Origin of the sequence: Neobacillus bataviensis LMG 21833 (assembly GCF_000307875.1) — a bacterium.
Lineage (GTDB): Bacteria > Bacillota > Bacilli > Bacillales > Cytobacillaceae > Neobacillus > Neobacillus bataviensis.
The window spans coordinates 1-57671 of record NZ_AJLS01000057.1; the positions used below are offsets into that span (position 1 = coordinate 1).

Sequence of the window (57671 nt, forward strand, 5' to 3'; positions counted from 1 at the left end):
AACCATCATATGGAAATGTGATTAGCCGAGCACAAGGTTAATTTTTCAAAAGGGGAGCTGGTCGGATTAAAGCGGCTGGTTCGTTTTGCTGCGAAGATCCCTGGTGTTTGCAATGCCAAAATAGGTACGATGTTAAAAGCGATAAATGATGAATACCACGATAATGGAATTTCCCGTTCTACGTTTAAACGGATGATTGGCAAGGCAAAAGCAGTAGGTATTTTCACTGTCTATGAAACGGAGCGGGGTAACGGTTCGCAGTCGAGTAATCTCTATATATTTAATCGTTTTCCCGTAAATGAACCACCCGAACAGAAAACAATGAACCACCCAATAGAAACTATTAATCTTTTAAAAACTGAAAAAGATCAAAAGATAAAAAAACGTAAAGAAGAACCGTCTGAATTAAATCACACCTTTGTGAGCAACCGTGTTCCACAGGAATTTGTTCAATTTGTTAGATGTTTCTTCGATGATGCCAAGTTAATCGAGGACTATTGGCATATGGTTCATATCCTGGCTTTTGACTATAAACTGCTTGAAGAAACAGATGTCGTTGTGGGAATCGCCATTGAATCCTTTAGACAACTGATTAGAAAACTAAAATTCACAAAGGCTGTTCGGAATCCGATTGCTTACTTCTTTGGAATCCTAAAAAAGAAGTTTTGCCGGTATTACGATGAGCGGTTAGAGGAAAAACGTGTAGAAGGAATCGTTGAAGATGAACCAATTCTCTATACTATTGCTGGTGAAACTTTCGAGTGGGATTGGTTGCATGGGGGAAGTGTGAAGATGGTTGGGTGAAGCAGGGGACAGTTCTTTTACTTCATCGAACACCTTTGGTGAATTAGAAGAAATGCAATTGTGTATCGAGATGATATCTTTTGCCGGATTTTAATTATAGAAACTCTCTAATTATCGATGCTGCTTCTTCCAAAGGAAACTATCATTTTGTAATTGGATAAACCAAACTCCCATAAAAAACGTGAACACTAATCTATCAGAAATAATTCCCTAGAAATATTTCGTGAAATTCGGGGGTCGCCACCTACGTGCTATCACTTAGGTGAACTAGGATTCAGACCCAATTTTCCGAGAGCGAAAAAAAGAGCATATTGGATTGAAATTATCGCCATTTCAAATTGTTTTTTGAATCATGGCAGTAGATATTTCCAAAACAAATGAACAATTGCCGTAAATTTGTTAAGGACTGACAGGCATTAGGTGCTTTAGCTTACAAAGGAAATAAATATTAATGTTTAATTTTATCTCCAGTGTTAAAATAAGGATATTATTATCAAATAATTTCAAAAGTAATGATGCCTTTACTTGCATAATAGGAGAGAATGAAAATGAAAGAAATTCAACAAAGAGTCTTAGCATTTCGCGATGAAAGAGATTGGAAACAATATCATAATGAAAAAGATTTGGCTATTTCTATTTCCCTCGAGGCAAATGAATTGCTGGAAAATTTTCAATGGAGAACAAGCGAAGAAGCAATCGTCGAATCCAAGCAAAATATAAAAGAAGAAATGGCGGATATTCTAATATACCTTGTCCAACTTGCTGATAAGCTGGAAATTAATCTTGAAGAAGAAGTCTTTGACAAGCTGGTTAAAAACGCTATTAAATACCCGGTGAACAGAAGTGGGGAAAAAGTTAAATGATTATTTATAATGAGACCTCTTCAAGCTTTTTAAACCATATTTATGAAAATAAAATTGGGTACGTTCTTAAGAAAAACGTTCTTGCAAAAATGAACAAGGTTGTTTCGGGAAGTGAATTAAGATCGTGGGAAAACTCACTTCCTCAAATGGCTAAGGTACTAAGGGATGCAGATTTAAAAGAGGATACACATGTCTTATTAGAATATAAGCTGCCTTCATCTGAAAAAAGAATCGACTTTCTCGTGGCAGGACAAGACGAACAAGGAACAAAAAATGCAATCATTATTGAGTTGAAACAATGGCAGAAAGCAAAAGTGGCTGAAGGAGATGGAATTGTTCGGACATTTCTAGGTGGAAGGGATCGAGAAACGGTTCATCCTGCCTATCAAGCATCTTCCTATAAGAGATATTTGCAGAATTTCAATGAGTCCTTATACAGTGACTCCACATCGATTCAGCTTCACTCGTGTGCCTATTTACATAATTATATTATGGCAAGTATGGGGGAGCCACTGCTGGATAAGCGTTACAGCAGTTATCTACAGGAATCTCCTGTGTACTTTCAATTCAGTGATCGGGACTTGGCAAAGAATATCCGAAAGTTGGTTTCAAAAGGGAATGGCATGGAAATTGCTGAAACCATAGAAAATGGAAAAATCAGACCTTCTAAAAAATTAGTTGAAACAGTAGGATCACTCATTGAAGGCAATGAAGAGTTCGTACTACTCGATGAGCAAAAGGTTGCCTATGAAAAAGTAGTGAGCAAATATAACCAATTTAAAGCACAAACAGATCAAAAACATGTAATTATTATTAAAGGTGGCCCAGGTACAGGGAAATCTGTCATTGGATTAAACTTAATGAGTTATATGCTAAAGTCGAAGGCATATGTGGAATATATAACACCTAACCAGGCATTTAGGGAAGTACTCCGTAAAAAGCTAATTGGGTCTTCAGGTCATGTGGAAGTGAGAGATTTATTTAAAGGGTCTGCCTCCTACGTGCATGCACCTGAAAATTATTTTGATGTCCTTATTTGCGATGAAGCACATCGACTAAAAGAGCAAGGACATATGAAAAAGAAGATTGAAGGAGAAAATCAAGTTACACAAATCATTCGATCGTCACGAATAAGCGTGTTCTTCATTGATGATTTTCAGAAAATCTCAAAAAAAGACATTGGAAGTGTAAAAGAGGTAGAAAAAGAAGCAGCCAGATTCGGAGCAGATATACATACGGTTGAACTTGAATCACAATACCGCTGTTCAGGATCAGGTAATTACATCTCATGGCTTGATAGTATTCTAAATTATGACCAAGAAGCATTTAAACTTGAAGGTGATTTTGATTTCAAACTGGTTTCCAGCCCTCAACAATTGAAAGAGGAAATAGTTGATAAACATGGGGGAAGATTGTTAGCAGGTTACGCATGGGATTGGACGAAAAATGTCGTGAATGGAAAGCTTGCTGATGATGTTGTCATTGAGGAGCATAATTTTGCGTTGCCGTGGAATGATCCAAATAGAATTGACTGGGCCATTCATCCAGAATGTGCCAACCAAATCGGTTGTATTCACACAGTTCAAGGCCTGGAAATGGATTATGTTGGTGTAATTATTGGAAAGGATTTAGGCTTTGATGAAGATACTCAAAAGCTCATTGTTAGACGAGATGAGTTTAAAGACAAAGGAGCAAAACCAGCTAAACCGAAGAAAGGCGCGGTTGACCCGCTCGTTGACCTTGTTCGGAATACATATAGAACGTTAATGACTAGAGGAATGAAGGGTTGTTACGTTTATTGTTGTGATAAGGGGTTGGAGAAATATATCCAAGAAAGAAGTAAGTGAAGTATTGAAAAGTTGAAATGGAAATATGATCGAAAATCATTTTAAGATAAAAATGGATACTCAAAAATACATGTTGGATCAAAACGGATTATAACCTTAAGGGTCAGACCCCCGACGTGATGTGAGCGTGAAGCCCTAGGCAATTATGGCGGAGACCGTCAAAGTAAAAATTTCGGACGAATGGATTGTCCTGCGGCCGTTCGTGCAATAAAATTTTCGTATGTCAAAATGGTGAGTTACTGATGTATTAACACGTTTTCATGGGCACTTGGTCCCGAGATTCGAAGGGCAAAACTTTGCCTACTTCTATACTGAGGATGCAGAAACCCAGAATGAAGAAGAGACAAAATTAGACGAGACAAAAAGAAATATCATAGAAACTATAAAGGTATTGGCTTAAAACCCAATACCTTTTTGATTGCTAATTATATTGGCTATTTTCAATTCAAAAAGATATCCAAAACCGTAAATATTTTAGCTATCTTTCTTCCTTTTCTACTTAAAAACTGACCTCCTTATTAATTCAAAGCCACTCCTTGTTTTGTTCCGCAAAAAGACTTTCGTAAGTTACAACGCTAATATTGACCAAATATCGAATAAACGGTGAACAAACTGTCACAAGTAAAATAATAAATAATCATGGCGTTCTAAGCCTCAAAAATAAAAGTTTGTTAAGAGAATTTTGGATTGATTGTTGGTAAAACCGCTTATTCAAAAACAAAAATGATATTTTACTATAGTTATAAAATTTGTCAAGGTTCTGCAGAATACAGGACAAAGGAACAACATGAAGTGTAAATTCAACGAATGAGTATAGGAAAATTCCAATTTACAATTGTAGTTCGATATCAATATAATATTGTCGAAAGGGGTGATGATGATTGTCAAATCATGACTTTAGAACCATTATTGAAGGAATTGACTATAATCAGTTTGGAAAAAAGGTACTTGCTACCCAATTACGATTTTCAACATTGGAAGCACTTTTTGAAGTGGATCAAGAGGTACAGCGAAAATTAGATACGCAGCGAAGATCGGAAATAAGAGAGTTTATTTTAAAATCATTAAAGGGAAAGGATTTTTATTTTTCACCATTTATCTTTTCTGCAAGGGGGGCATTTAACAACACTGAACATGGCTGGGCGTTAGAACCAGGCACTAAGCTATACATATTGGATGGACAACACAGAAGCTCCGCGATGTCTTCAGCATTAAGCCACTTAAAATCCCAAAAGGAAACAGCGGAAGAAATGGGAAACGATAAAGAAGCAAAGATCATCCAAGGGTACATCGAGAAGCTGAGAGATTATCCAGTGGCGATGCAGGTGTATTTGGATTTAACACAGGAAGAAGAGAGGCAGCTTTTCACGGATATCAATACAGAGCGAAAGGAAGCGCATATTGGGTTAATTATGCAATACGACCATCGTGACGAATATACAGAACTAACAAGAAAGGTAGCCAAACGATTGCAGTCAGAATTTGAGATTGAACAAGAACTATCCCGTCTAACAAACTATAATTCATCTGTTACCTCATTGACGATTATGAAAAAATGCTTATTGGCTATGTTTGAAGGGAACTTAACCGTAAAAAAGGGAGAGGCGAATTTCGGAAACTATAAACCAAATGAAATTATCGCCATTTCACAATTATTTTTTGAAACATGGCAGCAGATATTTCCTAAACAAATGGCCAATCGCCGTAAATTTGTGACCGGACTGACAGGCATACAAGTGGCCTTAGCTTACACCGTTTTTCATCTCACCAAGAATTACTCTATTTCTCATCAAGAAGCCATCATGCAGCTTAGTAAATTAAAAAAACATTGCACATGGGAACATGATCATCCACTATTTACACATCTATACGACCCTGGAACCAGGAGAATTAAGCATCATTCTTCCACAACAGCTATTCAAAAAACAGCATGGAAATTTAAGGCGATGATAGATAAAGAAAGGATTGGATCCACTTGATCGTGAACAATGTATTTTCCAAGCGGCAAGCGATGGTTACCTACACCATTCAAGAGCTGACAACACTTATCCAAAACGGGCAAGTGAAATTACGAGAGGTAAACAAATTGCATGTCAGAGCAATTAAAAAATATATTCTTGAAAACGTTTTAACTGAACAGATTTATTTTCCGCCATTAGTTGCAGCAGCCGAAAGATTAGGTGAGGACAAGCCTTTAGAACTGATGATTATTGATGGGAACCAACGATTAAAAGCATTTTGCCAGATTGAAGAAATGGGAAGCCGAGAGGTAAAGAGTGACAATGAGGAACACATGAAAATAGGCTACAAACTTCTTCAGTTCCTTCAAAAAACGGAAGTAGCCGTGCAAATCTTTGAAGGTTTGGCAAAGGAAGAGGCAGATCAGTTATTTATTGACCTGAATACGAAGGGAAAAAAGGTAGCATTATCAAAGAGGATTGCTTTCGACTCCAGAAAAGAATTGAACAAAATCACCAATACCATTTTAAAAAACAATAAACAGCTTAAGATTGCCGGTGTAGAGATTGAGAAAAGGGCGATTGTTCGGCCAACGAATAAGAAATTGCTGTCATTGTCACAGTTGCGCCAGATAGTGGCTATTTTTCTGACTGGAAGAATGATTCATCGTGTGGTAGATGATTACTATGAAGCAAATCTCGCAGCCAATGACTATATTAAACTCATTACGGTTTGGTTCAATGAATTATTTCAGCAGTATCCGCCAGACCGAATGGGAGACTTTGAAGAATCCATGTTAGCCAATTTCCCGCTACTTTTGAGCGTTGCCTATTATGTTAATAAAGGCATGGAAAAACAATCATTTGAAGAGCGGCAGCAAGAAATGTTTCACCGAATGGAACGGTTAAGACAAGTAGATTGGAAGCGAGATAATCCTGTATGGAAAAATTATAAGGGTGTTATTAGATCAGGTTATTATTTTTTATCGAATGACAAAAAGAATATTGAAAAACTAGTTGCTTTGCTGGAGCAGCAAGGGAGGTGAGGGAAATGTGAAAAAAGGTAAAAAACTCATAGGCGGCTAAGTCTTGCCGGACATCGCCCATGAGTTTCAGCAGTTGGGTATACCAACTTGAAGTTTAGTATACCCTTTTTCGTAAAAAAATCATAGATGTAAGATTAAAAGAATATATGAAAGAAGGTATATTGGATGGACTTAATGTATGATTATTTAATTAATGAAAAAACTGTGTTGTTTTACGGAGTATTATATGAAAACGGCGAATTATTTACGCATGTGATCGATCAGGACGACGAGTTTTTGGTAGCGATGTCACCAGTCCAGCTGATAGACAAGTCCCTCATAAGTTATGGCTCTAGCATTAAGGGGGCTCTCCATAGCTCGGCTCAGCTGCTTGGTAAAAATCATAGGATGTATCCAATTAAAATAGATGCATGTTTAGACATTTGGCTATTTCCAACAAAGTCTTATAAGAATGAAACCTGCATTTGGTTTGCACTCAACCATGTGAAGAGAATACTACCGCTTGGTATTAAATTTACAAAAGTATGCTTAAGTTATGGACATACGATTGAAATTGTCATGAGAGAATCAGCATTTCGTGAAAAACGCTTGACCGCAGAAGAATTAAAAGAAAAAATAACAACTAACACAAAAAACTCTATGAATTTCATGGTCGAACCAAAGAAAGGATTTGTGATTAAAGAGGAAAAAGGCAAGTATAAGTGTAGGGTTAGAAATAAAGATAAGGTAATGAAAGATTAGCAAAGTAGAAATGAACTATACCTTTATGGAAAATTGATAAATAATGAAAAATATTTAAGGTCAGATCCCCGACGTGTGCTAACGCTTTAGCACACCGGGGGTCTGACCCTAATCTTTAAGTATATTTTTGGCAAAGACACTCCTTAAAAATCAAGATGGGTTGAATACAATTTTTATGGATGACCCTATACACCATTTAGATAACCTAAATATACCTTCTTTTATTGATTTATTACGAACTATTACAAACCAACTTCATAAACAGGTCATACTTTCAACTCATAATGAGAATTTCTATAAATTAATTAAAAGGAAATTGGATCCAAAATTTACAAGATTGAAGTTTATTGAATTTGAACCCTTCGGTAAAATTCGAAATCAATAATACTATAATTACCAGTTCTTTGAAATGATATATTCTACTTGAAAAAAAATGCATACATCCCCCATTAAATTAAACTGTGATGATAAAGAGTAAAATGGTGTAGGGATTCAATGAATAACCGTAGAGATAGACTTTTGGAACGGTGATATAAAGCCATTTGTTCGGGAGGGAATGGGGACTGGTGTCCTCCACAGTCTTCAAAACTGCTTGAGACCTGCGTGCCAGGTCTGCTGGGTTCGATTCCCAGGCGGTCCCGCCAACACAATTATTTCAACGTTTATAATAAAATTTTCCCTCCACAGTCTAAACCGTGTTTTTTGGCTAGACTGGTGAAGACTGATTGTCGAGACTGTGGAGGAGAATTACTCTTAGTCACCTATAAAAATTCATAGGGGGCTATTTTTATGCAAAAGAAAACAGTACGCAAGTATAAGCGTGGAGAAAGCACTGGCAGAAATTCAAAGAAGATATTGGATGCTTTAACGCTAGATGAGATGTTCCATAAGTTTATGACATTTAAGAAAACAGAAGCACTAGCACCAAGAACAATCCAAGAGTACTATATACACTTTGAATATCTAAAAGAGTTTCTTGGTGATGATAGGACGAATGAAAATGTAACATTAGAGGATTTCCGTGGGTATATTGGTTATATGCTCCACGATAAACAACTATCACCAATGACCGTTAATATTAGAATAAGGACAATGAGGGCGTTCATTCGATTCTGTTATACTGAAGGATATATTGAGACACCTATCTATGAGAATTTTAAACCAGTCAAAGCACCTGAGGATACACTGGAATCATTTACACAAGCAGAAATAAAGAAGCTACTTGGAGTTATAGATGAAGAATTGTATACTGGATTTCGTGACAAAGTCATAGTATTTGTACTACTTGATACTATGGTTAGAATTTCTGAATTGGTATCCATGTAGCGGAGTAATGTCGATTTAAAAAATGGGGTTATTAGACTTGAAGCTATGGGTACGAAAACGAGGAAAGCAAGAGAAGTACCAATTTCAACTAAAACCGCTAAGTTACTGAAAGAGTATATTCAAGAGACCGAAGATTTTCGTGATGAATATTTATTCCTTACTTATGATGGACATCAAATGAATTATGCAACAGTTAGACTTAACTTAACGGATTATGGTAAAAAGGCTGGGATCACTAACAAACGTGTTTCCCCCCATACATTCAGGCATACTGGTGCATTATTCTATATTATGAACGGTGGAGATCCATTTAGTTTGCAAAAGATTTTAGGGCATAGCGATATGAGTATGACACGAAAATACATTCAAATGACTGATACGGATGTTAGAAGACAACATAATTCATATTCACCAATAAATAGCATATTCGGGAAATGATAAATAACCGTTCCATAAATTGGAGCGGTTATTATGTTTTAAAAAAAAGGAAAAAAAGAGTGACTCAACCAGCAGCTCTTCAGATAAATTTATAAACATTGGTTATACATCATTCAACTTACCTTTAAAAAAATTCACGAAATTGTATCATTTCATTGATAACTTGGTCGACTGTCTTGAAGATAACAAAACATTGATTAGTTTTATCTTGCAACGGATTTAAATGTAGATATAAATGTTGCCATACTCCACTTCACGTAGAACTTCCTGGGTGTAGGCATTACAAAATTGCAATATGTACAATAAAAGCACCTCCCAAAATAATTACATTCAAATCATAACTTATTTGTAAAATGTTGTATTACTATAATTATGAAAAAAGAGTGAAATTTTGCCTCTCGACTCAGGTAAGAATGTTGAAAAGAGTAATATATTATTGGATAATTATAGTAAAAATAAATAGATTAAGGTGAGAATAATGGGGGAAAAAAGTAGACAACATTACGTTCCAAAGTTTTATCTAAGGAATTTTTCAGATAGTAAAAAGTCCATAGACACCTACAATATTGCCAACTCAAAATATATTCCAAACGCATCTATAAAGGATATGTGCCAAAAGCACAATTTTTATGGTTCTGATAAAAAAGTTGAAGATTTCTTAAATGTAGAAATTGAAGCTAAAGCTTCACCCATCATTAAAAATATTCTTGATACGAATAAATTCCCAAATGATTTAGAGGAATACATGCAACTTCTTATGTTTTTACTTGTTAGTGAAGCAAGAAATTTGAAAATGGCGGAATCAACTAACAATATGTTCGATTTTATAGCAAAAACAATGTTAAAGGAGCATCCTGATTTTAAAGAAATGGATTTAGACTCATTTAAAATGGAAGTGAAGGAACCTGCTAATCACAGTATAAAATTTGCTCTAGAAAGTACACCTTATGTTCTTGATTTAGAGCGGATCCTACTTGTAGAACAAACAGGAGCAAGGAGATTTATTACATCTGATAATCCTTTGGTTCGATATGATTCTTTTTACCTTAGTAAAAGGTACCTTGGTGGTTTTGGTTATATGACAAGAGGATTGCAATTGTTTTTCCCAATTTCACCGAATAAATGTATATTGCTTTATGACAGTAAAGCGTATGACATTCCGGAAGTAAAAAATGGCATCTTGACTTTAAGAAAAGCGAGAGATGTGGATCAATTAAATGAGCTCTTTTATTTAAACGCTTATAATAATGTGTTTTTTAATCAAAAAACCAAAAAAGATTATATTGAAGGAATACATCAGAAGAACAAACGAATGCCGAGGATTAGTGAATTGGAAAGAGAAGTCGCATCCTTTAAATCAGTTGATTCGAATGGTGCGTTAGTTCATCTTAGTCAAAATAGGGTTACTAAGAAAATGAACTTTTCTTGGATTAAAAGCTCACAATTTGCCAATAGCCTACAAATTCCAGCTCATATGGGTGGTCTTAATAGAATGGAATCACCATTTATTAGACAATTTATAGAGGAACAAAGGACTAAGTTCGCCAAGGAAAGACAGCCATCAGCAGGTAAATACTTTAGAGAAGAAAGATAGGGGTTTGTTAAAACATTCATAGCTTAATTGCCAAAAACAATAAAAGTTTTACTTATGAGGTGGATTATTTTGGGTGACATCCTTAGGACAGATGAATTAGAAAATGCAATTGATTTCTTAGAGAAAGCAACTTATCACTTCAATAACAAAGAGGATAGTTACTGGTTTAAATGGCTTATGTTTTCGCTACATGGAGCTCTTTATGGCTTTGGTGTTTGTGCGGTTAAAGGTACTAGCACTGAAAGAGTATTAGAAATGAAATTAGGAGAAAAGAAATTTGAGCAAAAGAAACAAGAAACTGTAGAGTATTATAGAAATATAGGGTTCGAAGTAAAAGATGATAAATTATTAGATAGTACTGTTTGGTATAATCAAAGTCAACTCCTAAATATATGGCTTATATTGAAATACTGTCAGGATGAATCTTACATGACGCAACGATTGGATAGTAAAGTCCTGAAAATTACAGAACTACAACAAGAAGCTATAGATAAAATGATATTATATAGAAATGATTTTGCTCATTTTAAACCAAAAGGATTATCTGTGATAACAGAGGGTGCAGATTGGATTGTTAATGAAGTGATTGTTGTAATTAAATTTCTTGCTTTGGAATCAAATAATGTTAATTACTTTAAAGAAGCGAATAAGGTAAAAGTAATACAACTTTTCGAACAATTTTTGAGATAGCAGGAATATCCTTCCTTTTACTTGAATTATATTAGTGATATTCGGGGAAAGGAGGGGTGAGTGTTGAATAAGGAAGAACTAAGGTTAAGTATTCTTAGACAACTGGGGGATGGAAAGCAACCTAAACATGAAGATTATAATGTAGATGAAGAGTTATGGAGAAGTACAGCATCGTTTTTAAAAGATGAAGGGTATATAAAAAACATAACAATATCTAAAAATACTAAGTACATGTTTGCAGAGTTAACTCAAGATGGAGAAGAATATTTAAAAGAAAAATCTATTTAAAAAGATTGTATGAAGGCATCTCTTCGAGGGGGTGCCTTTTGGATGCAGTGAGATGGATAAATACCCTTTCAAAACTTAATTTCGTCTTAGAGGCTCTTATCTGCATAATGTATCTTTCAAGTTTCGAAATAAAATCTCACATTTCGGGAAAAAACTTTTGTGACCGAAGTTCGATGCGTGGTGCCCTGAAAGAAGAAGTATTTCTCAAATATTCTAGGGGGGGATGAACAGAAATGATTAAGGTTCCGTGACTTATTATGTTTTTGTTATTGATGTCGACCTTCTTTTAGGTCCCTCACTATAAATGATTCTATATTTCCGTTTCCTCTTAAGTACAAAAAAAGAGCATGATTGCCCTAATTTAAATTAAATATTCCGTAACATCTAGATCGGCTATCCGACCCCTTTTAAAATAAAATTTTCTGCCTTTTTCAATTATGTCAATATGCCAATGAAAGCGATTGTTAGCATGTGATGTACGCAAGAACTCTATATTTTTTTCAAATTCATGCATTAAGGGTTCCTGTTGTTCTTCAACATATCCATAATCCAATAGTATATTTGGATCTTTTTCATACCAGTCCAATTCTGATTGGTTAGTCGAATAATAACCATTGAATTTATAGAACATATTTCTCTATCTCACTAACTTATTATTTAATTCCATATTATAACATTATGCTATACTTAAATAAGAATTATTAAGGAACTTTTAGGAGTGTTGATGTTGGACCATATAATTGCCAAAATTATCGAGTTTCGAAACGAAAGAGATTGGAAGCAATACCATAATCCAAAAGATCTGGCGATTTCTATTTCACTTGAAGCAAGTGAACTATTAGAAAATTTCCAATGGAGAGGTAGTGAAGAAGCAGTTAGTGAAAAGATTGGAAATATTAAGGATGAATTAGCAGATGTGCTAATCTATTCTTTGCTACTAGCAAATGAGCTAGACCTTGATATCCAGCAGATAGTTGAAAGTAAAATTGAAAAAAACAAAGTAAAGTACCCTGTAGAAAAGGCTTACGGTAACAAAACCAAATATACTGAATTATAGGAGTGAGAATAAATGAGTAGAGTAATACTTCAACCAACTGGAAATAAAGATGCTAGAGAACACTATGTTGATACTCTTTTAGCACCTGTACGTATCTCAAGAATAAAACCCTTTGTAACACAAGCGGAATTTGACCATTTGTCAGAAATTTATCCTAACGGGGAAGTACCAACATGGGGAGTTACAACAGGAGTAAAAATGTAAATGCTAATAAATGGGACAGAATACAGCCAGCAGATATAACGTTTTTCTCAGCCAACAGAACCCTGTACTCTTATGGATTTGTAACATATAAGATTCACAATAAATCTTTAGCTGAGGAACTTTGGGGTTATAATTCAAAAGGAGAAACATGGGAATATATCTATTTTCTTGATGAAATCAGAGAACACACTATTCCAATTGCTCTGTTCAATGACATCGTAGGTTATTCAGAGAATTACATGATACAGTGTTTTACGGTACTTGATGAGGATAAGAGTAATGCTCTTTTAACCTACTTTGATTTAGAAAGTGAGACTGCTATTCAGCCTGTTAGTCAGGATAAATATAAGGAAAATATTGACAGTTTCAAAGTAGAGGATCTAGATATTGAGGGCAAATCAAAAAATAGAGCTGAACAAAGCTTTCTACGAAAGACACTCTTCGGAAATAAAACAATTGAAGCATGTGGCATATGCGGGAAAGAATATCCGATTTCGTTCTTAGTAGCATCTCACATTAAGAAAAGATCGTTTTGTACAAATGAGGAAAAACTCGATTATAACAACATAGTAATGCCTATGTGTAAGTTTGGTTGTGATGATTTGTTTGAAAAGGGATATATCTCTGTTGCAAATAGGAAAGTGTTAGTTAATAAAAAGGTAGCAACTGAACCTCTGAATAGCTATCTTAATAGTATTAAAGGTAAAGACTGTGAATCTTGGAATAACAGTACCGAAATATTCTTTGAATGGCATCGTAACCATCACTCTATTTAAGCTGATTTTAGTAATTTGTTGTTTATTTAATTTAATAAGACAAAATAACTGGGTAATATTTTCCTTAAATCCATTGAAAGGATAGAGAATGTTGAAATCTGTAAACTTATTATCATTAGTAAACGCAGCTAACGATTTATCATCTGTCGTTTATAAAATGTATAAAGAAAATTTTAGAATCAAGTTAAAAGAAAATGAAATAAAGGATATAGAGTCTCTTGTAAATCAACTTAATACTCACTCTCGTAATCCCTATATTTATGATGGATATTATAGCGGTTACACTATAGGTCAGATAAGTAAGGAATTTGACCTCTTAAGGTTCGGTTTATCCAACATAATTAATATTGAACTTAAAACAGAAAACACAGGAGACAGAATGAAGGAGCAACTTCTTAAAAATAAATACTACCTGAGTTTTATTGGGAAAGAGGTAATAAGTTTTACTTTTGTTGCAGAGGAAGAAAAGCTATATTATATAGACGATAATGAAAATCTCATAGAAACAGACTTTCCTTTTTTAATTTCTAATTTGCTCGAACAGGAATTGGAGTCTATTGATGATATTGACAAAATGTTTGACCCATCAAACTATTTGGTCTCGCCATTTAATTCAACAGAGGCTTTTTTGGAAGGTAGATATTTTTTAACTGATCATCAAGTAAATATAAAGAAAGAGATTTTAAGTTTAAGCAACTTTAATGCACCTTGTTACATTTCAATTGAAGGTTCTGCGGGGACTGGTAAAACACTTCTAACTTATGATATTGCAAAGGAATATATTAATGATTCAAAGAAGGTGCTAATTTTTCATTGTGGGAGACTTAATAGTGGTCATCATAAACTACGTGATAATTATTCATGGGAAGTTTCAAACATAAAATACCACGAATCATTTACTTTAAGTATGTATGACCTAATAATAATTGATGAAGTTCAGAGGGTATTTATTAATCAGATTGAGAAGTTTTTAAACAATGTGAAAAGTACTAATGCTAAATGTATTTTCTCTTATGACTCTCAGCAATGTCTTGCCAGGTGGGAGATAGATTGGAATATACCTCAATTTATTAAAGATCAAGTCTCACCTCATCATTTTAAGCTGTCCGAAAAAATTAGAACAAACAAAGAAATAGCAGCGTTCATAAAAAATTTATTTGACCTATCTAAAAGAAATCCTAACCAAGACTATACTAATGTTAATGTTCAATATTTCTCGGATTATATAGATGCTAGGAAGTATATGGACGTGCTGAGATATAATGGATGGAAAATGATTAATTACACACCTTCTCAATATACTAGATATCCATATGAAGATTACAAAAGCAGTTCAGAAGATACCGCACATCTTGTCGTTGGACAAGAGTTTGATAATGTAATTGCAGTCATAGATCAATATTTTTATTATGCGGAAAATGGAAAATTATCTACTCGTGGTTACCCGTTAAAACCATATTATCATCCAACTAAAATGCTTTATCAGATAGTAACTAGGACTAGAAAAAAACTTACTGTCATTATCATTAAAAATGAAGCTGTACTTAATGAATGTCTCAAAATATTGAAGTGAAACTAACTAATTTTGTTAGTGAGGAACAATGTAAATTTCTGATGGAAAGCAATCTGATGAACAAATTTTCATTTCGGAATTTTTTGTCACCTGACTTGGAGGCGTGGTATTCACTCATTCAGTCAAAATTATACAAGAGAAGGGGGGAGATTCCGGGAAATATCACTTAAAAAAATTTGAACAGCTAGTGCTAAGCACTGCTTCACTTTAGCTTGAGAACTTCCTACACAGAGTTACTCAACTGTTTAACAGATTTTTTACAGTAATAGCACTGAAAGATTCATCGTTGGCCCCTAAAGTTAAGAAACCCCTCATAATGAAAAATATTAAACTTAGCAGAACTGAAGCAACGGCGTCAATAAAGTTTCATTCACGTTTTGTTACTTTTTTTAAAAAAATAATAGAAATAGTTTACAATTTTTATATTATTTAGTATTATAGAAATACACCATTCGAGGTCGTGTAAGATGCCTGCCTTCAAAAGTGCCTAAGTGCACTCCTAAAAGCAGGAGACGCACGTATCCACCCGTGCCGAATGGTGTATTTTTATTTTTTGGGGATGAAAATATGACTAATTTAATTATTAATACTACTAGAGCTAGAAAAGATTATAAACAATTAATTGGACAAACTAATCACTTCCTAATTACAATACTGGTTGGTTTGGATGGTATAAATACTGGAAGAGTTAGTTTAAATCCGAGTTTTAGTACTAGCTGGAACCCCCAAAACATGCAAACATCTGCTTTAAGGAGTCGCCATTTTGCAATCAAAGCTACTCTTGCGTGGTGTGTGGATGCTTTAGATGGTTACTTTGTAATGGCATGTGAAGAACCAGACATAGTACAAGATTCCACCTTGATTCATACAAGTTTGAATGAAAAAAGTATTTTTAGAAAATTTAAGGCTTTTAATAATAAATACAGCGCAAACCTCCATACTGTGTCTGTAGAAGCTGCGTTAATAGAAGTTGCCATTACGTGGCGCAATCGTTTGATTCATTTTAATTCTGATAATTCAATCTCAGCAACTAAGAGAAGCTTCTTAATCCGCCAGAAATCATATATTCAAACGAATTATCAAGGTCTTGATATAGAGGTTTTACTTGATAATTATGATGGTTACAAAAATCCTCCCCGGTTTAAGGAAGTAACTGCCCTTATTCGTGCTATACATAAATACGTTGAAGTACTCGATGCAGCTATAATCGGCAATATTAATTATAATAATTATGCCCATGCGATTATTAAACATTATTTAAATGAAGACAATGGCCAATTAAAGGATAAGCGAATTAATGGGATCTGGTCTAGGGATATTGATACAACAAAAAGAAAAATCATTAACATTCTAAAAGGTTATGGTTTTGAAGAAGTTGTGCAGAACACAAGGCTATCAATTAATAATACTAACAATTTAGTCACTTTGGATGTAAAAAGCGCAAGGAGCGTTTTCAATTAATATTGTTTCATCGACCTTAATTTAATGAATGCTTCAATGGACACCTAGTAATAGGTGTCATTTTTATTAAATGTCTAAATCTTTTACATTGGTTTCACAAAATTGTCGAAAGGTGTATCTCTTCTGTTGACGAATTGGTTGATGCAAGGAGGGATTTTATCGTGAAAATTTTAACAGTACCAAGTGCAAAAGAAGAAATAAGACGGCTACAATACTTTGTTAATCTTGTTGAAACCTATGAGGCAGACAGTTTGGAAAAATGGATCGTGAAAGAATACGCGTACACCAGTAGCATTAAAGAAGTAGTTATTCGTGGAAACAAAAGAGGATTGAAATCAAACGGTGTTGAGCTAGAACATGAGTTTGTGAAAAATGTTATTGCTGCTAAACCAAAGGATGAACTCCATCGGCTAGTAAGAGCTAATTATAGGCTTAGAATCAAATCTAATAAAAGATAGATAGTATGACCAATGGTGTATTTGGCAATTAAGAAATGCTATAAATGGCAGTATCTTTTTTGCATGAAAAAAGAGCCTAAAACCACAAGAATTGCATAAAAACTTGTATATTAGGCTCTTTAATTTTATTCCTTATTGCGTTAAAGCACCCGCTAGTTGAAGTACATTTGTTCACAAACTTAAATGCTTTTGATATTGAATCTTATCGAAAAAGAATCTAAGAAAGTTTTGAGTTGCTCTTTATCAAGGTTATTGCTATTGCTGTTCCACAACCAATCCCTAAACCCATCAAACCATACTGGCAGTAACTTTTTTTTAGCTCACCTTTTCTAATATCTTCTCTTTCGGCTTTATCTTCTGCTGTATCATACATATGAATTACTGTTTCTGTTCTTTTTTTCGTTCCATATCTAATGGTTTTTGATAAGTCTTTTCCTAAATCAGTTATGGATTTTACCGATTCCTTAAATGCTTCTGTGGATTTGTCAGTAATATCTTTTGCTGTATCTAATGCCTTTTTCCTAAATCCCTCTTTTTTCTCCTTTTTATCATCTAATGAAAACACATTTTCACTATTGCCCACATTTTCATCCCCTTTCTATTATTCGCAAGTATATTTATACTACGTTCGCTTTTGATAGAAGGTTTCAAATTTTTGTTGCTTGCTCGCTAACTATTGTCGAAACTCCTTCTTTCACTAACCTGCTCCGTTAGTTTAATAATTTGAACAATAAAAGCGTAAATCCAATTTTGAACAGCCCCCTATTATTTATTGCATAACTTCACAAGTTAAGGACACAAGCAAATTCATAATAAAATTCTCTCAACTTAGCTAACTTTTTCCAAACCTTTAAGGTATTATAATATTGAGGTGTTTAACATGAAATTTAAATTTGAACCTGCTGGATTAAAGCAAGAAATAAAAGATTTACTTAAGTTTTGTGAAGAGCATGAAATAGATTGTTATTTTGATGGTGAAGAATTTAGCGAGATTGATGATAATGATGGTGATGATGAATTTCTATTTAATTACGAATTGGATACTCAAGTCTATTTACCACGTGTTGATTATGATATAGAACCTTCTCCGCTTTCTCATATTTTAGAAATAATGGATGAGGCAAAGGGCAGTAGATTAATTGACGACTCAAAATTGATAAGTGGAAATAAAGCATTAATTCGAATATCTACCGATAAGCCGTCTGTACTATATGATTTAAATGATATAAGTACAGAAATAATTATTTCTGATAAAAAATTTGAGATTGACATGATTAATGGTATTACAAGTTTTCACATTAAATTAACAATAGAGAATATGTACAATAAATATGTCCCTCCATATGATGATAATGATTTGTTCATTCAAATTATTTCGAACCAACAAATAGAAGAGAAGGACCTAAATATCATTTTTGATTCTTATAGTTTTGAACTTAAGTCGACTTTAAATTTAGAAATTGATGAAAGTCCTTGGGTTTATGAGTTATTGGATGATGATGATAATGAAGATTTAGATAAAAGCATAAAGCTAAGACCCCTACTTTATGGTAAAGGGGTCCCAGAGTTATTAGCTCTTTACAATTCATCAAATACGAACTCTTTACCTGAACAGAGAATTTTAGTTTATTGTAGGGTTATTGAATATGTTTCCCAAACAGTAATAAGAAAAGATCTAATTGAAAAGACAGTAACAAAGCTGTCTAGTTCGAGAGTCTTGACACCTGATGCAAACTACGTTTTAGAGTTAGGGAGGATATTTGAAGATCATAGAAGTCTGAAGAAAGATTATCTTGCATTTAAAATAACAATTGGAACCTGTTGTGACCTTTATGAATTAGTAAACTATGCACCTAAATTCCTAAAGAAAACAAACAAAATAAGATTAGAAAGCAATAATGATGAACAGCAAAAAGCATTGGACGAAATCGCAAGTTCAATCTCCTCTACTAGAAATATGTTTGCTCATGCAAAAACAAATTATGAACTGAAAGGCGACGAATGTCCTCCTGATCAGTTATTCGAGTTTTCCCTACTAATAGATAAAGTAGCCCAACAAGTTATTAGATGGTTTGCTAGACAACATGAAGATACAAGGATTATATAAAAATAATACGATACTATAAGTTAAATATATTTAAGATGAATTATTACCGAAGAATAAAGCCTGTATAGTAGATTACAAAGTAATCACAGCAATAGGCTTTTTAATTTGGCTTCAAAAAATTAATACACCCAATAATTGAAGAAGTCTTATTATACTATTCTGCTCATTAGTGCAGTAAGCGCCGCTCCTTATATATGAATAAATATTAGCGCGTATACAGGTTTGCCCTTAAGTAATAAAAGTTAATAAACAAACTACCAAAACATACATGAGTTAATCGCCTGTAAAAGACCAATGGCTTCTATTACTAACTTCTAGAAAGGGCCTTTCTAATCAAGTAGGATTTTAAAGTGGTAAATCATCATTAACATGAATTAAGCGGTTATTGGTTTTCTGGGTGCTTCAATTGCTTAGTATATCTTGAACTAATTGACTTATATTTTATTGCCAAAATCATTCCATTTTATAGTGATTATTAAGGCACCCATTTATTGGGTGTCTATTTTTTGTTCCCTTGTACAAGCTGAGTGTAAGGACGCTTCAAAAATTTTTAGAGATTTTTTGTGCAATATTTTGCTTTATTTCGATATAGGGGTATAAGCATAAACAAAAGATTGGACCCTCAAAATTTTTTTTATTACTTTTTTTGTGCAGTAACAGAAATCATTCCGATAAATGAATGTAAGGGTAATTTGAATGAAATCTAAACAAAGGAGGGTGTAAACGGGATTTTGAGTTTCATCATAAAGGTACCTATTTATTTTGAAATATGCAGGGTAACCCAATTTGATCGACTGTTATTTTCCAATTTTAGAAAGCGATATAAAGCTTTGGAGGAGGAGAGTTCGGATGAAGAAAGTGAAGATTATCATTATTACTACAGGAGGAAACCAAGATGGCAATTCAAAGGGAATATGGCAAAGTTAGGGCAACTGTTGATTCTATTCTACCAGGTGCAGAATTGATTCAATTGAAGGGATTTGCCAACGGTAATGAAAGTTATGATGTAGCAAAAGAAACCATTACCAGGGGTTATACAAAAGACAAGTTTCAAGGATTATCAGATAAGACTGCTGACCTAAAAGTCATGGGTCAATATTGGATTGGGGCAGTTGTTCCAAAAGGTTACATTGTCATTGATTCAGATAATGCAGCTGAAGGTGAGAGAATTTACAAGCTGTTAAAAAGTGAGGGAATTTCATTTCACTCTATTAGGACTCCAAAAGGTTATCAATTTTTATTCAAATACACTGGCGAGCCGTTTAATCAATCTGTGAAATGGTTTACTACACTTGGAGTCACAATCGACACTAGGAATGCACAAAAAGGTTATATTGTGTTTCCAACAGATAATACAGAAGGACGAGTAATTGAGCATATATCTGGCACAGATTTGGACGAGCTGCCCCATTATCTGATTCCGCGGAGAGTAGCTGATTCAATTCGGGATAAGGAAACGGGATTCATCGATACTTTCTTATTAGATGATGGTTCAAGGGATGTCATGATGACGAAATGGCGAGGGCGTTTTTGGGCTTGGAATATGGACGAGGAACAATATCGCGAGTCAATGATGCTTATTTGGAAATACTTTATCGACGATAAAGATTCATTTCCAGATCGTCAAATGGACAAACACATCGCAAAAAGTATGGAATTTGAATACACTCCAGCGATTAAAAAATCCAATATGCTGCAATCCATTAATTGAGGAGATTGGTGGGCTATTACCGAGAAGGGGTCACAAAAATTCCTCCATTATCTAATGGCGGATTACATCATGGAAAACTTTCGTATCATTCGGTACGGTGATGAGAACGGAGTCCTTTATTATTACGACAATAACGATGGTTTCTATAAGATGGATACCCATTGGAAACTATTAAACTGGCAGATTCGTACATTGGATAAAACTTTAACCATCCAGCAGGTGAAAGAAGTTGCTACATTAATTTATGAATCCGCTCCTGTAATTAAAGAGTAATCCAACTCATATACCATTGAAAAATGGCTTATGGAATATAGAATATCGTGAACTTGTACCATTTTCTAATGATGTTTTTCTTGATTATAAGATCAATATCAATTGGAACGAAGAAGCCTACTCAGACTTTATAGATGAAACTTTGAATAAGATATCAAACTTTCATGTTCCAACCCGTGTCAATCTTGAGGAATGTTTAGGAAGCATTATTTCACCAGATCTATTATCATGTTTTGTATGGTTCTTATTTGGTCGTACTGCACACAATGGGAAATCATTCTTTTTATATCTGATTTCACAATTACTTTCAGATAACTTCATTAGTACCTTATCACCTCACGATGTGGCGAAGAGCCAATTCAAGATTTCTGAAATGTACGGTAAAAAAGTAAATCTTGTAGATGAGGTAGGAGATAGGACCATTCCCGATTTTGACAAGATTAAGCTGTTAATCACAGGTGGATTGGCAACAATTGAGTTCAAGGGTAAAGGCGGTTTTACAGTTAAATTGGAAGTCCCGCAGGTTTTCGATAATTCCTCGCCATTTCGGTTGGTTGAATCGGTTTACCATTTCTTTGGGCAAACACTAAATCCAGATCTAGGTACCCCTGTCCTAATCAAAGCTTATTTTCTAATTGTTGCTTATAAATTTTTTAAATTCCTTTGTTAGAGAAGAGGTTATAGTGATTGACCTACTTTTTCCCGATTTGGGTTCCTTAAATGTTAATCCTTCCTTTCTTACTTCCTGTAAAGATTGTCGAACATAGATTATATTATTTTCAAAATCAATATCCTGCCATCGTAACCCTAAGACTTCTCCACGACGCATTCCAGTATTAATCGCAGTTAAATAAATTGGGAAATAGATAGAATCTTTACTTACATCCAAGAAGGTTTTTACCTGTTCATTATCCCATGTTTGCATCTCAACTTTTCTTGTTTTGGGTAAGATCTATTACATTCAACCATATGATTTCGGTAAAAAATCAATAAAGTTAGAAATTTAGAATAAAATCACTAAACAATGGGGAGTGAGTAATAGATGTAATTGGTAAAATAGCGGAATTCATGCATTTTTGCAACTTTGTATGAAGTTCGCTATTTTTTCAATTGTTCCATGAAGATCATTTTTTACTTCATGTTCCCATACACGCATGATATTCCATCCCTTTTGCTGGTAAAAAGCAGTAACTTCATTATCCCTTTCAATGTTCCTCTTGAGCTTCTTTTCCCAATATTCTAAATTAGAACTTGGTTTTTTACCATGTAATGGACACGTATGCCAAAAACATGAATCAAGGAAGATTACAATTTTATATTTTTGTATTGCTATGTCTGGATTCCCCTTAAGCTTTCGAACGTTCTTCCTAAACCTTATACCTTTTTTCCACAATTCCTTCCCTACAATATTTTCCAATGAAGTTCCTTTAGAACGAATTGCCTTCATATTCCTCGAACGTTGCTCTTTTGAAAATATATCTGTCATATTAAAAACCTCGGTTAAAGAAAATAATAAAAAAAATTTCACTAAGTACCCTGATATCACCTCATGAGCCGATTTTCCGGAACTGGTCATCATATATTATTAATCCAACGAAGGGAAAATGGTTTAATTTGGGAGGTGGAATATTTGTCAATCATTTTACCTGATGATAAAGAGCTGTTGCAAGGGGTATTACACAAGATTATTCTTTATCGGGTTACTAGAAACATAAATAATGAACTTGTATCCCGAAAGATAAAACATTACCAATTGAGCGAAGCAACCGGCAGAAGTGGAAACTGGTTCAATCGGACATTCAACAATTTAGAAGATATGAGAGTTTCCACACTTATAAAATTGATTGCAGGAGTAACCAAGATAGTCAACGTACAGAACAAGGATAACCCAATTTCAATTACTTCAATAATTGACGATGAAATAATGGAAATTGCTTCTGTTTTGTTGGACCTAAATGATGTTGAGATTGAGGATTTGCTCAGCCCCGATTCTGGAATGACAGACTTCTTTATTAACTTAAAGTTTTATGTTGATTCATTGGAAACTACTGACGGTATATCGCCAGAAGAATCGGATGTTTACGGCCGTATAATCTCATTAACAAAGAGGAGCGATAAAAATGGCTGAAAGAAAAATATGGTTCATTACACGTCCAGAACGTGACCCTAAGTTCCATAGAGATGCACTTCTTGCCCTAAATGATGCAACTGTTGGATTTAAGATCAAGTGGGCGGGAAATAGGGAAGCACACTTAAATTATGAACGAGCTTTAAATGCTCGGGGGATAAAGCGTGAAAATGTTAGTAATGACGGTTCTGGAGGCAGAACTTGGGCGGCTATGTTAAAAACATTCTCTTATGTTTTTACAGACGAGGAAGGAAAACTTAGGCTTACTAAGGTAGGCAGAAAGGTAATGGACGGTGAAAAGATAAGAGAAAATGTTACTAAGCAGATTCTGACGCTACAAATACCAAATGCATATTTTCTTGAACCTGGTTTCCGCCCTCAATACGAATCCGGATTCCGAATTAGACCGGCAAGATTTGTAATTAAATTGGTGAACCAATCACAACTTGATTACTATCTAACCAAAGAGGAAATAACCTATTTTGCTTTAACTGCAAAGACGGACAATGAACTTATGTCCGTAACTGACAAAATTTTGCGATTTCGAAATGCAAATGCAGTGGAAAAATCAGAAATAAAACAAAAAATTGCAGCAGAATTTGACCACCGTGAACGATCTGATAAGGGAGCAAGGGCTTTTGAGATAGCGCATGGTGACGTAGCTCATACGTTCATGCTTATCTGTGATTATACTGGATTGGTTGAATATATTCGCGGGGAAGCTCTTAGAGTTAATCCAGCAGACTCAAAGAGAGTATCAAATGAGTTAGCTGCTTACGACACCAGATATCCGTTTAACACACGGTATCATATTTCTCTACAGCGTATGGCGGAGAACAATGGTCTTGATATTGACAGCTATAAAGCAAGTAATTACGGGGAGATTATGCCGGCAACTAATAAGGCAAAAACTGAAAATAAAATAAAAGAATTGCTTTCAGATTATCCATATCTGGAAGAATTATCTCATGAAGATATTAAAAACATTCTGCTGAAAGAGTTCTCTATAAAAGAATCTGAGAAACATGCAGATGAAATTAAGAAATACAGCATTAGAGGTTTAAACATCGATTTCGTTGAAGGTTATTTAAACGAAACTAATGAACATCGATTTGAGCAAAAAACGGGTGATGTTCTTAAAGCAATAGGTTTTAATGTTGAAATGAACCCGAAACCAACATCAGATGAAAAAACAGAAATTGAAATACTCGTCAAGCTGGGTGATAAACTCTCCTTTATTATTGATGCAAAAATGTATCGACCGAAGTTTCCCCTAGCTGCAAATCTAGTTTCCCATATGGCCTCTGAGTATATTCCGAACTACGAAGGATATGACAACAGGGAGGTTGCATACTTTGGGTACGTTACCGTGGCAGCATGGAGTGGAGAAAAAAATCTTGAGAAGATTAGTAAGTTAGCGAAAAGAGCAATACCGGAACGAGAGATCAAAGGTATTATGTTAAGCGCGAATGTAATGCTTGGTTACTTGGACTACTGTATTGATAATGGGATCCCCAAACATGACCGGGTAGAACCATTCCTTCAAGCAATTGAAAATAAAGCTTTTTCAACGGTTGGTGAATTATTACGCAATATCCATTCAGTTAAATTTGCTGATTGTGAGTATGATGATTCCGCCGTTTCAGAATTGTACATTGTTGACGGAAATTTTGTAGGGGGGTTGGCTAAACAATGTCGTGATCCGCATATCCAAGCGATTCTTCCTTTAAGTGGAAAGTTACTTACCGATGAAGAAGATAGCCAAAATCAGATTTATTCTAGCAATGAGGAATATGAACTAAAGAAAGCAATTGGAACAGGAATTGCCGAAGGGTTTGATATATCTAAAGTTCGTTACCAAAAGATCATCATTTTATCCGATGCAGATGTTTTTGGTGCCCATTTTCGATCAATAATTCTAACGTTCTTTTACCGCTATATGAGACCAATTTTGGAAGCTGGTTATGTATATATTGCTCTGCAGCCGCTTTATAAAGTTCAACATGATAAGCATTGCAACTATGCTTATAATGAAAAAGAACTTAATGAAATTTTAAATGAGCCATCGACTCAACCCTCACCGATAATACAACGTTTTAAAGGCTTTGAAGATATGAAGCCTCTTCAAATATGGGAAACAACAATGGATCAGGCTTCTAGGGCAATTATTCAGGTTAGTTTGGAAGATGCACTGGAAGCGGTTGAAATTTACGAATCCATATTGGACTTAAATAATAAAATAGACCAAAATTTTGATTTTAATTTTAAATGAATTCAAGGAGCTTTGCTCCTTGAGCTTCTTCATCCTTCGTAATAACTGTTTGAACAGCAGGAGGAACTTTTCAAATAACAAAGCTTGGTGTATTTATAGATTTTTGGAAGTACGCTATTAATAAAATCTATTGTGGTTTATATTTATGTCAAAGAATGATCAATACAATCATGTATTAAAAGATTAATATATTAGGAGGAATATTCATGCCCAATGCTGGAGATTTTTTTATCACAACTTTACAAAAGTCACATTTGGAATGGGGAACCCATCGATACACCGGCACTCGTGACATTATTTACGGAGAAGGTTACCTGCAAATACCCAGAAAGGACGCAAAAGCAATTGGTATTTACAATAGTAACCACTCAAGTGGTTTAAACACTTTCAATTGTAATTCAGCGGATGGGTTTTTATCAAATGTTCCTTTGAAGGCATCTGGTTCAATGGCGGCTGGGGATGTTTATGCCAAACAATTTCAAGGTAGTGGCAACTTACAATTACTGGGGGGGTGGTTCCACCACGTAGGTGCCAAAAAAGGAGATAGAGTCAAGGTCACTTGGACCAGTCCAACTGACATTGAAATAGAGAAACTTTAATTTTCCTAGACATTTTATATAAAAAACGGTCTGCGATCTGTAATCGTAATTGACACGACACCGCCTTGCAATGGGCGGTTTTTTATTTTAAAAAGATGGAAGTATAGACGTCTACAAGGACTTCTTTATATCAGGTAGGACTTGCTAATTTAAATAGAAAAGAAACTAGTGTATAATATTATCTATCTGAGTAGAAAGAAATTGGAGAGAAGAATCATGATTTTTGATAAGGGTGAACTTTTTTGTGGACCGGGTGGTTTGACACTTGGTGCAAAACTAGCAGAAGTAAAAGATTCAGAAGGAAATATTTATAAAGTTAATCATAAATGGGCTGTTGACTATGACGAAGATACTTGTGAAACATTTCGACACAATATTTGTCCCGAGAACCGAAAATCAGTTATTTGTGCTGATGTTAAAAGACTAAAACTTAATTTGATGCCAGATATAGATTGTTTCGCATTTGGCTTCCCTTGCAATGATTTTTCGATTGTAGGAAAGTCAAAGGGTTTGGAGGGAGAATTTGGTCCCCTTTATACTTATGGAATAAAAGTATTGAGATATAAAAAGCCTAAGTGGTTTATAGCTGAAAATGTTGGCGGGCTTGAAAGTGCTAATGATGGCTTGGCATTAATTCAAATTTTAAAAGAAATGGAGGATGCTGGGTACAATATTACTCCACATAAATACAATTTTGAAGAGTATGGTGTACCTCAGGCTCGCCATAGAATTATTATTGTTGGGATTCGTAAAGATATTAACTTGAAGTTTCAAGTACCCAAGGCTCCTTTTAAAAATAAGGACGAATGGACATCTGCAAGAAGTGTGTTAGAAGTGCCAATACCTAAGGATGCACCTAATAATGAGCCAACCAAGCATACCAAACAGGTCATCGAAAGACTTTCTATTATTAAACCTGGTGATAATGCATGGGCACCTTATATTCCAGAAAAGTATCGGTTAAATGTAAAAGGTGCGAAAATGTCCAATATTTATAAAAGATTAGATCCGGATGCGCCTGCGTACACCGTAACTGGTTCTGGTGGCGGGGGTACTCATATGTATCATTATGCTGAACCGCGTGCCTTAACTAGTCGTGAGCGAGCTAGACTCCAAACTTTTCCAGATGACTTTGTATTTATTGGTGGAAGTGAAAGTGTACGAGCTCAAGTTGGAATGGCAGTTCCAGTTGACGGAGCAAAAATTATTATTGAAGCAATTTTAAATACGTTTGCCGGTAATGAGTATCCAACTGAACCAGCAAGATGGGATGAGGAAGAAATTAGGCAAATGATAGAAACTGGCCAACAAAAAAAGAAGAAAACCCGCAAAGGAAAAACCAAATCAAGCCAAAAACAAGTAGAAGTGGCACTGGAAGGTCAGGGAGCTTTTGATATATAGTCGCTTAAGAAGGAAATTACTTTTGCATAAAGGCTGAAGTGTTTACCTATAATGCATGGCCCACTTATAGAACATATTAAAGGGATAACCAACTATGGTTATCCTTTAATATTATTTTTTATAAAATATATACTTTGTATCCACTATTCTTTTAGATAACCGCTTTTTCTCGTCTCGATAAGTTAAGCTGGTAAATTTTTCGTCCAATATTATTTGGGGGTAATTTCATTAATTGGTTAAATATAGGGAGTTGTTAATTTCAAGAAGTTCTAATCTGGCATCTAAACAGATGGTTTTTTTCTTTCTCAGTTTTTTTGTCTTGATTCCACAGAGAGAAATAAAAAAACTGACCCCTAAAAATTGTCAGTCAATGAGCTTTTGGTTCAGCCTATATTTTTATAAATGTAATTTTCGGAGTTGCTTCTTTTGCCGTAAAAATTTAAATGCAAGGAGTTTCTGTCAAAAATATATAACTAAAGCATCTCACCATCTCCTTTTAGGTCCATCTTGTTTTAGATAATATGCCTGATAACCTGCAGAAGTTATTCCGGCTTTTTGTAACTTTAGCAAAACTGGCTAAACTGCTCTTCCCATTCTGATGGTTCAGAAGCATAAGGGATTCTTTCAAAAGGCTTTATGGACAAAAGTTTCTATTGTTCTTCTCCCTTAACTTGTTTAATGAATAAGGAAATTCTATCAACAGTACCTTCAAAATCTTCTTTTAGATCATGTTCCCAAAACCGCAATAGATACCAGCCGTTTTTGTTATAATAATCATTTACCTCTTTGTCCCTGTATTGGTTTCTTTCCAACTTTTTTATCCAATATTCTTGATTGGACTTTGGTTTATTCCCATGTAAAGGGCAAACATGCCAAAAACATGAATCAATAAAAATAACTATTTTATATTTTTGAATGGATATATCAGGCTTTCCGAATAATATGCTGTTTTTACGAAAACGGATTCCTCTATTCCATAATACATTGGACACCCTATTTTCCAGCTTGGATATTGATTTGATGGCTCTCATGGTTTTGACCTTTTTTCTTTACTCATATCAGTCATTATTTCACCTTTATTGTATTATTTTTATTTTTATATATTAAATCATAATTCAAAATAACTTTGTTAATTTTTATCCGATTTCATATACTAATAAGAAAAATCGAGTGTTCGATTCCAATAAATTAAATTTTAATTTTAACTTCCTGTCAAAAATTTAATTTAAATTATTGTATTTACTGCTGAAAGATTGCCGATAAAGGTAGCTTTTTATTTGGTTATTTTTGTGTTTTTTTTTTTTGGTTGGCCAGCAATTATATGTAGCAGCACCTTTGTACTATAAGAGTTAAGTGGAAATATTTAATATACAAATAATTAAAATAGGCAAAAAAACTACTAATCATTAATTCAATAATTCGCATTTTAAATTATTTATTAAATCTAATATTTTTTAAGAGTTTTAATGAACATTTATCTATATATTAAAAAATATAATTTACAAAAGAAATAATTTATACTAATATGAAAATTACAAAATATAAATATTTACTACATTTTAAAAATGTAGTGTTTACTTTTGGATATATTTAATATTCTAAATGAGGTGGAAGAATGACCAACATCAACCCAGAGAAACATGATAGATTTATAAAAATTGCTGAGCAGCGGACAAACAAAATTCTAAAAACCCTAAAATTATTAGGGAATTGTGCTAATAAAGGCAATTATTCTTATACTGAGGAAGAGGTAAGGAAAATATTTACCGCTATTGAAAGGGAACTGAGGAACACAAGGAATAAATTTCAGGAACAACAACAGGATGAAATTGAATTTAAATTTTAGAGAGGAGGATTATAATGATAGGGGAATCAGCAGTTGTAGTTCCAACAAACTGGAAATCCAATATTGATCAAGTTGTGGCTGGATATGAAACTGAGCCTGCAGAAGGATTAGTTCATGGATTTCAAAAGGATTCTATACAAAATTCCTGGGGAGCAAGAATAAATAAAAAAGGAAATGGTTGGGGTACACGTTTTCAATTAATTGAGAATGAAAAAGGTGTTTTTCTCTGTGTGGAGGATTGGGGAACAACAGGAATGACGGGTCCTAATATCCCTATGGATGAAATAAATAATATGTCAGGGGATTTAGACTCAGAATATAGACTGGCTCGTTTTTCGGCCATGAATTATTCTGGTGGTAACGAAGGTGCTGGTCTATTCGGAAGAGGTAAATTACTCTACTCAGCTGCATCAAATGATTATAATTTTATTTTTGAAACGCTTACAAAAAAAGAAGGTTATAGAGCCAATTATAAAATGTTAGAGGGTAATTCTTTAAAAGTTGCGAATATTGCCTATGAAAATGAAGTAGCAAGACAATATATAAAAGACAACACTGAGCTTACACCAATTAATAAAGTGGGAAGCAGAATAATAATATTGAACCCAAGAGTTGAAATAGTCAACGCAATTAAAAATGGTTATTTTTTAAACTACATAGAAGAGACGTGGTGGAGAATTATTCTCAAATATCATGTAACTATTTGTGTAGAATATAATGGAGAAGTTAAAACAGCCAAAGTTCCATCAGTTTATAATGATGCTATTGAAGAAAAAAATGGTTGGAAGGCATGGAAAAGAAATGCTTACACTTTACCAGCATATCATAGTGTCAAAAAAATCGAGCTCTTTGTTTCAGAGGAAGAAATTAATGAGGAACTGTGTGGAGTGGCTTTTTATCGTAGAGATATGAAAATAGGTGAAATACCATTAGATATACCTGCCAAAATTAAAAACAAGTATTTTGGGTTTATTGAGGTTGATAATAATTGGGAAGCGGAATTAGCACTTAATGAAGACCTGGAACATTATGGGGTTAAAAATAAGAATAAAAGGTGTTTTCAAAAACTAAAATTCGAAGTAAATAACGAGCACAAGATATTTATGGAAGACTTAGGTTTAATAAAAAAGAAAACCAGTGAAGACCAGCGGCTAAGACAAGAACTAACGGAGATTTCGCAAGGATTAGATACATTTTTTAATACAATAAATGTAGAAAGCATTGGCAGCAGAGGTCAGAAAAAAGAGAAGATTGAAGTAAGCTGGGCAGGTATCGATTTTCCTAACTCAAACAGGGATAGGCTATTAACTGGAGATAAAATAAGAAACATTAAATTTAAGATAAAGAATAATACAGGTTCAACAAAAAAAATAGAATACAAGTTAAGTGTAACTTGTAAAAATCAGGAAGTAAAAAATATTGCTACTAGTATTAAGGAAATCCAGGGTTCTTCAGAGGAAAACTTTGGTCCATTTGAATTAATAATAGACTCACCCTTAGTCAGATATGAAAAGAACATTATTGCTTTGGAAGTATCTATTGCAGGAAAAACAATCATTAAGCAAATACCCTTTTATTATGATACAACACCTGTTTCTGAACCAAGACATAACTTTTTGCTTAAGAATACTAGTATGAAATTTCCGCGAGAAGAGTCAAAAAGGGTAAACACGAATGAAAGTTTAACAGAAATAAAATACACTATTGAGAATAATACTGCTGAAAAAGCGTTTATTGCTTTTCACTTAAGTACTCATAATGTGGCACAAAGTAATGAATTAATTGAATCAATTATTTTAAAAAAGGATATTGTTTTAAATCCTTATGATAAAATGGAAATTGATTGTCCCGATATTATGTTTCACCAAGATGTTTATGAATCAAAAATTGATCAAGGCAAAATTGAAATTAGGGCAAGAATTAGTGCTGCACAAGACTTTTTAGATTATGAAATGGCTGAAGAACTTTCAAAGGGCTCTAAGATATCCGTTTTCTTTAATCAAGATCCTAATGGTAGTGGAAGTACGTTTAGTGATTTCAGGACATTTACTGAGGAAAGCGGAAAAAAGTCTGATTTAAATAACGTAGATGGTAATTGGGTATTTGATCTTTATGTAAAGCACCCGGCATACGAAAGAATAGTAGATGACGAAGAACATAGGAAAGAATATCTAGCAGAAGAGATGTTAAAACAAATGGTTCGAGCGCACATCGAGGAAGGCAACTATTCGATCTTAAGCATTAATGGAAGCCAAAATGAGCAAATTTTTGAAGAGTTATCTCCTGCAGAACTAATGGAAAAAATTTACTTTACAATAGATTATTTACAATATAAAAGATTAAAATCCTAAAAGGTGTGAAGAAAGTGGCCAAACTTATTAAAAACGTTGACGGGAAAAAAGCTTATTTAGGCCTGCTCTCTCCGCAAGAAATTGAAGAAGCCAATAAAATGCAGGAATATCTAGAAACTTTTATTCCTGCCTTAGAAGAGAAGTTAAATACCAAGTACAAAAAAAGAGTAGTAGCCTATGCCTATGAATTTGGTACTGAACTGAGAAAACTTGTTGAACAGTTTGATATTAAAGGTATTCAGGAGAAAATGTTTTGGGATCAGATTAGGGACTTTGCCTCCAATGATGAGGGCCGACCTCAAGATAGAGGTAATAGGAAACTTTATGATTATTACTTTAAATTATCCTATTATGACCTAATTGATATCAATAATGTTAATTGGAGCGAGTGGTCATATTTATTTGATGTCAAAGAAGTAATGAAGGAAGAAAGAATAATTAATTGGCTAGCAGCAAAAGCAAAGAACATTAAGATATCTCGAAATCCTTTTAGATTATTTATGACAGGAATTAGATTATTTATAAAAGATAAAGATACTTCAGTTTTTGAAGATCAGCAGTTATTTGAGAAATACGACATGGTATATGATATTACTTCTGCCTACATTGATTTATATAAACAGTCATTTACTGACCAAGATAAAAAACCAACTGAAGCCAGGTTAAAGCAGAAAAAGAAATATCAGGAAAAGTATTTTAAAGAAGTATTTTTACTCAAAAGAAAAAGTAAAGATTATGACTTATTATTTATTTGTGAACAGGCTTTTAAAAAAATATATCTGATTGATTAGTAGAGCGTAAAAGTTTTGATAAGGATATAGAGTCAAAGGAAATTAAAAAGTAGATGGGTTCCCTTACACAATAATAAAAACAAAGTCGATAATAAAATCAGCTTTGTTTTTATTTTGACATTTTGTACTGAGGAAAATAATAAAAATGAGATTTATCTCCAATTACTAAAAGTTTAATACCGCTACTACACTTATAGGATATAAGCTGTTCAAAGCCCCCGAGTGAACAAAAAAAGAGAAAGACAACTGTAAAGAATAATACAGGTCAAGCAAAAAACAAGCTGAAGTGTTACTAGAGGGTCAGGCGGTTTTTGGGATATAGTGATTGCTTTTGTACTTAGTGTACGTTTTGTATTGCTAAGGTATAAATTATTAATGGGATAACAACTCTTATCCCTTTTAAATTAATTATTTTATTGTAGTAATTTAATAAATAAAAAAAATTAACGAGTTGTACTTAGTGTTCCTGCAACCCCTGTTTTGTTGATTCGAGCGGTTTATGTGGTTTAAACAATCTGAGGGTTTAGCTCCTCATATTATTGAAGAGTATCAAATATATTTTAATGGTAACTTGACTATCTTGAGGGTGATTTATCAGATCATTACCAAAGTAAAGAAGAGATGCAAGATCAATGTCAAGGGTGCCATATACGGTGACACGGGCTGCACCATTTATGATTTTGATAATGGGAAGGAACAGCTTAAACTTAATAGCACTTTTTACTCTTTCATGCAGCGATTTCAGCGAGTGTTAAATTATTTAACGAATTATCATCTCGCGCTATTTTTAGAAAAATTTAATGAAAAAGGTGACACGACTAATCTGCTTTTAAAAGTTGAAAATGTTTCTAAAAGGCCCTCCCTTGATCAGTTTTATCAAGTGCTATCTTCGTTTTATAATGGAATATGTTTTTATTGTGGGAAGGGAATCAAGAAAGATGCAGCCCATGTTGATCACTTTATACCATGGAGCTTTGTTCAAGCGGATCAATTATGGAATCTGGTGATTGCCTGCAGTGCGTGTAATTTATCGAAAAGTGATAAATTAGCAAATGAACAATTTTTAGAAACAGTAGTTGATCGAAATAAAGCATTTATTTCAATACCTGAACTTAGAAAAAGAGAAGACATGCAGGTCTATTCAAGTAAAAAATTGAAGGGTCTCTATCATTATTCAGTAGAAAATGGGTTTACTGATTTTTGGGTGCCGAAGATAATGATTTTGTAATTTCAAGTTAAAAATGGAGTGGCAGCTCAAATGGGATAATTTCATTTGAGAATGATACACTTAGTTAGAATTTTGAAGTTTTCCAGTAAGATTAAGAAATTCTATACAACTGGACAAAAGAAATATCGAATACCGTCTTCATTACCATATTGAGCGTAAAGCTAAATCTCCCCGAAGTCATTAATTCGGGGGTTTTTAAAATTTGATTTATTAATTTTTTCAAATTGGTGTTACAAGTATGTTAAGAGATAAATAAAAATGTTTTTTTAAAATTAGTAAAACAAAAATTAAAATTTAGGAAACTTTTTATCTAAAAAATATGAATTACTAATAAATGAAAACTAAAAGCGCCTCTAATTATTTTAAGAAGCGCCTTCAAAAAAATCTAATAATTATTCTGCTTTATTGAGAAGATATTGTGTTAGTACATTATTATACAACTGTTTCCAAGTACCCGTGTCTTTACCTACAGCGTTTGGATTATTACCTAAAGTTCTGCTACGTTCTACTGTGTCCGCTACAAGGTTTTTCCCAATTTCTTCAAAGTACTCCATTGGATTTGCCTTCCAATAATATACACCGTCTTTTTCTGCCAGAAGTGCACGGAATGCCCCTACAATAGGATATAAAAAACCTTTTGGAGTCCGGTGATCCATATTTTTTTTGTAAAATTTAGATTTAAACTTAATTTCAGTTTTTGGTACTTCTACCCCTTTAATTCGACCGTACATTCCACCATTGTTTGCTTCACGATATTTTCTAGCCATGCTAGTTTCGATAAGATCGTACAATTTAAAGATATCAGTCATAACGTTTCTCATTTTATAATAAGGATTATTTTCCATTTCATTTTCATATTTATCAAATGCTGAGGTATAGTCCTTTACACATGTTTGTTTGGAACTATATGCACTCACTGCCACTTTCTCCCGATTGTCATGCTTCTCTAAATTAAACATATAAAGCAAAGTTAGGATATCAGCAACATCTATATCTTTATCTTCGTTTTCCTTATATGCAATATCATCTTTAAACGGCTCGCTATCAATAGATTCCTTAATCATATTGAATTTTTGTTTAAGTTCAGCTATTGCTTTATCTTGGACTTGTACAGATGTATTCCTGGCTGCGGCTACATCTTCAAATATGTCTTCAATACCTGTTAGAATTTCAACTCTAGCATATTGCTTAGAATCTGGTGCAAGTTTATTACGATAGTCTAGGATTGTTCTATATGTGTGGCCGCCATCTACATTGCCATGAACAGTCTCATCTTCTAATACAATAGTTAACTCAGAGTTGGAATTATCAAATTTTACATCTTTTGCAGATATCAATATTCCTCTGTTTAAAATGAAGAATGGAGAAATATCAGATAACAAACCTTCTTTAATACGTCCAGCAACCTTTGTTCGCATATTTTGTTCACGAGGATTTGTTTTGGTAGGAATATTATCCGGCAATTCTCGTACATCGACTATTGCGAAAATCATTTCTGGGGTCTTCTTATTAGATTCTGGTGAGAATACACCGTATGGATTTGGAATTTTCCGTAAGCTTTCAACCTTAAATTTAATTTTTTTCATTATTTATTCTCCTCTCAAAATTTTTCATTAGCTAACTGCTGAGGGGCAGTAGCCTTGATCATTATTAACCTACAAACTTATTTTAATCGAGTCTCAAATAAAAATAAACATACTATAGTGTGTTTTGTTATAATTTTTATGAGGTGTTAAAATTGGATAAAGAATATGAAAAGAGAATTAAAAAAATTATCGGTGAAGCAATTAGAATAGAAAGAGAAAGAAATGGATTTACACAGGCAGAATTGGCAGAAGAGTCTTCATTACATCTTAACTTTATTGGACAAGTCGAAAGAGGAGAAAAAGCGGCAACAATTATTTCTTTATATAAAATTTGCTTAGCATTGGGTTTAAGTATGGGTGATTTTCTTCAGCAAATAAAACTGTAAGCTTTAATTTTATTTAAGTCTTAGAAAAAGGAAACACCAAAGATAATTAAGAGCATTTCTATGAAAAAATTTACATTCCTAATTTCGAAAATATGGAAAGACAAATCAATTTTGTACCAATAGGTCTTGAGTAATCCATATTAATTATTGTTAATTGTTGGATGTTCTAATGATAATATAGTACTATTATACTGGTATTATTTATGTAAATATTATTTATTAATTTTAAATAGAAGTTTGGATGATTCTTTCATAGATTAGAGAGAAGAATTTATTAAAAATGCAATTTACCTTATGAAAAGTGAAAATAGCTATTAAAATACTCGAGGTGTAAATAATGACTTCAGTTGCTATAAAAACAAGCCAATGGAAGTTTTCTCCGATTCCTAATATCGAAGAATCCAATTTTAATAAAATATTAGAGCGTTTCTACGGATTAGGTGTACAAGGTTTAACGAAAGAAAATATTCAAAACTCATTGGATGGACGATTGATCAACAGTACGGCACCCGTCATTGTGAAAATAAAAATGGGTACCATGAATCGTAAGGACATCCCTGGTGTTAGTGATGTGATTGACCGTATTAAGTGTCTCGAAGGAAGAAATAGTTACACAAAGGAAACGATTGATCACATGCTTAAGCGAGTGGATCAGGAAGAGGTACGTTATATTTCATTTGAAGATATGAACACGAGAGGATTGACTGGTGCTAAAAATGGGCAAAGTCATTCCAAGAAGGATACATGGGGGATTTATGCCTATAACAAAGGGGTTCATTTTGAGGAAAGTGATGAAACGATTGAAACTACACGAGGAGGCTCGCATGGTGTAGGGAAAATCGCATCAAACGCTGCGTCAGATCTTCATTTAATGTATTTTGCAAACTGTGATGAAAATGGGGATCAGCATTTAGGTGGGACAGTTCAATTAATTGAACATAGTTACCATAGCCAATGTTTTCGTTCAACTGGTTATTTTGCAGATGTAAAGGAAGAACATGCAACAAGTAAGTTTTATCCCTATGAAAATGAGTTTCATCCAGTTTTTGAAAAGAAAACGAGAGGCTTAAAAATTATTATTCCTTATTTACGATCAGAATTTGACAGTGAAGATGAAATTATTAAAACGGTGTGTGATAGTTTCTTCATTTCTATTTTAGATGGTAGATTAGAAGTGCAAGTCAATGATCATATCTTAAATGCTGATACCATTGAAAACTATTTACATAGTAGCCAATATTATCATCAGGAAATTTCCGAAATGAAAAAGGTTTTTACACCACTTTATGTAAAAACCTATAAAAGCGAACAGCCACGGGATATTGTCGTATCAAATGGTGAAAAGGACTTCAATTTTAAGCTTTATTTTAAATATAATGAGGCTATCGTAAAAGGACGTGTGGCCATTGTTCGGACAATTGGGATGAAAATTGAAGATTTTGCGGTGAAATCAAATGCGACTAAACCGTATAATGCGGTATTAATTGGTGGTTTAGATGAAGATAGTTATTTAAAATCATTAGAAAATGAGTCACATACCAAGATTTCGGCAGCGGACATTAAAGATCCCAAACTAAAACGACAGGCGACTCGCTTTATTAATAATCTGTCCAATGCCATTGCAAAGATTATTGATGAAGAAATGAAGCGAAATAACCCAACAGATGGTGAAATGGATACAAAGGATCTTTTATATATTATTGAAACGCAATTCAAGCAGGATTTATCTCATGCGTTTGGTGCAGTGAAGATGAATAAAGGTAAGAATGTGGTAAAAACAACGGATGTCACAACAAAAAAGAAAACGAAAAATAGTGGAGAACAAGAAGGTGCCGTTAAGCCGCGAAAAACAGGCATTAAACGAACACGCCGGAATAATCCAACTGGAACTGCCGATGAGCTGCAGGAATCTGGAACGGAAATCTTTAGTGTCAGTCCTAATTTAGTGGAGCGATTAATTGTAAAGAATCATGAATTTATTCAATTTAACTTTAAAGATATTCAAGAAATGAAAAGGAAGACTTCTTGTCATCTTTCTTTCAACCTGGTGGATGGCATGGGGGAGGAATATAAGGATGAATTTAAATTGAAGGAAAATTATGAGGATGCCATTGATCAACATACAGGATCTAGTTGTGTCATTGAAAATGAATCCATTAGAAATGTTTCGATTAAAAAAGGCATGGTGAAATTGAAACTCGACTTAAAACCAAATTATAATCGAGCTTTAAAATTTGTTTACTATGTAGAGGTGTAACATGATTTATAAAAAAGATGCCAATTTTCCTTATCCTATTTTAACGAATACATCCACAAGCTATGAAAATGGCTCTTTTATGCTGGATGTTACCTTAGAGGAAAATACAAATGATTATCGATTTACCATTGAGTATGAAATGAGTTCTCCTTTTATGAAAAAACTTATTGCTACAGGGGATGCGCAGGCCATATTCATTATCCAGTCCAAGGATAATAAATTTTATAAGCTTGATCCGCATCAAACCACGATTGAAGTGCCTAAGAGAAGAGTGTCACTAAGTAAACGTACGTCGATTCAATTGCACATTCAATCAACGAAAGAAATTAATTTTAGTGACAATCATGATTTAACTAGTTTTTATGATACGTTCAAAGACGAAATCACCGTCCCCAAACAGGCCCTATTAGGTTACTCTAACATCGTTGTATTTGAGGGAAGTATTCAAAATCCATTGGTGCTCTTTGAGAAGAAGTTAGATGAACAGTTACATTCGGATATAAAAATTGAACTTGGCACGGAAACGATTATTATTCATTATCGAAAAGAAGATTACCAATTTAATGGATTAGGTTCCAGTCAGGCGTTCAATAATCCTTATATTTATGCCGGTCTTCGTACCGCTTTGCAGCGCTTTATTCAAGAATATAGTGAGCAGGGGGAGGATTATGTTTATATCACTCAAATCCCACAACCTGAAAATTTACTAGATTTTAAGCTGTATCAGTTACTATCAAAGAAAATGGTTGAAGAGGTTTCCATTGATAACATTGATGAGGTCATCTCTTTAATTTCAGATCGAATTATTGAAAAATATGCTGGTGCAGTTAAGGAGCTTATTAATAATGGAAATTAGATTATTAAAAAAGGGCTATAAAAACAACGAGCAATTTTATCAGGATTTCTTAGAGGATAAGATTCATGGCAATGAGGACTATTTTACAAATGAAGTCGTCACTATAGCAGATGCACCGGATTTTCCCATTTATATGGGACGTGGTTCAGAAGAAGAGAAGATGCAAGCATTTCGGCTGGCATTTGAAGTGATCGCTTCTTCTTATATCCACACGGATCGGGATCTTCATTTAGAAGAGATTTTTTGGCACTCTTTGCTGGTTACGAAAAAGCGTGAATTTATTCTTGAAAATTACCCAGTCGTTAAAACAGACATGAAACAATTCGAAAACATCGTGATTAAGACCTTTGACTGGGAAAATTATATTTATAAATGTGTGCTTGTAGCGGAATATATTGAGGATTTAATAGAAGATACGGAAGAGAAAAAGCACTATTACAATTTAGTTTTGAAAAATCTAGATATCTATAATTATATTATTAAATACGCTATTTTTCGAAACGGAGAGTTTTTAATTAAAATCTTAACGATTATTGATGATCTGCAAATCTCCCATATTATGAAGGAAAAGATCAAGGGACGTCCCGATTTAGGGAAAGACGAACGTTACGGCAGACGTGTTATTTTTGAACTAAACAAAAAATATCCAGTTATTATGTCACCATTATTAGATATTGAAACATTGAAGCAGGAAGTGTTACAAGCGTTAAGCATTTATTATGATGTATCAAATATAGTGGATGGAGTAACCGTATCTAACTATTAAAAGTTAGACCCAGTTGTATATTTTACTTATGATTTATTAGATAAAATCATTTTGAAAAATTAGATGCCTTAATTAAAATCGTAGTTATTAACACTGTACTAATTAAAAAAAATAATAAGTTAGTTTATTATTAGAGCTTTAAATAAAAATATATTAACAAAGGCACCATGCAAATATCACGTTTCTACTAAAAGAAAATCTAAAGGAGCTACTCCGAATTGGAGTAGCTTTTTTAGTCTGACATGGGTTTAAATATTCTACATAAAAGTTAATAATCGATTTTTAATTTTTCTACTTCACCAAAGCCTGTTGTCTTCTTAAATTTCATATTGTGTAGGAAATTTTGCATGGAATCAGAGCAGTCAATATGATTGAAGTTTAGCTTGTTTAGTGCTCTTTTATCAATTTTTACGGATAGGATCGTTATCTTTCGTGGATAACCTATGGCTGTATCCATAATCGTATCTGTAGCATGTATGTATACAGTATCCAAAGGAAGCAGCGCAAACATATCTCTAGCGATTCGAAGGACACAGCTGCACACGTAATCCTGCTGAATATCAAAATATTTACTTTTTGTCATATGCTTAACAGAAAGCTTTCCTGTTTTCGTTAAAGATAATTGTTCCTTTGGTACCACTTTGTCACTGTGGACATCAAATTCAATTTCCACTATTTTTGGATGCTCGGCAGAGAATTCAAAGCCACTACCAAATTCAGTTAGGTCGTCTAATGGATTAAACTCTTGAATGACTTGGAAGTATGCATCGATATCACCATCAATAACTTTGGAGGCAATTTTCACGTCTCTTTCCCACGAATGATATTCCGCTTCGTCTTTTTTTCGAGCTTCAAAAACCTCTTTTTGAAGGGTTTCTATCTCTTTATTCTGCTGTTTTAATAACTTCGTCATCAAATTTGGTTTATAATGATGTAATTTTTCGAGAGCAGCATGTTCCTGTTCGCCAATTTGTCCTTCATTTTTTTTAAAAGGTGGGTTGCAGCTCCGGATTTTTATCCAATTAACTGGATCATCTGCTTCTTTATGTATGGAATGAATTCGCTCAATTGTATTTTCATAAGCATCCACTGATAAAGCAGCTTGCTCCAATTCATTCAGTCTATTTATTTCTTTTTGTCTAGCTTGAATTTCTCTTTGCCGATTATATGCAGGTGTTTTTCGACTTCTACCACCTGTGGTGGAATAGTAAATACCGGTGTTTGGAATACTTGCGGTTACTCTGCTTCCGGTTCTTGAATTTACACTGTAACGTAATCCTTTAACACCGGCACTTACTCCAACGCTTTTACTGCCAACATTTAACCGAACTCCTGGAGCTATCTTAAAGCTTTTTCTAAACCCAAAGCCCATAAAATTTCCTCCTTCTTATGTACAAAATATTATGAGTAAAAATGTAAAGAAGTTTAATGACACCATAATGAAAAAAGTCGAAGTGCTAAGCCTATTAAAGGGCAAAAAATTTAATAAATATGTTCCATGTATTATTTTAACATGTCTCCAAAAAATAATTAATTCTCTAACAATTACCTTTTCGGAAAATGGGGCTCGAATGTTAGATGTAGGAATATTTTCAATTATTCTCGGATTTCCTAGGATCTATTGCCCCTAATTTTCTTGATGAAATTACTGATACTCCATTAAGCTTTATGTCACTCCTGATTTGGATGCTTTTTGAGCCAGTAACACTTGTTTTGTTTGGGAATACACTTGGAAAATCTATATTAAATACAAATACCTTGTGGCCTAATTATATTAATATGATTATATGCATTTCTATTAAGTTGGTCGTTTCAATTGAATATTTTGGTGCAACTAGCAACAGGCTGGCACTTAGTCAGCAGCAAAGTCATTTTCATATAAGATGATGACTTTGGGATTAGTTGATATAGGAATTAATAATCAAAAATGGAAAAATAAGAATATAAAAATTCAGATTTTTCTGTCCTCTTGATAGAATAGATTTGTAAACATACTACTAGAGGAGGGAAAAGGATGAAGGGATTATGGAAAGCTGGTTTTACCGTTTTATTGGGTGTCCTCTTGCTTATAGGGACACTCCCTTTTAGCGCACTGGCGAAAGAGAACGACTTTGATTATGGTAAGTACAGCCAGGTAGCAGTCGGAAAGGATGGTATGGTGGCGACTGCCCATCCGTTTGCTTCCGAAATTGGAGCTGAAGTGCTAAGAACAGGCGGAAATGCGATGGATGCGGCAGTGGCCATTCAGTTCGCATTAAACGTTGTGGAGCCCATGATGTCCGGGATCGGCGGTGGTGGATTTATGATGGTTTATGATGGAAAAACCAAAGAAACCACCATCATTAATAGCCGGGAACGCGCCCCGTTGGGTGCAACACCTGATATGTTTTTAGACGAGAAAGGAAATCCCATCCCATTTGCCATACGTTCAACAGGTGGTAAAGCGGTTGGAGTACCTGGAACGTTAAAAGGACTGGAAACAGCCTTGGAAAAATGGGGAACTCGGCCTATGGAGGCACTGATTGGACCGGCGATTAAACTTGCCGATAAAGGCTTCCCAATCGATTCAGTACTTGCTGGTGCAATTGAAGATACCAAGGAAACCCTGTCCAAAACAGCAGCGAAGAACGTCTTTCTGCCAAATGGAGAACCGCTTCAAGAGGGAGATATTCTTGTACAAAAGGATTTAGCCAAAACATTCAAATTGATTCGTGCTAAAGGTCCAGATGCCTTTTATAAGGGATCGATTGCTGAAGCACTGGCCAATACAGTTCAAAAATTTGGCGGTGCTATGACAATTGAAGATTTAAAAAAATATGATGTGACCGTTGATGAGCCGATCTGGGGTGATTACCACGGCTATCAGATTGCCAGTATGCCACCACCAAGCTCAGGCGGCGTTTTCCTATTACAAATGCTGAAAATTTTGGACAGTTTTGATCTTTCACAATATGATGTGAAAGCTTGGGAAAAATATCATCTATTGGCAGAGACCATGCATCTAGCATACGCAGACCGCGCGGCATATGCTGGTGACCCTGAATTCGTGAAAGTGCCGCTGACGGGGCTTCTGCATCCGGACTATATTAAGGAACGGCAAAAACTCATTAGTCTAGATCGCGTTAACCCTAATCCCCAATCAGGCGATCCATGGAAGTATGAATCAACTCAAGCAAACTACCAGCCTACGAAACAGCCGAATGACCAAAAAACTGGAGAAACGACTCATTTCACGGTTGCGGACAGATGGGGAAATGTTGTTTCATATACGACCACCATTGAACAAGTGTTCGGGACAGGCATCATGGTTCCCGGCTATGGTTTTATGTTAAATAATGAATTAACCGATTTTGACGCCATTCCAGGAGGCGCAAATGAAGTGCAGCCCAATAAACGTCCATTAAGCAGTATGACGCCAACCATTGTATTCAAGGACGGCAAACCCGTTTTAACCGTGGGATCACCAGGCGGAACCACCATTATTACATCTGTGCTACAGACCATTCTGTATACTATTGAGTATGATATGGAACTGAAGCAAGCTGTAGAGGAACCAAGAATATATACGAACAACCTAAACTCCTATCGGTACGAAGCTGGCATTCCAACAGAGATCCTCAACCAGCTAAACAGCATGGGTCATAAATTTGGAGCTGAACCTACAACAATTGGAAACGTCCAAAGCATCTTAATCGACTATCAAAACAACACCTTCAAAGGAGTAGCTGACTCCAGCCGCAACGGAGCCGCAATCGGCATCAATCTAAAAGGTAAAAAGTAACCATGGGGACAGTTCTCTGAAGTTGACGGGGGTTCTTGAAGGATAATAACTAACAAATGTATGTTCCTGTTTGTTTTTGTAAAGGACATACTTTAAAGTGCAATGGAATAGGATTTCAAGAGTGGTCGGCACACTCCCAGGTTGAGCCACGGGGACAGTTTTTGTGGCCAGGATACCCTTACTATAAACCAAGAGAACCGCCACAATGGCAAGACATGAGCATATGCAAAAAATCCCGGGATCCATTGATGGAACCGGGATTTTTTTTATTAAGCGCAAATTTATTTACTTTTTCTTCAATACCCCTTTTTTCACCAGGTTAACAAGTGTCCCTTTATTTTTAAGCAATCAATCTATTAAATCTTTTATCATTAATATTGACGGATTAATGGACAATTCGAATTCATTCTTAATCTTGTCGATTAAAGAGAGGGCATATTCAATTTGTTTCGGACTTAATGTGTAATCTTCTGCAGCCGCATTATTTATTGCACCATATTGAATAGGTGTAAAATAAAATAAAAGATTTAAAATAATTTGAATTATAAGTCATTTTTGATTATGATTAAATCAAAAATGACTAGGTGATGAAAATGAATAAAAGCAAGGATGATTCGATCCTTTTAACCCATATTTTAGAACATTCTTTTGATGAAATCTTTATTGCGGATGCAACGGGTATGGTTTTATATGCAAGTCAATCCACTGAAACTGTCTTTGGTATTCCATGTGAACAAATCGTTAATCATAATATTTTCGAACTTGAAAAACAAGGGCTTTTTTCTCCATCAGTCATTGCAAGCGTGCTAAGAACGAACAAGGAAGTAACGCTTATTCAAGAAACAAATCATAATAGAAAACTAATTATCTCCGGATATCCGGTTTATGATCAATCAGGAATAGTAATAGGTGCTACGAGTTTTTCAAGAGATATAACCGAATTTGAGTCCTTAAGAAAAGAAAATGAGCAGGTAGCAAGAGCATTATTAAAATATCAAGAAGAAAATGAAAAATTACGAGAACAAGCGACTCAACCATTCTTTATCAGTAATAGAAAAATGGAAAAAGTATTTGAAGTTGTGTCAAAGGTAGCAGATATAAACATTACAGTATTACTCGAGGGTGAGTCCGGGGTTGGTAAAAACCATATTGGTTATAAAATGCATCAAATGTCATCAAGAAAGGCTGAACCCTTCATTGAAGTAAACTGTGGTGCAATACCTGAATCGTTATTTGAATCAGAGCTTTTCGGGTACGAGGAGGGAGCCTTTACCGGGTCTAAAAAAGGGGGTAAGAAGGGGTACTTTGAAATAGCGGGAAAGGGAACTCTTTTTCTAGATGAAATTGGTGAATTGCCATTGAATCTTCAAGTAAAATTATTGTCAGTTTTGCAAAATCAAACCTTTATGAGAATTGGGGGAACAAAAAAAATTGAGGTGAATTGCAGAATTATTTGTGCTACAAATCAAAACTTAGAAAAGATGATCAAAGAAAGAAAATTTAGAGAAGATCTTTATTACCGAATCAATGTCATAAAAGTAGAGATTCCACCCCTAAGGGAACGAAAGGAAGAAATCATTCCATTAATTTACGAGATTACTGAACAGGTAAATCGCAAATATCAATTGAATTCATATTTTACACCGACAATGGCTGCTTGGCTAAGCCAGCAAAATTGGCCGGGAAATGTCAGAGAATTACAAAACTATATTGAAAAGAAGATCATCACCTCTAGTGGTAACGAAATAGACCTTGATTGGGGAGAAGAGGAAACAAAAAAGGATTCCTTCACCCAGTCAACTAAAGAAATTCCGTTAAACGATTATATTGAAACACTAGAAAAGGAGTATATTGTGCGAATGTATCATAAATATCCCAGTAGCATTAAACTTGCAGAAATTTTGGGTATCAGCCAATCTACAGCAAATCGGAAAATACAAAAATATGTTGAGCAAAGGTAGTCGTTATTGACTATAAAGTCTCTTAAATACTGTCTTTATTAGTTGGCATGAAAATTGCAATCTTTAATAATAGAAATCTAAAGGAGGCAATTTTATGTCAAATCAAGATGAAAAGCAATTTTTGAATTTACCTTTTACTGGTATCTGCACTTTTGGGAAATATCCTGTTTGTTCAGATATTAACCAACTTGATGCGGATGTAGCCGTTATTGGTGTACCAAATGATATGGGGACTCAATGGAAATCTGGAGCAAGAATGGGTCCAAGAGGGATTCGTGAAGGATCTACACTTTACAGTTTTGGATTAAATGGTGCTTACGATATTGAAAAAGATATTACGTATTTGGGACCAAGATGGAAAGTGGTAGATTGTGGCGATGTGGACATGGTTCATGGAGATATGATGCAATGTCATGATAACACAGAAGAAGCCATTAGAAAGATTGTTTCAAAAGGAGCCATGCCGGTTGTATTAGGCGGAGATCACTCCATTACCATTCCAGTCGGTAAGGCTTTAGAGGAGTTAGGACCTTTTCATGTTATTCAAATCGATGCACATTTGGATTGGGCGGATCATCGTTCTGGGCAAAGATATGGGCATGGAAGCTGTATCCGTCGTTTATCTGAAATGGATCATGTTCAGAAAATTTTCCAATTTGGAATTCGAGGAATTTCAAGCAGTTTGAAGGAAGATGTGGATGCAGCACGAGAATATGGAAGTGTTATTTTATCACCGCGCCAAATTAGGAAAATGGGAATTGAAAGCGTGATCAAACTACTTCCAGAAGGAGAAAAATACTATATTACCTTAGATATTGATGGTTTGGATCCATCAGTAGCACCCGGAACAGGTACCCCTTCACCAGGAGGTTTTATTTACGACGAAGTAAATGAATTGCTTGAAGGAATTGCTAAAAGAGGAGAAGTGATTGGCTTTGATTTGGTCGAAGTAGCACCACCATATGACCCAGCTGGAATGACCGGTCAAGTAGGTGCGCGGCTTGCCTTGGATTTGCTCAGCTTTGTTTTAAAGGAAAAAGAGAACATAGACGATCGCAGGTTAAATAAGGAAGAGGTTCACTCCTAAGATAAGGCACCAAAATACTATATTATAGGGGGCAGGTCTATGAAAATTGAGACAAGAAGCATTGAGTATATTCCAGCCAATGAACGTCATGGAAAACCAAGAGGATTGTTTGCAGTTTGGTTTGCTGCAAATATGCATATTACTACACTTGTGACCGGGTCGCTATGTGTCACATTTGGCTTAAATCTTTTTTGGAGTGTTGTAGCTATTATCGTTGGTAATTTGATAGGAGCCATTTTTATGGCTTCACATTCTGCTCAAGGACCTAAACTCGGTATCCCACAAATGATTCAAAGCCGTGCACAATTTGGTGTTATTGGTGCCGTGATTCCCTTAATTCTAGTTATTTTCATGTACTTGGGTTTTTTTGCAAGCAGTGGTTTGTTAGGTGCACAAGTATTGAGCAGTGCCTTAAACCTAAATTTAACTTTGAGTATCATTGTTCTAAATATTATCACCTTTATCGTGACCATGATTGGTCATGATCTTATTCATAAAATGCAAAAGTATTTAACTTGGGTGTTCTTTCTTGTATTCATAGTTGCTACATTTATTGTCTTCCAATTACCCGTTCCGTCAGGAAGCTGGTCTCCAGCTGAGTTCAATTTACCAATCTTCATGTTAAGTGTTAGTGTGGTAGCAACCTGGCAGATCTCATATGCACCATATGTCGCTGACTACTCTAGGTATTTGCCAATTGATACCAATTATTCAAAAACCTTTTGGTATACGTATGCAGGGACTATATTAGGCACTGTTTGGATGATGGTTTTAGGAGTTTTATTGACTACGGCCATTCCGAATTTCCTAAGTAATTCCGGCACGAATCTCGCTCATCAGTTTGGAAGTTTTTCGTTTCTTTTATTTGCGGTTATCATCCTAGGCCAGTTCTCCATCAATGTTTTTAATTTATATGGCGCCTTTATGTCAACCATATCAACAGTTGAGCCTTTTTCAAAAATAAAGGTAACCCCAAAAGTAAGGATGTACTTTATTTTTGGAATTGGAACAGTTGGAACTTTGCTGGCTATTTGGGGTCAGGGCAATTTTTTGTCAAATTTTATCAACTTTATCTTATTTATTAGTTACTTTTTAATTCCATGGACAGCCATTAACCTCATAGATTTTTACGTCCTGCGTCACGGGGAGTATAGTATTAAAGATATTTTTGATTTAAATGGAAAGTACGGAAAAGTAAACAAAATTACCGCAATATCGTTCCTCGTATCTATTATCGCTGAAGTTCCATTTATGAACACCTCTTTTTATGTAGGCCCTGGTGCAAAAGCAATGGGGGGAGCCGATATAGCCTGGATTTTAGGATTGGTGGTTCCATCCGTCCTCTATTATGTATTGATGAAAAGAAAATTGAAGGGTCCGTCCCAGGTACCAATTCCGTATGAAGACAGTAAAACTTCTTAAATTTAGTTATGTAATGAAAAAGAAAATAGAATGATTTTTAAGGGGTAGGGAGAGCGGGAATGCCTTTTCTACCCTATTTTGTTCACTAATTTCATATATTTCATCAGTAGAAGTGATTGAAAAGTAAAACTGAATATCTATTTTAGAGTAGATAATTTTGAAGCGAAATCGCATATGATTTCGCTTTTCATTTTTTTAGCTGGTTCATTAAGTATTGAACACTTTAAATCAAATGGTTAAAGCGACCGAAAAGTGACATAACTTCAACTTTTTTAATAAAGGTGTCTATTTTTATTTTTTTCCAGTATAACGTAGGATAAGATTGTCTTGCTATTGAATCATCACCTACTACTAAAAGGCAAAAGCAACCAAAATGGTTATGATGAAGCCTCCAAATAAAGCCCATTTATAAAAAGATTTTTTCGGATTTTAATATTAGGGATATTTGAGGTAATTTAGAATGGGAATAAAGAGGTTATACCATGATTTTACATTTATTCACACCTAGTGAAAGCTACACTGGTAATACCCCTTGATACTTATTTAGCATTACCTTGACCCTATGAGACTTCATTTCCTGTTTTTCCACTATACATGTGTTTATGAGGTTTGTATCCATTAATAGTCGTTGTTCCTTTAAATTCATGATAATGACCACCACAAGGAATATCAATTGCGGGCCCTGTAGTTCCTTCAATTCGGTGTTCATGTCCATCAAAAAAAGAAGTGATCGTAAAGTAACGATGAACATGTGGAACCCCACTTGGAGCCGGTTCAGTCCTTCCTAGATAATCATGGCGATGATCGTCATCAAAGGAAGTAAACCCACTAAATCCATGAATGTGAACCCGTCGACCGTCCAAAGAAGTCACGTAAAGAACATGAGAATGGTCCCCATTTAAACTCACATCGTTTGATTCATAAATAAAACCGGTGATCGGGATTTGCATCTTAAACTCCCCCTCGAAAATTAATAATTCACTTTAAATGTATGAGGAACAAAGTTAAATAATGAGATCTTCTTTTACTAAGTCCCGCCAAATAGAAATAGGATGGCGATTAAAAAAGAGGTTTAAGGTTCTTTGCCATAAAATGATGGTTCATATGACATTATTGATCAAACAACTACCATAATGAATGGAAATAAATTAATTATTTTTGTAAACAATAAAATGGGTGTTATTTTTAACACAAAACTAATGGAAAGGTGGTCTGACATGAAAAAAGATACATATTCAAAAGGAGATCCAACTATTGCAGAGGGGATAAATACAGAGGATAAGCTAAATAGAGATGCAACTCAGGCGGAAATCGAGAAGGGAGAATCGACAAATGTAACTGTTTTATCTTTGGATGAAAACGATCCTAGCTAATACGGTTTAAAGGTAACCATATTGGCAGAGCTAAAATTACCACTTGTGTTTTAACAAAAGGAGGACCACAATGTCTAGTCCTAATGATCTTTCTATACAAAAGAATATGGAAAATATTTTTAATACTACATGTGGAACGTGGCAAAATTGTACAGAGTCAAACATCCAATTATTCTTAGAACAATGCCTAGAACATAATATAGATCCGCAATATTGTATGAGTTGGGTGGAACAACATAAATCACATATATCTGACTGGCAAGTTATTTCAAAAGTCTCTCTTGACTGGGTTAATCAGCATACTTCAACTGGATCCCCCATTTCGTTTACTGAATAGAATCTAGTCAGTGGAGAGAATATTCAACTCTCCACTTAATTACAATTTCAAAAAATGTTACATGAAAGTCTAATTTAAATTTTGTGGTCAGACCCCCGGTGGACTAAAGCTTTAACTTTCCGGGGAATTTACATCTTACCAGAATGTTGATAGCTTTGTTTGATCTCAATGCTCCGCCTAAATTAGGAGGAGCGTGAATTTCTCTCATGCTCCATTTCCATTTGTCGAAATAAGTTTCTTAGTGGTTGTATATCAACTAATTAATGAATTAAATGATGGAATGCCACCATCACTAATTGATAGGTTTCGTAGGTCGCTTTATAATTCACTATTTCTGAATCCGTGTGTTCGTGGAGATATCCTACGGAAAGATTCACAGACGGGATACCAAATTCGGCGAAAACCTTGGCATCACTTAATCCGCCAAGAGTTATTTTCCAATCATTCATGCCGGCCATTTGTCCTGCTTTTTCAAGTAGTTGTCCAAATTCTACTGGGCAGAATGGATACAGATTAGCAAATGAAGTGATAATATCCCGTTCACCTCGACGATCAATCACAATCGCGCCTGCTACATCCTCAAGGAAATCTTGATCTATATTCCTAGATCCAACACTGATTACGGCCATTGAAATGTACCACCTCTGACATAGTGTTTACCACTGCAATCCATCTGCTGATAAAAGATATAAAACCATAGTTTTGAGAATCAAAATGTTATAAAAAATTGATTGACTTTCAATAAGATCAGTCTTCTGCAAACGGTCCAGATTAACTCTTGTATTACGTAGTAGAATGATACTGCGCAGCAATGATTTCCATAATTATGTAAAATCAGAACAAAAATCTTCTATTTTCTGGTATGATTTTTATATAAAGATACCTTAGATTGTGAAAAGTTTCACTTAAAGTAACGAAGCAGATAGAGTTGTAGAAGATTAAGGGTATAAGGAGAGAGAATACATAACTACAAAATATGTGAATTGGGGAAAAGCAAAAGTAAAATTAACTTGGAATCGTGATAAACAACCCCCACCAAGAGAACTAATAACAAGTGTTCATGGATGTTGTTTTAAGGATGATAATCTATTATTAGTTAATTTAAACCATAGAGGTTGGGACTTCCCAGGTGGTCATATTGAGTATGAAGAAAACCCTGAAGAATGTTTAAAGCGTGAAGCATATGAAGAAGGTTATGTTACAGGGACTTGCTCTCTTTTAGGTTATATTATAGTTGACCACAATGAAAACCCAAACTGGGATGAAAATAGTCCTTACCCTAAAGTAGGTTATCAAGTTTTTTATCGTATGGACATTGACCAATTACATGACTTTAAAGCCAAGTATGAGGCAGAAGAGAGAATTCTTATTAATCCAATTGAAGTAACAGAATATTATCATGATTGGAACGAACTGTACCAAGAAATACTTGATTATGCTTTAAGACAAAGGTAATGTGACATCAATAAAGCAAGCTTATGCAAGCTCGTTTCTTGTTGTGTTAACGGAGTGCTTTAGTTTAGGAGCTGTTGCAATGGCAGTTCCTACCGTTGTTGAAGAAAGAGGTGTTTCATGTATGCTTTCTAATGAACAATTGCGGTAACATTGGATGAGTTGAAATCTATCGCTGATGTGCTTGGTGTCAAGTTTGAGCAGGCATTTATTTTACCAGATGGTGATGAGATAAAGACAGGCAATGAGGGGGTTTAATCAGTATTGAAAATCATAAAAATAAATGATGTTGATTACACAGTCTTCACCGCTAATGAAGGTATTGCTAAATCACAACCCCACATTATTGAAATACTTTCTGGGACTGTGCCAGAAGGTAAACAGCTTAGCTTATTGAAAGAATATCTTGAGCAGAATGATATTGTGCCGATAAAAGGGGCAACTACATATTGGTGTATAGATAAGGTTCTTAAGCTTGACTCAAGCAAAGAAGATTAAAACTCTACTACAGTAATAAACTATGAGGGAAGGTAATCACATGTTTAATGCAAAGTTAAGAAAAAATGCAATCGACAATTATAATGCAGCGGTTGAACGTTATGAAAAAGTCGCCAATGATTTAGGTGAAAATACGAATGTTCTTTATAAAGAGCGTGAAAAAGCTTTAAAACTTGTTAAATTAATAGAAGAACGAATTAATAAATTAGCAAACACTCCAAAGGAATTCAAAGTAATACTTAAAAAAATTGAAATTGAAGTGGAAAATTTTAAGACAAAACAACAAGAAATTAAAAAGGCAGAAGTTGAAGCAAAAGCAGCTGCTGGAGGTTCTGGAGCGGGTGCAACTTTAAGTGCTCTTGGAGTTGCTGTAGCGACAATGGGTCCAACAGCAGCAATGGGCATTGCCACTACTTTTGGAGTTGCATCAACAGGTACTGCTATCTCTACTTTATCAGGAGCCGCTGCGACTAATGCTGCATTGGCATGGCTTGGTGGTGGTGCATTAGCAGCTGGTGGTGGTGGAATGAGTGCAGGTAGTGCATTCCTCGCACTAGCAGGACCAGTAGGTTGGACAATTGCTGGTGTTATGCTTGCAGGTTCGGTTGGTTCAGGCTTGTTTGCCAGTCATAAAAACAAAAAAACTGCGAATAAGCTAATTGCTGAGAGAGAAAATCTCGAGAAAATAATTAGAAAATTTGACAATATGAACTCAGAAGTCAAGGCATTGGTGGAAACTACCAACACTCAAATTACTGGAGTATCTAAGGCAGAGAAAGCTTTGATTGGAAGTGATTATAGTCAATTCTCCAAAGATGAAAAACTACAAGCTGGATTGCTTATGAATTCAATTTTAACTTTGGTACAACTAATCAATAAGGAGCTAAAAATAGATGCTTAGTGAACAGTCTATTGATAATAATGTTGAACAAGGGATTGCTTCATATGTCGATTATTTAAATAATATCCGATTAACAGATCTGATGAATACATTAGAATCAATTCTTACTAGTGAAACAGATAAATTATCAGACTTAGCTACTAAATCAGCAAATGCATTATCAAATCTAGATTGGGCGAAAACAGAAATCGATAATCTTATCAATAATAATCGTGGTGGAGATACTGGAGTACATGGTTTTATTTCAGAGTTTGCTGAAACGGGTATAAGAAATGCAAGAGATGTTTATCAAGGACTACAGAAAAGTGTAGTCCTATTAAATGATAATGGACCTGCAGATATTCTACTTCAAGGCAAAGAAGTGCAAATGAAGTTTTATGCCAATATCTTAGAAGAGATTAAGCAAGCATCCGATTATGATAAAATGAGTATGATTTTTCCAAAAGACCATGTGGAAGTCATAGAAAAAATTATGAGCGGAGCAAAATCTGTAGAATTTAATGGAAATATCTTGTCTAACTCCCAAATCAATAATATTAGAAAAGCCATTGAAGATGAGAGTGCTCTGCGTGGCGTTTCTTATGATAAATGGTTGGAATCATCAGTTCTTGAATATAAAGATGTTCAAAAAGGAACAATTGACCAAACGTTATCAGGGGAAGTAAATGACATAAATAAGCAAACTGCTCAACAAAAATCTGATATTAAAAAAGAAGCGGATAGCGATAGATTAAGCGCCCAACAAGAAGCACAACCAAGTTTCGGAGAAGCATCTAAAGTTGCTGGAATAGGTGCAGCAGTACAAGGTGGGTTCAATCTAGGGATCTTTGTCTATCAAAGGCATAAAGATGGAAAAGAAGTCTGGGATTTTGATATTGAAGATTGGAAAGAGTGTGGAGTCAGTACAGCTAAAGGTGTTTTTAAAGGTGGAATTTCTGGATATGCAATATATGGATTAACCAACGTTTGTCACCTTGCTGCACCAAGTGCTGGTGCAATTACTTCAGGAACTTTTGGGTTAAGTAATGCCATTGTCAAATATAGAAAAGGTGATGTTGATAGAGATGGATTTATTGATTTATTAACACTAAATGCCATTGATGCAACAGGTGCTGCTATTGGTGCTGCTATAGGACAAGCAGTTATACCAATTCCAGTTGTTGGTGCTTTGGTTGGCTCAATCGTTGCAACCACAGCACTAAGTCTTGGAAAAGGTGTCCTAAGCAAACACGAAATAGAAGTTATTAATCTTTATCAAGAAAAAATTAATGCATTTGTTGATAAATTGGACAAAGAATACCAAGTAAAACTAGATGAGCTTTTGAATAAATATCATAAACTCGGGGAATTGCAGCAATACTCGTTTGACTTCAATATCAATGTTCAGCTAAGATTTGTTTCTTCTATTAATTTAGCGAAGTCAGTAGGAGTACCAGAGAAAAGTATTCTCAAAAATGAAGATGAAATTGATGAATACTTTCTATGTTGATTTGTTCCCACACACGAGTTGGATATGTTCCCGCAAACGACCATCAATAAAAATGGGGCATAAAAATTCGATTTTGATAGCTATCCTGACCTCTCAAGGCATGTTGAGTGTGGAAACATTCTAATAAAATTAATGACGGTTAAACCATAAAACGGCATCGGAAAGTACTGTTTACCAATGCCGTTTTTGCCTCTTAAATAACCACGGTGAACCATACCACAAGTTAGGTAAGGTTGAAGAATTTCAATCTTAATTAATTAATCGCCAGTTTTCTGAAAAAGTTTATAAGTTAAACATTGATTGCTGAATAGTACAACGATACTATTCAATAGAAAATGATCTTTCACAATCGGCGTGATTGCGGAAGATCAAAAGCCTAATTCTTCGGTAAAATAAGGAGGAATTAGGCTTTTTTAATTAAAATCGTTGACGTTTTTTGATTGGTAAATACTTTGACAGCAAGTGGTAAATTTCGTGGCAACTGCTGGTAAAAAACATGGCAGAGATGGTACATTCTAGTGGCTGTAATCACCAACACAGCCAATTTCTTCTTCTACAGAAAAGGCGACCTTTATGGTGCCATTAAATTTTGTTTGGTGATGTTGGCCAAAATTTCTAAAATAACCGCAATGCCTGCTCTGTCATCAGCGCCTAATATGCCTTTTGAGCTTTTTAAAGTAGTTCCTTCTTCAATAATTTTCCTACCTGGTGCAATTTCTTCAACCGTATCCATATGTGCTGAAAGAAGGATAGTAGGACCCTCTCCGCAATATTTATACGCCAGTAGATTACCCTTTTTGTCAACATAAGAATAATCAGTGGAGCGACGTAATTTATTTTTAAGGAATTGCCTAATTCTTCGCTCATCCTGGCTAACTCCAGGAATCGTTAATAACTCCAAAAGACCTTTCTTGAAGTGATCTGCGTTCAGGTCATTCTCATAATCTGGTGATTGGGTCAGCAAAAATAAATTTTCTGCAAAATCTAATAAACTTTCGATTTGATTATATCTAAGGAGAAGACTCTTACCATTCATTTGAAGCTGGACATCAGTCGGTGTCGCCGCTTTAAGGAGTTTTACTTGAGCCATGCTTAAATATTTTAACAGATCGATTTTTGCACGGCCATTTCCATGGCCATCGCGACTGCAATAAGTATGAATTCCCAGTTCATTCATCCAGCGGATCATACCTCTAATATAAAGATCAAAGCCTGTTAGAGGAAGGTCGGAATGAATCGGATTGATTAACATTTCCCGTCCAGGACCATCGATTCGCTTGGAAGCATCTTTTATTACCTCCATAAATTCCTTCTCAGATAATTCATCAGGGGAAACCCCTTTATCTGATAATCGGTCAAGGGTTTCGGAAAGTAACTTGGTCGAGATTGTCGTCTTGTGGGCTTTCGCTAAATCCTTTTGGCTTAGTCCCTGTCTCGCGAATAAAATTTCTTTGTTTTTCATATAGGCTGTTTTCTAAAAGATTGTTGTTTTTGTATATTTTTATAAAATTAATTTTTTTGGTTTGGTTAGTAATTAAATATACGATTTAGAAAGAAACCTTTTTTTAAATCAATCGTATAAAATAGAGTAGAATTTATATTAGGAGGTGCGATAATTGGGATCTCTGTTTGAGTTATTAGGTTCAATAGGTACACTGTTTTTTTCCTTTACAAAGGATGTATCAGAAGAAGAAATAGAGAAGAATATAAAATTTCTTAAAGAATACCAATGGTTTCAAAATTACCTTAATGATGTTAAGTTTGGAAACTTAATTAAGGACCACAAAGATGTTCGTTATATAATTGGAAAATTTAACATCGAAAAAATGAAAAATATGGTTGGGTATCACAGAAAATATCAAAAGAAAATTCATAAAGTGTTACTTAAAAATTCAAACTAACTTAATCTTCGAATTTATAAAAGACATAATAGACCTGATTTTAATTAAGAGGTCTTTTCTTATGCACTTCTCAGTAGTTCAACCATGTTTATGGCATACTGTGGACTCTTCCTTGCTAGACAGGCTTTAACTGAAATGGATTCGTTGATAGACAATCCCTATATCGAAATTGATGAAGCACTAGTTGGACTATATCGACCTGAGATGTTTGAAGCATTTGGAAAGCTTCTTGAAAATAAGTATTATCGAAAAATAACATCAGAAAAAGAGGAACTGATTACTGAGGATAAAGCCAACTTGATATTGGAAGAAAAGCCTTCAAATCAAGTGATTTTTTCCTTAATCGATGATGGATTGGATGTATACTATAATGGATTTCTGCTCATTCATCTTGAACAGCCCTCGTTTAATATCCTATACTTCCTTTTTAAGTCAGAAAAACTAATGACGGGAGAGGATATGATTGATTGTTTGTTTGGTGGCAAGAGGGAAGAAATAGGTTCCGACGTAATTCGACAAACCTTCAGCAGGTTAAGTCGGCGGATACCCAATTGGGAAGAGATCATCTTGACGGAGCCAATTATTCATCATGAACTTCAAGAATCAGGCGCGATTATCTATAGATGATCGCGCCTATTGAATGTTTAGGTTCAAATGTGAGCCTTAACCTAGCTTATAATTTACATTCCATCCCATTTTCTATATAACGTGTATTTTGTAATCCGGTTTGGTTTACCAGATATTCAAATACATTTTTTGCAGCCCTTCTGACCATCACGGTTAGAGCTATGTTGTCAAACACTCGGGCGTAGCAACGGATTATTAATGTATTATTTTCTTTATACAGATGATAATAGACTGTTTCTTTATGTGTTTTCGAAAAACAGTGAATAAATAGATATTCATCTATTGGTTCAAGTCCTTTTATCAACCATTCTTTTTGAACTATACGTTTTATTTCCGTGATTTGTATCTCCGATAAATTTATCCTCATACTAGCTTCACCCAGCTTATTTTTTGAACTGCATTCTATCTATTTTCATTATACGAAAGTTCATGTTTCTTTTGTTTCGCAAAACGAAGTAAACGCTAGAACCGTCCCTTTGTTTTACGTAGTAGACAATTACTGCGCAGCAAATAGATCTTGGTAAGAAAAACCTTTGATAATTGGAATGTTTTCTGTCCTAAAATTACTTCAAATGGGTGCTTTTCCAAAATAACTGGAAGGCATCTTTTTTGCGTTACAAAAAACTACTTGTTTACGATTTACAGCAAGATATGGAAAGTTTCTTTACATTTGTGATGGTATCCTTCTTATTAAGGTAACAAGTTTATTAACATATATAGGTAGTTAGACACTAATAAACGTCGTCACTGGGGAGTTTTTTGATTGGTACGAATATGTGATAGGAAGAATCAAGATTATGAATATTCTCAAACACTTGAATAAGTTCAATTTCGGATTCCTCTGTTTCTTGTTTCGAAATCTTTAAAAATCTTGCAAAGTCAGAAATAAAGACATCTCCTATATCTAGTAGGTCACCAAAATATTTAAACTTAGCACAAAAAAATTGTTGAACATCTACTGTAAAATAATTTGGTTTATTGATTTTTAGATTTTGTGGAATCCCGATTAGAGCCTTGAACTTAGTTGAGTTTGGCTGGCAATTGGAATAAATGATATAACAAGGACTATTAATTGTTTCATCAATGCTGTTTACGAGCATTCTCGAATAAGATCGAATCTTTTCTTTAAAATCACTTCTTGCTAAATCAACTTCAAATGC

The 57671-nt window shown here is 34.4% G+C and carries 54 protein-coding genes, 1 tRNA gene and 1 pseudogene (1 of these 56 running past the window's edge); 46 read left to right on the plus strand and 10 right to left on the minus strand.

The genetic code is table 11. The annotated features are described in order from the left end of the window. Nucleotides 1-129: 129 nt before the first annotated feature. From BABA_RS10180 to BABA_RS10265, 18 genes and pseudogenes are all read left to right on the plus strand, one after another. Entirely contained in the window at nt 130-804 is a 675-nt protein-coding gene (locus tag BABA_RS10180) for a hypothetical protein (RefSeq protein ID WP_007085094.1), read from the plus strand. A 548-nt stretch (nt 805-1352) separates the two neighbouring features. Next, nucleotides 1353-1667 (plus strand): nucleotide pyrophosphohydrolase, encoded by a 315-nt coding sequence (locus BABA_RS10185; protein WP_007085095.1) that lies wholly within the window; start codon nt 1353-1355, stop codon nt 1665-1667. Then, nucleotides 1664-3514, plus strand: a complete 1851-nt coding sequence (locus BABA_RS10190; RefSeq protein WP_007085096.1) for a DUF2075 domain-containing protein — start codon at nt 1664-1666, stop codon at nt 3512-3514. Before BABA_RS10185 ends, BABA_RS10190 begins: the two co-directional genes overlap by 4 nt. Before the next feature lie 881 nt (nt 3515-4395). Next, a complete protein-coding gene (locus BABA_RS10195; RefSeq protein WP_007085097.1) occupies nt 4396-5493 on the plus strand; it encodes a DNA sulfur modification protein DndB in 1098 nt (365 codons plus the stop codon). A gap of 2 nt (nt 5494-5495) precedes the next feature. Further along, nucleotides 5496-6518, plus strand: a complete 1023-nt coding sequence (locus BABA_RS10200; protein ID WP_157273160.1) for a DNA sulfur modification protein DndB — start codon at nt 5496-5498, stop codon at nt 6516-6518. Between the two features lie 165 nt (nt 6519-6683). After that, nucleotides 6684-7259, plus strand: a complete 576-nt coding sequence (locus BABA_RS10205; protein ID WP_007085099.1) for a competence protein ComK — start codon at nt 6684-6686, stop codon at nt 7257-7259. A gap of 552 nt (nt 7260-7811) precedes the next feature. Further along, nucleotides 7812-7903 (plus strand) — tRNA-Sec (locus tag BABA_RS27290). Between the two features lie 145 nt (nt 7904-8048). Then, a complete protein-coding gene (locus tag BABA_RS28060) occupies nt 8049-8585 on the plus strand; it encodes a tyrosine-type recombinase/integrase (RefSeq protein WP_007085100.1) in 537 nt (178 codons plus the stop codon). A 15-nt stretch (nt 8586-8600) separates the two neighbouring features. Beyond that, a pseudogene (locus tag BABA_RS28065) lies at nt 8601-9023 on the plus strand (tyrosine-type recombinase/integrase); the annotation flags it as partial. A 478-nt stretch (nt 9024-9501) separates the two neighbouring features. Beyond that, a complete protein-coding gene (locus tag BABA_RS10220; protein ID WP_007085102.1) occupies nt 9502-10617 on the plus strand; it encodes a DUF4238 domain-containing protein in 1116 nt (371 codons plus the stop codon). A 69-nt stretch (nt 10618-10686) separates the two neighbouring features. After that, complete coding sequence (locus BABA_RS10225) at nt 10687-11307, plus strand: hypothetical protein (RefSeq protein WP_007085103.1); 621 nt, start codon at nt 10687-10689, stop codon at nt 11305-11307. 63 nt (nt 11308-11370) lie between these two features. Then, nucleotides 11371-11595, plus strand: coding sequence for a YjcQ family protein (locus BABA_RS10230; protein WP_007085104.1), 225 nt, complete (start codon nt 11371-11373; stop codon nt 11593-11595). A 724-nt stretch (nt 11596-12319) separates the two neighbouring features. Next, nucleotides 12320-12652, plus strand: coding sequence for a nucleotide pyrophosphohydrolase (locus BABA_RS10245; protein WP_007085107.1), 333 nt, complete (start codon nt 12320-12322; stop codon nt 12650-12652). A gap of 12 nt (nt 12653-12664) precedes the next feature. Beyond that, on the plus strand, nt 12665-12856 hold the full coding sequence (locus BABA_RS26005) for a hypothetical protein (protein WP_051186035.1): 192 nt from the start codon (nt 12665-12667) through the stop codon (nt 12854-12856). Then, nucleotides 12826-13632, plus strand: a complete 807-nt coding sequence (locus BABA_RS10250) for an HNH endonuclease (protein ID WP_007085108.1) — start codon at nt 12826-12828, stop codon at nt 13630-13632. Before BABA_RS26005 ends, BABA_RS10250 begins: the two co-directional genes overlap by 31 nt. Nucleotides 13633-13720: 88 nt before the next feature. Then, the gene (locus BABA_RS10255) at nt 13721-15205 is read left to right on the plus strand and encodes an ATP-binding protein (protein WP_007085109.1); all 1485 of its coding nucleotides are present in this window, start codon (nt 13721-13723) and stop codon (nt 15203-15205) included. A 567-nt stretch (nt 15206-15772) separates the two neighbouring features. Beyond that, nucleotides 15773-16666 (plus strand): hypothetical protein, encoded by an 894-nt coding sequence (locus BABA_RS10260; protein ID WP_040345920.1) that lies wholly within the window; start codon nt 15773-15775, stop codon nt 16664-16666. Between the two features lie 161 nt (nt 16667-16827). After that, the gene (locus BABA_RS10265; protein ID WP_007085111.1) at nt 16828-17124 is read left to right on the plus strand and encodes a hypothetical protein; all 297 of its coding nucleotides are present in this window, start codon (nt 16828-16830) and stop codon (nt 17122-17124) included. A gap of 217 nt (nt 17125-17341) precedes the next feature. Here BABA_RS10265 and BABA_RS10270 read toward each other — a convergent pair whose 3' ends face one another. Beyond that, entirely contained in the window at nt 17342-17707 is a 366-nt protein-coding gene (locus BABA_RS10270) for a hypothetical protein (RefSeq protein ID WP_007085112.1), read from the minus strand. A 297-nt stretch (nt 17708-18004) separates the two neighbouring features. On the opposite strand from BABA_RS10270, the gene BABA_RS10275 reads away from it, so the two are divergent. The 4 genes from BABA_RS10275 to BABA_RS26010 all read left to right on the plus strand — a co-directional run bounded on the left by BABA_RS10275 (nt 18005) and on the right by BABA_RS26010 (nt 21885). Beyond that, nucleotides 18005-19231, plus strand: a complete 1227-nt coding sequence (locus BABA_RS10275; protein WP_007085113.1) for a hypothetical protein — start codon at nt 18005-18007, stop codon at nt 19229-19231. Between the two features lie 895 nt (nt 19232-20126). Continuing rightward, the gene (locus BABA_RS10280) at nt 20127-20942 is read left to right on the plus strand and encodes a bifunctional DNA primase/polymerase (RefSeq protein WP_007085114.1); all 816 of its coding nucleotides are present in this window, start codon (nt 20127-20129) and stop codon (nt 20940-20942) included. A 69-nt stretch (nt 20943-21011) separates the two neighbouring features. Beyond that, entirely contained in the window at nt 21012-21215 is a 204-nt protein-coding gene (locus BABA_RS10285) for a hypothetical protein (protein WP_007085115.1), read from the plus strand. 142 nt (nt 21216-21357) lie between these two features. After that, the gene (locus BABA_RS26010; RefSeq protein ID WP_157273162.1) at nt 21358-21885 is read left to right on the plus strand and encodes a primase-helicase family protein; all 528 of its coding nucleotides are present in this window, start codon (nt 21358-21360) and stop codon (nt 21883-21885) included. Here the strand turns inward: BABA_RS26010 and BABA_RS28495 are convergent. Both BABA_RS28495 and BABA_RS10295 read right to left on the minus strand, forming a co-directional pair. After that, nucleotides 21847-22140 (minus strand): site-specific integrase, encoded by a 294-nt coding sequence (locus tag BABA_RS28495; RefSeq protein ID WP_007085117.1) that lies wholly within the window; start codon nt 22138-22140, stop codon nt 21847-21849. The genes BABA_RS26010 and BABA_RS28495 overlap by 39 nt on opposite strands. A 141-nt stretch (nt 22141-22281) precedes the next feature. Beyond that, nucleotides 22282-22701: a very short patch repair endonuclease gene (locus BABA_RS10295; protein ID WP_040345933.1), complete on the minus strand. Its 420-nt coding sequence runs from the start codon at nt 22699-22701 to the stop codon at nt 22282-22284. 144 nt (nt 22702-22845) lie between these two features. On the opposite strand from BABA_RS10295, the gene BABA_RS10300 reads away from it, so the two are divergent. The 4 genes from BABA_RS10300 (at nt 22846) to BABA_RS10315 (ending at nt 27615) form a co-directional block, all read left to right on the plus strand. Beyond that, nucleotides 22846-23343: a hypothetical protein gene (locus tag BABA_RS10300; protein WP_007085119.1), complete on the plus strand. Its 498-nt coding sequence runs from the start codon at nt 22846-22848 to the stop codon at nt 23341-23343. Next, nucleotides 23336-25615, plus strand: coding sequence for an AlwI family type II restriction endonuclease (locus tag BABA_RS10305; RefSeq protein WP_007085120.1), 2280 nt, complete (start codon nt 23336-23338; stop codon nt 25613-25615). Before BABA_RS10300 ends, BABA_RS10305 begins: the two co-directional genes overlap by 8 nt. Nucleotides 25616-25821: 206 nt before the next feature. Next, a complete protein-coding gene (locus tag BABA_RS10310) occupies nt 25822-26214 on the plus strand; it encodes a hypothetical protein (protein WP_007085121.1) in 393 nt (130 codons plus the stop codon). A gap of 216 nt (nt 26215-26430) precedes the next feature. Beyond that, entirely contained in the window at nt 26431-27615 is a 1185-nt protein-coding gene (locus BABA_RS10315; RefSeq protein WP_007085122.1) for a DNA cytosine methyltransferase, read from the plus strand. A 650-nt stretch (nt 27616-28265) separates the two neighbouring features. On the opposite strand, the gene BABA_RS10320 is transcribed toward BABA_RS10315, so the two are convergent. Further along, nucleotides 28266-28646 (minus strand): very short patch repair endonuclease, encoded by a 381-nt coding sequence (locus tag BABA_RS10320; protein WP_007085123.1) that lies wholly within the window; start codon nt 28644-28646, stop codon nt 28266-28268. A 584-nt stretch (nt 28647-29230) separates the two neighbouring features. Between BABA_RS10320 and BABA_RS10325 the strand changes: the two genes are divergently transcribed. The 4 genes from BABA_RS10325 (at nt 29231) to BABA_RS10340 (ending at nt 33831) form a co-directional block, all read left to right on the plus strand. Continuing rightward, nucleotides 29231-29461, plus strand: a complete 231-nt coding sequence (locus BABA_RS10325) for a P-loop NTPase family protein (protein WP_007085124.1) — start codon at nt 29231-29233, stop codon at nt 29459-29461. Nucleotides 29462-29475: 14 nt separating this feature from the next. Further along, complete coding sequence (locus tag BABA_RS10330) at nt 29476-31812, plus strand: hypothetical protein (RefSeq protein ID WP_007085125.1); 2337 nt, start codon at nt 29476-29478, stop codon at nt 31810-31812. A gap of 14 nt (nt 31813-31826) precedes the next feature. Then, entirely contained in the window at nt 31827-32603 is a 777-nt protein-coding gene (locus tag BABA_RS10335) for a hypothetical protein (RefSeq protein WP_007085126.1), read from the plus strand. Nucleotides 32604-33102: 499 nt separating this feature from the next. Continuing rightward, nucleotides 33103-33831, plus strand: a complete 729-nt coding sequence (locus tag BABA_RS10340; RefSeq protein WP_007085127.1) for an HNH endonuclease — start codon at nt 33103-33105, stop codon at nt 33829-33831. A gap of 392 nt (nt 33832-34223) precedes the next feature. On the opposite strand, the gene BABA_RS10345 is transcribed toward BABA_RS10340, so the two are convergent. Further along, nucleotides 34224-35417, minus strand: coding sequence for an AIPR family protein (locus BABA_RS10345; RefSeq protein WP_007085128.1), 1194 nt, complete (start codon nt 35415-35417; stop codon nt 34224-34226). A 152-nt stretch (nt 35418-35569) separates the two neighbouring features. Between BABA_RS10345 and BABA_RS10350 the strand changes: the two genes are divergently transcribed. From BABA_RS10350 to BABA_RS10365, 4 genes are all read left to right on the plus strand, one after another. Then, on the plus strand, nt 35570-35803 hold the full coding sequence (locus tag BABA_RS10350) for a helix-turn-helix domain-containing protein (protein WP_007085129.1): 234 nt from the start codon (nt 35570-35572) through the stop codon (nt 35801-35803). A gap of 337 nt (nt 35804-36140) precedes the next feature. Continuing rightward, entirely contained in the window at nt 36141-38060 is a 1920-nt protein-coding gene (locus BABA_RS10355) for a hypothetical protein (protein WP_007085130.1), read from the plus strand. Between the two features lies 1 nt (nt 38061). Then, entirely contained in the window at nt 38062-38916 is an 855-nt protein-coding gene (locus BABA_RS10360) for a hypothetical protein (RefSeq protein WP_007085131.1), read from the plus strand. Then, nucleotides 38906-39682 (plus strand): hypothetical protein, encoded by a 777-nt coding sequence (locus tag BABA_RS10365; RefSeq protein WP_007085132.1) that lies wholly within the window; start codon nt 38906-38908, stop codon nt 39680-39682. The genes BABA_RS10360 and BABA_RS10365 overlap by 11 nt, the downstream gene beginning before the upstream one ends. A 268-nt stretch (nt 39683-39950) precedes the next feature. On the opposite strand, the gene BABA_RS10370 is transcribed toward BABA_RS10365, so the two are convergent. After that, nucleotides 39951-41054, minus strand: a complete 1104-nt coding sequence (locus tag BABA_RS10370; protein ID WP_007085133.1) for a DUF4236 domain-containing protein — start codon at nt 41052-41054, stop codon at nt 39951-39953. A gap of 642 nt (nt 41055-41696) precedes the next feature. Here BABA_RS10370 and ggt point away from each other — a divergent pair. The 4 genes from ggt (at nt 41697) to BABA_RS10395 (ending at nt 47933) form a co-directional block, all read left to right on the plus strand. Next, a complete protein-coding gene (ggt, locus tag BABA_RS10375) occupies nt 41697-43463 on the plus strand; it encodes a gamma-glutamyltransferase (protein WP_007085134.1) in 1767 nt (588 codons plus the stop codon). Nucleotides 43464-44056: 593 nt separating this feature from the next. Then, nucleotides 44057-45424, plus strand: coding sequence for a sigma-54 interaction domain-containing protein (locus BABA_RS10385; RefSeq protein WP_007085136.1), 1368 nt, complete (start codon nt 44057-44059; stop codon nt 45422-45424). A 94-nt stretch (nt 45425-45518) separates the two neighbouring features. After that, nucleotides 45519-46511, plus strand: a complete 993-nt coding sequence (gene speB / locus BABA_RS10390) for an agmatinase (protein ID WP_007085137.1) — start codon at nt 45519-45521, stop codon at nt 46509-46511. Nucleotides 46512-46550: 39 nt separating this feature from the next. Next, entirely contained in the window at nt 46551-47933 is a 1383-nt protein-coding gene (locus BABA_RS10395) for a purine-cytosine permease family protein (protein ID WP_007085138.1), read from the plus strand. A 560-nt stretch (nt 47934-48493) separates the two neighbouring features. Here the strand turns inward: BABA_RS10395 and BABA_RS10400 are convergent. Continuing rightward, nucleotides 48494-48883 (minus strand): YmaF family protein, encoded by a 390-nt coding sequence (locus BABA_RS10400; protein ID WP_007085139.1) that lies wholly within the window; start codon nt 48881-48883, stop codon nt 48494-48496. 267 nt (nt 48884-49150) lie between these two features. Here BABA_RS10400 and BABA_RS27690 point away from each other — a divergent pair, with 267 nt between their 5' ends. Continuing rightward, a complete protein-coding gene (locus tag BABA_RS27690) occupies nt 49151-49306 on the plus strand; it encodes a hypothetical protein (RefSeq protein ID WP_007085140.1) in 156 nt (51 codons plus the stop codon). A 70-nt stretch (nt 49307-49376) separates the two neighbouring features. After that, complete coding sequence (locus BABA_RS10405) at nt 49377-49643, plus strand: hypothetical protein (RefSeq protein ID WP_007085141.1); 267 nt, start codon at nt 49377-49379, stop codon at nt 49641-49643. Between the two features lie 260 nt (nt 49644-49903). On the opposite strand, the gene BABA_RS10410 is transcribed toward BABA_RS10405, so the two are convergent. Further along, entirely contained in the window at nt 49904-50272 is a 369-nt protein-coding gene (locus BABA_RS10410; RefSeq protein ID WP_007085142.1) for a hypothetical protein, read from the minus strand. A 334-nt stretch (nt 50273-50606) separates the two neighbouring features. On the opposite strand from BABA_RS10410, the gene BABA_RS10415 reads away from it, so the two are divergent. The 4 genes from BABA_RS10415 to BABA_RS10430 all read left to right on the plus strand — a co-directional run bounded on the left by BABA_RS10415 (nt 50607) and on the right by BABA_RS10430 (nt 53983). Then, nucleotides 50607-51098, plus strand: a complete 492-nt coding sequence (locus BABA_RS10415) for an NUDIX hydrolase (RefSeq protein WP_040345926.1) — start codon at nt 50607-50609, stop codon at nt 51096-51098. Between the two features lie 261 nt (nt 51099-51359). Then, the gene (locus BABA_RS10420; RefSeq protein WP_007085144.1) at nt 51360-51593 is read left to right on the plus strand and encodes a hypothetical protein; all 234 of its coding nucleotides are present in this window, start codon (nt 51360-51362) and stop codon (nt 51591-51593) included. Nucleotides 51594-51633: 40 nt separating this feature from the next. Then, nucleotides 51634-52494 (plus strand): hypothetical protein, encoded by an 861-nt coding sequence (locus tag BABA_RS10425; protein ID WP_007085145.1) that lies wholly within the window; start codon nt 51634-51636, stop codon nt 52492-52494. Continuing rightward, nucleotides 52487-53983, plus strand: coding sequence for a hypothetical protein (locus tag BABA_RS10430; protein ID WP_007085146.1), 1497 nt, complete (start codon nt 52487-52489; stop codon nt 53981-53983). Before BABA_RS10425 ends, BABA_RS10430 begins: the two co-directional genes overlap by 8 nt. A gap of 571 nt (nt 53984-54554) precedes the next feature. On the opposite strand, the gene BABA_RS10435 is transcribed toward BABA_RS10430, so the two are convergent. Beyond that, a complete protein-coding gene (locus BABA_RS10435) occupies nt 54555-55445 on the minus strand; it encodes a zinc-binding metallopeptidase family protein (protein ID WP_007085147.1) in 891 nt (296 codons plus the stop codon). 154 nt (nt 55446-55599) lie between these two features. Between BABA_RS10435 and BABA_RS10440 the strand changes: the two genes are divergently transcribed. Both BABA_RS10440 and BABA_RS10445 read left to right on the plus strand, forming a co-directional pair. Next, nucleotides 55600-55884, plus strand: coding sequence for a hypothetical protein (locus tag BABA_RS10440; protein WP_007085148.1), 285 nt, complete (start codon nt 55600-55602; stop codon nt 55882-55884). Between the two features lie 135 nt (nt 55885-56019). Next, nucleotides 56020-56511: a hypothetical protein gene (locus tag BABA_RS10445; protein ID WP_157273163.1), complete on the plus strand. Its 492-nt coding sequence runs from the start codon at nt 56020-56022 to the stop codon at nt 56509-56511. Nucleotides 56512-57242: 731 nt separating this feature from the next. On the opposite strand, the gene BABA_RS10455 is transcribed toward BABA_RS10445, so the two are convergent. Then, nucleotides 57243-57671, minus strand: the 3' portion of a protein-coding gene (locus tag BABA_RS10455; protein ID WP_007085151.1) for a helix-turn-helix transcriptional regulator. It continues 441 nt past the right edge of the window; only the last 429 of its 870 coding nucleotides appear in the window; its start codon lies beyond the right edge, outside the window; its stop codon occupies nt 57243-57245.

Coding starts and splice junctions, on each gene's coding strand:
- BABA_RS10180 (WP_007085094.1), top strand. CDS start 130: ATGTTAAAAGCGATAAATGATGAATACCACGATAATGGAATTTCCCGT.
- BABA_RS10185 (WP_007085095.1), top strand. CDS start 1,353: ATGAAAGAAATTCAACAAAGAGTCTTAGCATTTCGCGATGAAAGAGAT.
- BABA_RS10190 (WP_007085096.1), top strand. CDS start 1,664: ATGATTATTTATAATGAGACCTCTTCAAGCTTTTTAAACCATATTTAT.
- BABA_RS10205 (WP_007085099.1), top strand. CDS start 6,684: ATGGACTTAATGTATGATTATTTAATTAATGAAAAAACTGTGTTGTTT.
- BABA_RS28060 (WP_007085100.1), top strand. CDS start 8,049: ATGCAAAAGAAAACAGTACGCAAGTATAAGCGTGGAGAAAGCACTGGC.
- BABA_RS10220 (WP_007085102.1), top strand. CDS start 9,502: ATGGGGGAAAAAAGTAGACAACATTACGTTCCAAAGTTTTATCTAAGG.
- BABA_RS10245 (WP_007085107.1), top strand. CDS start 12,320: ATGTTGGACCATATAATTGCCAAAATTATCGAGTTTCGAAACGAAAGA.
- BABA_RS26005 (WP_051186035.1), top strand. CDS start 12,665: ATGAGTAGAGTAATACTTCAACCAACTGGAAATAAAGATGCTAGAGAA.
- BABA_RS10250 (WP_007085108.1), top strand. CDS start 12,826: ATGGGGAGTTACAACAGGAGTAAAAATGTAAATGCTAATAAATGGGAC.
- BABA_RS10255 (WP_007085109.1), top strand. CDS start 13,721: ATGTTGAAATCTGTAAACTTATTATCATTAGTAAACGCAGCTAACGAT.
- BABA_RS10260 (WP_040345920.1), top strand. CDS start 15,773: ATGACTAATTTAATTATTAATACTACTAGAGCTAGAAAAGATTATAAA.
- BABA_RS10275 (WP_007085113.1), top strand. CDS start 18,005: ATGAAATTTAAATTTGAACCTGCTGGATTAAAGCAAGAAATAAAAGAT.
- BABA_RS10280 (WP_007085114.1), top strand. CDS start 20,127: ATGGCAATTCAAAGGGAATATGGCAAAGTTAGGGCAACTGTTGATTCT.
- BABA_RS10285 (WP_007085115.1), top strand. CDS start 21,012: ATGGAAAACTTTCGTATCATTCGGTACGGTGATGAGAACGGAGTCCTT.
- BABA_RS28495 (WP_007085117.1), bottom strand. CDS start 22,140: ATGCAAACATGGGATAATGAACAGGTAAAAACCTTCTTGGATGTAAGT.
- BABA_RS10295 (WP_040345933.1), bottom strand. CDS start 22,701: ATGACAGATATATTTTCAAAAGAGCAACGTTCGAGGAATATGAAGGCA.
- BABA_RS10305 (WP_007085120.1), top strand. CDS start 23,336: ATGGCTGAAAGAAAAATATGGTTCATTACACGTCCAGAACGTGACCCT.
- BABA_RS10310 (WP_007085121.1), top strand. CDS start 25,822: ATGCCCAATGCTGGAGATTTTTTTATCACAACTTTACAAAAGTCACAT.
- BABA_RS10315 (WP_007085122.1), top strand. CDS start 26,431: ATGATTTTTGATAAGGGTGAACTTTTTTGTGGACCGGGTGGTTTGACA.
- BABA_RS10320 (WP_007085123.1), bottom strand. CDS start 28,646: ATGAGAGCCATCAAATCAATATCCAAGCTGGAAAATAGGGTGTCCAAT.
- BABA_RS10325 (WP_007085124.1), top strand. CDS start 29,231: ATGACCAACATCAACCCAGAGAAACATGATAGATTTATAAAAATTGCT.
- BABA_RS10330 (WP_007085125.1), top strand. CDS start 29,476: ATGATAGGGGAATCAGCAGTTGTAGTTCCAACAAACTGGAAATCCAAT.
- BABA_RS10340 (WP_007085127.1), top strand. CDS start 33,103: ATGTGGTTTAAACAATCTGAGGGTTTAGCTCCTCATATTATTGAAGAG.
- BABA_RS10345 (WP_007085128.1), bottom strand. CDS start 35,417: ATGAAAAAAATTAAATTTAAGGTTGAAAGCTTACGGAAAATTCCAAAT.
- BABA_RS10355 (WP_007085130.1), top strand. CDS start 36,141: ATGACTTCAGTTGCTATAAAAACAAGCCAATGGAAGTTTTCTCCGATT.
- BABA_RS10360 (WP_007085131.1), top strand. CDS start 38,062: ATGATTTATAAAAAAGATGCCAATTTTCCTTATCCTATTTTAACGAAT.
- BABA_RS10365 (WP_007085132.1), top strand. CDS start 38,906: ATGGAAATTAGATTATTAAAAAAGGGCTATAAAAACAACGAGCAATTT.
- BABA_RS10370 (WP_007085133.1), bottom strand. CDS start 41,054: ATGGGCTTTGGGTTTAGAAAAAGCTTTAAGATAGCTCCAGGAGTTCGG.
- ggt (WP_007085134.1), top strand. CDS start 41,697: ATGAAGGGATTATGGAAAGCTGGTTTTACCGTTTTATTGGGTGTCCTC.
- BABA_RS10385 (WP_007085136.1), top strand. CDS start 44,057: ATGAATAAAAGCAAGGATGATTCGATCCTTTTAACCCATATTTTAGAA.
- speB (WP_007085137.1), top strand. CDS start 45,519: ATGTCAAATCAAGATGAAAAGCAATTTTTGAATTTACCTTTTACTGGT.
- BABA_RS10395 (WP_007085138.1), top strand. CDS start 46,551: ATGAAAATTGAGACAAGAAGCATTGAGTATATTCCAGCCAATGAACGT.
- BABA_RS10400 (WP_007085139.1), bottom strand. CDS start 48,883: ATGCAAATCCCGATCACCGGTTTTATTTATGAATCAAACGATGTGAGT.
- BABA_RS27690 (WP_007085140.1), top strand. CDS start 49,151: ATGAAAAAAGATACATATTCAAAAGGAGATCCAACTATTGCAGAGGGG.
- BABA_RS10405 (WP_007085141.1), top strand. CDS start 49,377: ATGTCTAGTCCTAATGATCTTTCTATACAAAAGAATATGGAAAATATT.
- BABA_RS10410 (WP_007085142.1), bottom strand. CDS start 50,272: ATGGCCGTAATCAGTGTTGGATCTAGGAATATAGATCAAGATTTCCTT.
- BABA_RS10425 (WP_007085145.1), top strand. CDS start 51,634: ATGTTTAATGCAAAGTTAAGAAAAAATGCAATCGACAATTATAATGCA.
- BABA_RS10430 (WP_007085146.1), top strand. CDS start 52,487: ATGCTTAGTGAACAGTCTATTGATAATAATGTTGAACAAGGGATTGCT.
- BABA_RS10435 (WP_007085147.1), bottom strand. CDS start 55,445: ATGAAAAACAAAGAAATTTTATTCGCGAGACAGGGACTAAGCCAAAAG.
- BABA_RS10445 (WP_157273163.1), top strand. CDS start 56,020: ATGGATTCGTTGATAGACAATCCCTATATCGAAATTGATGAAGCACTA.